At 74.3% G+C, this 56,401-nt stretch carries 50 protein-coding genes and 1 tRNA gene (2 of these 51 only partly in view); 33 read left to right on the forward strand and 18 right to left on the reverse strand.

Features of this window, described 5'->3' with window-relative positions; genetic code table 11:
• The 4 genes from ACFTZA_RS01290 to topA all read left to right on the forward strand — a co-directional run.
• A protein-coding gene (locus ACFTZA_RS01290; RefSeq protein ID WP_378189896.1) for a DUF4194 domain-containing protein crosses the window boundary here: on the forward strand, window positions 1–37 show its end. It extends 683 nt beyond the left edge of the window; the window shows 37 of its 720 coding nt (coding positions 684–720); its start codon lies off the left edge, out of view; its stop codon occupies window positions 35–37.
• Entirely contained in the window at window positions 37–3,639 is a 3,603-nt protein-coding gene (locus ACFTZA_RS01295) for an ATP-binding protein (RefSeq protein ID WP_378189899.1), read from the forward strand. The genes ACFTZA_RS01290 and ACFTZA_RS01295 overlap by 1 nt, the downstream gene beginning before the upstream one ends.
• Before the next feature lie 98 nt (window positions 3,640–3,737).
• A complete protein-coding gene (locus ACFTZA_RS01300) occupies window positions 3,738–4,778 on the forward strand; it encodes a phosphatase PAP2 family protein (protein WP_378189901.1) in 1,041 nt (346 codons plus the stop codon).
• Between the two features lie 227 nt (window positions 4,779–5,005).
• Entirely contained in the window at window positions 5,006–7,807 is a 2,802-nt protein-coding gene (topA, locus tag ACFTZA_RS01305) for a type I DNA topoisomerase (protein WP_378189903.1), read from the forward strand.
• Window positions 7,808–7,901: 94 nt separating this feature from the next.
• Here the strand turns inward: topA and ACFTZA_RS01310 are convergent, their stop codons facing one another.
• The gene (locus ACFTZA_RS01310) at window positions 7,902–10,595 is read right to left on the reverse strand and encodes an ABC transporter permease (protein ID WP_378189905.1); all 2,694 of its coding nucleotides are present in this window, start codon (window positions 10,593–10,595) and stop codon (window positions 7,902–7,904) included.
• Window positions 10,592–11,377 (reverse strand): ABC transporter ATP-binding protein, encoded by a 786-nt coding sequence (locus tag ACFTZA_RS01315; RefSeq protein ID WP_378189907.1) that lies wholly within the window; start codon window positions 11,375–11,377, stop codon window positions 10,592–10,594. Before ACFTZA_RS01315 ends, ACFTZA_RS01310 begins: the two co-directional genes overlap by 4 nt.
• 77 nt (window positions 11,378–11,454) lie before the next feature.
• Between ACFTZA_RS01315 and ACFTZA_RS01320 the strand changes: the two genes are divergently transcribed.
• Window positions 11,455–12,519: a Gfo/Idh/MocA family protein gene (locus ACFTZA_RS01320; RefSeq protein WP_378189909.1), complete on the forward strand. Its 1,065-nt coding sequence runs from the start codon at window positions 11,455–11,457 to the stop codon at window positions 12,517–12,519.
• 42 nt (window positions 12,520–12,561) lie between these two features.
• On the opposite strand, the gene ACFTZA_RS01325 is transcribed toward ACFTZA_RS01320, so the two are convergent.
• Window positions 12,562–12,771, reverse strand: a complete 210-nt coding sequence (locus tag ACFTZA_RS01325; RefSeq protein ID WP_378189911.1) for a hypothetical protein — start codon at window positions 12,769–12,771, stop codon at window positions 12,562–12,564.
• 71 nt (window positions 12,772–12,842) lie between these two features.
• Between ACFTZA_RS01325 and ACFTZA_RS01330 the strand changes: the two genes are divergently transcribed.
• A complete protein-coding gene (locus ACFTZA_RS01330; RefSeq protein ID WP_378189913.1) occupies window positions 12,843–13,349 on the forward strand; it encodes a MarR family winged helix-turn-helix transcriptional regulator in 507 nt (168 codons plus the stop codon).
• Between the two features lie 12 nt (window positions 13,350–13,361).
• Here ACFTZA_RS01330 and ACFTZA_RS01335 read toward each other — a convergent pair whose 3' ends face one another.
• Window positions 13,362–14,051, reverse strand: a complete 690-nt coding sequence (locus ACFTZA_RS01335) for an HAD-IA family hydrolase (protein WP_378189915.1) — start codon at window positions 14,049–14,051, stop codon at window positions 13,362–13,364.
• A 75-nt stretch (window positions 14,052–14,126) separates the two neighbouring features.
• Here ACFTZA_RS01335 and tmk point away from each other — a divergent pair, with 75 nt between their 5' ends.
• Together tmk and ACFTZA_RS01345 are read left to right on the forward strand one after the other, a co-directional pair.
• Window positions 14,127–14,888: a dTMP kinase gene (tmk, locus tag ACFTZA_RS01340; protein WP_378189917.1), complete on the forward strand. Its 762-nt coding sequence runs from the start codon at window positions 14,127–14,129 to the stop codon at window positions 14,886–14,888.
• Window positions 14,885–16,021, forward strand: coding sequence for a DNA polymerase III subunit delta' (locus ACFTZA_RS01345; protein WP_378189919.1), 1,137 nt, complete (start codon window positions 14,885–14,887; stop codon window positions 16,019–16,021). Before tmk ends, ACFTZA_RS01345 begins: the two co-directional genes overlap by 4 nt.
• 37 nt (window positions 16,022–16,058) lie before the next feature.
• Here ACFTZA_RS01345 and ACFTZA_RS01350 read toward each other — a convergent pair whose 3' ends face one another.
• Window positions 16,059–17,048 (reverse strand): LLM class F420-dependent oxidoreductase, encoded by a 990-nt coding sequence (locus ACFTZA_RS01350; RefSeq protein WP_378189921.1) that lies wholly within the window; start codon window positions 17,046–17,048, stop codon window positions 16,059–16,061.
• A gap of 138 nt (window positions 17,049–17,186) precedes the next feature.
• On the opposite strand from ACFTZA_RS01350, the gene ACFTZA_RS01355 reads away from it, so the two are divergent.
• The 3 genes from ACFTZA_RS01355 to ACFTZA_RS01365 all read left to right on the forward strand — a co-directional run bounded on the left by ACFTZA_RS01355 (window position 17,187) and on the right by ACFTZA_RS01365 (window position 19,649).
• Window positions 17,187–17,819, forward strand: a complete 633-nt coding sequence (locus ACFTZA_RS01355; protein WP_378189923.1) for a hypothetical protein — start codon at window positions 17,187–17,189, stop codon at window positions 17,817–17,819.
• A gap of 96 nt (window positions 17,820–17,915) precedes the next feature.
• Window positions 17,916–19,448 (forward strand): alpha/beta hydrolase, encoded by a 1,533-nt coding sequence (locus ACFTZA_RS01360; protein ID WP_378189925.1) that lies wholly within the window; start codon window positions 17,916–17,918, stop codon window positions 19,446–19,448.
• A 125-nt stretch (window positions 19,449–19,573) separates the two neighbouring features.
• Window positions 19,574–19,649, forward strand: a tRNA-Thr gene (locus ACFTZA_RS01365).
• Window positions 19,650–19,737: 88 nt separating this feature from the next.
• On the opposite strand, the gene ACFTZA_RS01370 is transcribed toward ACFTZA_RS01365, so the two are convergent.
• Both ACFTZA_RS01370 and ACFTZA_RS01375 read right to left on the reverse strand, forming a co-directional pair.
• A complete protein-coding gene (locus ACFTZA_RS01370; RefSeq protein WP_378189927.1) occupies window positions 19,738–19,959 on the reverse strand; it encodes a hypothetical protein in 222 nt (73 codons plus the stop codon).
• Window positions 19,960–20,058: 99 nt separating this feature from the next.
• Entirely contained in the window at window positions 20,059–20,859 is an 801-nt protein-coding gene (locus tag ACFTZA_RS01375; protein ID WP_378189929.1) for a hypothetical protein, read from the reverse strand.
• Between the two features lie 194 nt (window positions 20,860–21,053).
• On the opposite strand from ACFTZA_RS01375, the gene ACFTZA_RS01380 reads away from it, so the two are divergent.
• A complete protein-coding gene (locus ACFTZA_RS01380) occupies window positions 21,054–21,974 on the forward strand; it encodes an endo alpha-1,4 polygalactosaminidase (protein ID WP_378189931.1) in 921 nt (306 codons plus the stop codon).
• Between the two features lie 53 nt (window positions 21,975–22,027).
• Here ACFTZA_RS01380 and ACFTZA_RS01385 read toward each other — a convergent pair whose 3' ends face one another.
• Window positions 22,028–22,660 (reverse strand): alpha/beta family hydrolase, encoded by a 633-nt coding sequence (locus ACFTZA_RS01385; protein WP_378189933.1) that lies wholly within the window; start codon window positions 22,658–22,660, stop codon window positions 22,028–22,030.
• Window positions 22,661–22,764: 104 nt separating this feature from the next.
• On the opposite strand from ACFTZA_RS01385, the gene ACFTZA_RS01390 reads away from it, so the two are divergent.
• On the forward strand, window positions 22,765–23,250 hold the full coding sequence (locus ACFTZA_RS01390; RefSeq protein WP_378189935.1) for a hypothetical protein: 486 nt from the start codon (window positions 22,765–22,767) through the stop codon (window positions 23,248–23,250).
• Window positions 23,251–23,315: 65 nt separating this feature from the next.
• Here the strand turns inward: ACFTZA_RS01390 and ACFTZA_RS01395 are convergent, their stop codons facing one another.
• The 3 genes from ACFTZA_RS01395 to ACFTZA_RS01405 are packed head-to-tail and all read right to left on the reverse strand — an operon-like array spanning window position 23,316 to window position 25,261.
• Entirely contained in the window at window positions 23,316–23,648 is a 333-nt protein-coding gene (locus tag ACFTZA_RS01395) for a cupin (RefSeq protein WP_378189937.1), read from the reverse strand.
• Window positions 23,645–24,598, reverse strand: a complete 954-nt coding sequence (locus tag ACFTZA_RS01400; protein WP_378189939.1) for a universal stress protein — start codon at window positions 24,596–24,598, stop codon at window positions 23,645–23,647. The genes ACFTZA_RS01395 and ACFTZA_RS01400 overlap by 4 nt, the downstream gene beginning before the upstream one ends.
• A gap of 18 nt (window positions 24,599–24,616) precedes the next feature.
• On the reverse strand, window positions 24,617–25,261 hold the full coding sequence (locus ACFTZA_RS01405; RefSeq protein WP_378189941.1) for a hypothetical protein: 645 nt from the start codon (window positions 25,259–25,261) through the stop codon (window positions 24,617–24,619).
• Window positions 25,262–25,530: 269 nt separating this feature from the next.
• Here ACFTZA_RS01405 and ACFTZA_RS01410 point away from each other — a divergent pair, with 269 nt between their 5' ends.
• The gene (locus ACFTZA_RS01410) at window positions 25,531–28,098 is read left to right on the forward strand and encodes an ATP-dependent Clp protease ATP-binding subunit (RefSeq protein WP_378189943.1); all 2,568 of its coding nucleotides are present in this window, start codon (window positions 25,531–25,533) and stop codon (window positions 28,096–28,098) included.
• Window positions 28,099–28,211: 113 nt separating this feature from the next.
• The gene (locus ACFTZA_RS01415) at window positions 28,212–29,051 is read left to right on the forward strand and encodes a putative protein N(5)-glutamine methyltransferase (RefSeq protein ID WP_378189945.1); all 840 of its coding nucleotides are present in this window, start codon (window positions 28,212–28,214) and stop codon (window positions 29,049–29,051) included.
• A gap of 73 nt (window positions 29,052–29,124) precedes the next feature.
• Here the strand turns inward: ACFTZA_RS01415 and ACFTZA_RS01420 are convergent, their stop codons facing one another.
• Complete coding sequence (locus ACFTZA_RS01420; RefSeq protein ID WP_378189948.1) at window positions 29,125–29,772, reverse strand: uridine kinase; 648 nt, start codon at window positions 29,770–29,772, stop codon at window positions 29,125–29,127.
• A gap of 60 nt (window positions 29,773–29,832) precedes the next feature.
• Here ACFTZA_RS01420 and ACFTZA_RS01425 point away from each other — a divergent pair, with 60 nt between their 5' ends.
• Window positions 29,833–30,546 (forward strand): NUDIX hydrolase, encoded by a 714-nt coding sequence (locus ACFTZA_RS01425; protein ID WP_378189950.1) that lies wholly within the window; start codon window positions 29,833–29,835, stop codon window positions 30,544–30,546.
• Here the strand turns inward: ACFTZA_RS01425 and uxaC are convergent.
• The 4 genes from uxaC to ACFTZA_RS01445 all read right to left on the reverse strand — a co-directional run bounded on the left by uxaC (window position 30,528) and on the right by ACFTZA_RS01445 (window position 37,134).
• The gene (gene uxaC, locus ACFTZA_RS01430) at window positions 30,528–32,015 is read right to left on the reverse strand and encodes a glucuronate isomerase (RefSeq protein WP_378190087.1); all 1,488 of its coding nucleotides are present in this window, start codon (window positions 32,013–32,015) and stop codon (window positions 30,528–30,530) included. The two genes, ACFTZA_RS01425 and uxaC, sit on opposite strands and share 19 nt — an antisense overlap.
• A 194-nt stretch (window positions 32,016–32,209) precedes the next feature.
• Window positions 32,210–35,572, reverse strand: a complete 3,363-nt coding sequence (locus ACFTZA_RS01435; protein ID WP_378189952.1) for a family 16 glycoside hydrolase — start codon at window positions 35,570–35,572, stop codon at window positions 32,210–32,212.
• Between the two features lie 171 nt (window positions 35,573–35,743).
• On the reverse strand, window positions 35,744–36,061 hold the full coding sequence (locus ACFTZA_RS01440) for a TfoX/Sxy family protein (RefSeq protein ID WP_378189954.1): 318 nt from the start codon (window positions 36,059–36,061) through the stop codon (window positions 35,744–35,746).
• Window positions 36,062–36,111: 50 nt separating this feature from the next.
• Window positions 36,112–37,134, reverse strand: a complete 1,023-nt coding sequence (locus ACFTZA_RS01445; protein WP_378189956.1) for a LacI family DNA-binding transcriptional regulator — start codon at window positions 37,132–37,134, stop codon at window positions 36,112–36,114.
• Between the two features lie 151 nt (window positions 37,135–37,285).
• Between ACFTZA_RS01445 and ACFTZA_RS01450 the strand changes: the two genes are divergently transcribed.
• From ACFTZA_RS01450 to ACFTZA_RS01515, 14 genes are all read left to right on the forward strand, one after another.
• Complete coding sequence (locus ACFTZA_RS01450) at window positions 37,286–37,918, forward strand: hypothetical protein (protein WP_378189958.1); 633 nt, start codon at window positions 37,286–37,288, stop codon at window positions 37,916–37,918.
• A 360-nt stretch (window positions 37,919–38,278) separates the two neighbouring features.
• Window positions 38,279–39,109 (forward strand): sugar phosphate isomerase/epimerase family protein, encoded by an 831-nt coding sequence (locus ACFTZA_RS01455; protein WP_378189960.1) that lies wholly within the window; start codon window positions 38,279–38,281, stop codon window positions 39,107–39,109.
• Between the two features lie 40 nt (window positions 39,110–39,149).
• Window positions 39,150–40,043, forward strand: a complete 894-nt coding sequence (locus tag ACFTZA_RS01460; protein ID WP_378189962.1) for an ABC transporter permease — start codon at window positions 39,150–39,152, stop codon at window positions 40,041–40,043.
• A gap of 83 nt (window positions 40,044–40,126) precedes the next feature.
• Window positions 40,127–41,158 (forward strand): ABC transporter substrate-binding protein, encoded by a 1,032-nt coding sequence (locus tag ACFTZA_RS01465; protein ID WP_378189964.1) that lies wholly within the window; start codon window positions 40,127–40,129, stop codon window positions 41,156–41,158.
• Window positions 41,155–41,973: an ABC transporter ATP-binding protein gene (locus ACFTZA_RS01470; protein WP_378189966.1), complete on the forward strand. Its 819-nt coding sequence runs from the start codon at window positions 41,155–41,157 to the stop codon at window positions 41,971–41,973. Before ACFTZA_RS01465 ends, ACFTZA_RS01470 begins: the two co-directional genes overlap by 4 nt.
• A 29-nt stretch (window positions 41,974–42,002) precedes the next feature.
• Window positions 42,003–43,049, forward strand: a complete 1,047-nt coding sequence (locus tag ACFTZA_RS01475; RefSeq protein WP_378189969.1) for a Gfo/Idh/MocA family protein — start codon at window positions 42,003–42,005, stop codon at window positions 43,047–43,049.
• A gap of 147 nt (window positions 43,050–43,196) precedes the next feature.
• Window positions 43,197–44,324: a LacI family DNA-binding transcriptional regulator gene (locus ACFTZA_RS01480; protein ID WP_378189972.1), complete on the forward strand. Its 1,128-nt coding sequence runs from the start codon at window positions 43,197–43,199 to the stop codon at window positions 44,322–44,324.
• Window positions 44,321–45,838 (forward strand): mannitol dehydrogenase family protein, encoded by a 1,518-nt coding sequence (locus ACFTZA_RS01485; protein WP_378189976.1) that lies wholly within the window; start codon window positions 44,321–44,323, stop codon window positions 45,836–45,838. Before ACFTZA_RS01480 ends, ACFTZA_RS01485 begins: the two co-directional genes overlap by 4 nt.
• A 2-nt stretch (window positions 45,839–45,840) precedes the next feature.
• Complete coding sequence (locus tag ACFTZA_RS01490) at window positions 45,841–46,959, forward strand: mannonate dehydratase (protein ID WP_378190089.1); 1,119 nt, start codon at window positions 45,841–45,843, stop codon at window positions 46,957–46,959.
• A gap of 71 nt (window positions 46,960–47,030) precedes the next feature.
• Window positions 47,031–47,447, forward strand: coding sequence for a PPOX class F420-dependent oxidoreductase (locus ACFTZA_RS01495; RefSeq protein ID WP_378189978.1), 417 nt, complete (start codon window positions 47,031–47,033; stop codon window positions 47,445–47,447).
• A complete protein-coding gene (locus tag ACFTZA_RS01500; RefSeq protein WP_378189981.1) occupies window positions 47,387–48,112 on the forward strand; it encodes a ThuA domain-containing protein in 726 nt (241 codons plus the stop codon). The genes ACFTZA_RS01495 and ACFTZA_RS01500 overlap by 61 nt, the downstream gene beginning before the upstream one ends.
• Window positions 48,113–48,165: 53 nt before the next feature.
• Window positions 48,166–48,666 carry a DUF2975 domain-containing protein gene (locus tag ACFTZA_RS01505; protein WP_378189984.1) on the forward strand — a complete coding sequence of 167 codons (501 nt, stop codon included), beginning with the start codon at window positions 48,166–48,168 and terminating at the stop codon, window positions 48,664–48,666.
• A complete protein-coding gene (locus ACFTZA_RS01510; RefSeq protein WP_378189987.1) occupies window positions 48,666–48,911 on the forward strand; it encodes a helix-turn-helix domain-containing protein in 246 nt (81 codons plus the stop codon). Before ACFTZA_RS01505 ends, ACFTZA_RS01510 begins: the two co-directional genes overlap by 1 nt.
• Before the next feature lie 99 nt (window positions 48,912–49,010).
• Window positions 49,011–49,847: an MBL fold metallo-hydrolase gene (locus tag ACFTZA_RS01515; protein WP_378189989.1), complete on the forward strand. Its 837-nt coding sequence runs from the start codon at window positions 49,011–49,013 to the stop codon at window positions 49,845–49,847.
• Window positions 49,848–50,005: 158 nt separating this feature from the next.
• On the opposite strand, the gene ACFTZA_RS01520 is transcribed toward ACFTZA_RS01515, so the two are convergent.
• Window positions 50,006–51,133: a Gfo/Idh/MocA family protein gene (locus ACFTZA_RS01520; RefSeq protein WP_378189991.1), complete on the reverse strand. Its 1,128-nt coding sequence runs from the start codon at window positions 51,131–51,133 to the stop codon at window positions 50,006–50,008.
• Window positions 51,130–53,100: a DUF6807 family protein gene (locus tag ACFTZA_RS01525; RefSeq protein ID WP_378189993.1), complete on the reverse strand. Its 1,971-nt coding sequence runs from the start codon at window positions 53,098–53,100 to the stop codon at window positions 51,130–51,132. Before ACFTZA_RS01525 ends, ACFTZA_RS01520 begins: the two co-directional genes overlap by 4 nt.
• Before the next feature lie 286 nt (window positions 53,101–53,386).
• Here ACFTZA_RS01525 and ACFTZA_RS01530 point away from each other — a divergent pair, with 286 nt between their 5' ends.
• The 3 genes from ACFTZA_RS01530 to ACFTZA_RS01540 form a co-directional block, all read left to right on the forward strand.
• Complete coding sequence (locus ACFTZA_RS01530; RefSeq protein WP_378190091.1) at window positions 53,387–54,316, forward strand: carbohydrate ABC transporter permease; 930 nt, start codon at window positions 53,387–53,389, stop codon at window positions 54,314–54,316.
• Window positions 54,309–55,265: a carbohydrate ABC transporter permease gene (locus ACFTZA_RS01535; protein ID WP_378189995.1), complete on the forward strand. Its 957-nt coding sequence runs from the start codon at window positions 54,309–54,311 to the stop codon at window positions 55,263–55,265. The genes ACFTZA_RS01530 and ACFTZA_RS01535 overlap by 8 nt, the downstream gene beginning before the upstream one ends.
• A 75-nt stretch (window positions 55,266–55,340) precedes the next feature.
• Window positions 55,341–56,401: the 5' portion of an ABC transporter substrate-binding protein gene (locus ACFTZA_RS01540; protein WP_378189997.1), read on the forward strand. The gene runs 286 nt beyond the window's last position; only the first 1,061 of its 1,347 coding nucleotides appear in the window; the start codon lies at window positions 55,341–55,343; the stop codon falls past the right edge of the window.

The raw sequence follows: 56,401 nt of genomic DNA on the forward strand, positions 1-56,401 counted from the left end.
GACGACGACGGATGCGACGAAGGCGACGGTGGCGTGATGGAAGGCCTGTTCAGCCCGGTCGAGCTGCACGACCCTGCGGCCGACCTCGATGCGCGCGCCGGCTTCCGCCTCGAGCGGCTGGAGGTGCTCAACTGGGGCACGTTCGACCAGCGGGTGTGGGCGTTCGACCTCGACGGCCGCAACGCCCTGCTCACCGGAGACATCGGCTCCGGCAAGTCGACCGTCGTCGACGCCGTGACGACGCTGCTCGTCCCGTCGCACCGCATCTCGTACAACAAGGCGGCGGGCGCGGGGGCGCGCGAGCGGTCGCTGCGGTCCTACGTCGCCGGGCACTACAAGGCGGAGCGGGACGAGGCGACGGGCACGACCCGTCACGTCGGTCTCCGGGAGAAGGGCACCTACTCCGTGGTGCTCGGGCAGTTCGCGAACCGCGGGTTCGACCAGGAGGTCACGCTCGCGCAGGTGTTCTGGCTCGCCCCGGGCCAGTCGGGTCAGCCCGACCGCTTCTTCGTCACCGCCGACCGTCCGCTGACGATCACGGAGGACTTCGCCGGGTTCGGCGGTGACGTCGCGGCGCTGCGCCGTCGGCTGCGCACCTCGGGCGCGCAGGTGCGCGACCACTTCCCCGAGTACGGGCGCGACTTCCGCCGCCTGCTCGGCATCCCGTCGGAGCAGGCGATGGACCTGTTCCACCAGACGGTCTCGATGAAGTCGGTGGGCGACCTCGGCGAGTTCGTGCGCGAGCACATGCTCGAGCCGTTCGACGCCGACCGCTGGACCGACCGGCTCGTCGCGCACTTCGACGACCTCACGAGCGCGCACGACGCCGTGGTGCGCGCCACCGCGCAGATCGAGCGCCTCGCGCCCCTGCTCGCGGACTGCGACGCCCACGACGCCCTCGGGCAGCGGGCCGACGCGCTCGTCGCCCGCCGCGACGCCCTGCGCGCGTTCACCGCGTCACGCCGCGTGGCGGACCTCGACGGCCTGATCGGCGCGCTCGACGAGCGCGTCACGGACGGCGAGGCCCGCCGTGCGCGGGCCGCCGACGAGCTGGGCCTGCTGGCGGCCGAGCGGCAGCGGCTCGAGCTCGAGCGCGCCGGCCACGGCGGTGACCGGCTCGCCGCGATCGAGGGCGAGGTCGCGCGTCGCGAGGTCGAGCGCGCCGCACGTGAGCGCCGCGTCACGCAGCTCGCCGGGTACGCCGTCCAGGCGGGGCTCGTGCTCCCCGCTGGTGCCGAACCCCGGGTCACGCGTCACGGCGACGGCAACGTGCCGCACGACCCGGGGTTCGGCGGCGAGGCGGACGCCGTCCGGTCCGTCGCGGACGCGCTCGTCGACGCCGACGCGTTCGCCGCGCTGCGTCGCGACGCGGACGCCCTCGCCGCGACGGTGCGCGACGAGCTCGCCCGCGCCGAGGAGGAGGCGGGCGAGGTCGCGGCCGAGCTGCGCGCCGTCGAGCGTGAGACCGCGGACGTCAAGGCCGAGCTCGCGAGCCTCGCCGACCGCCGCTCGAACCTGCCGCGGACCCACCTCGACGTCCGCGACCGGCTGTGCGCGGGCGTGGGGCTCTCCCCGGGCGACCTGCCGTTCGTCGGCGAGCTGCTCGCCGTCCGGCCGGAGCACGCCGCGTGGGAGGGCGCCGCCGAGCGCGTCCTGCGCGGGTTCGCGCTGTCCCTCGTCGTCCCGGCGGTGCACTACGAGGGCGTCGCCGCGTGGGTCGACCGCGAGCACCTCGGGCTGCGCCTCGTCTACCACCGGGTGCCCGAGCGCGTCGGGACCGGGCGGCGCGCCGAGCGCCCCGACGGGACGCTCCTCCTCGCCGACCTGCTCGACGTCCGCGTCCTCGACGCCGCGCCCGCCGTCACGGCGTGGGTCGAGACCGAGCTCGAGCGGCGCGCCGACCACGCGTGCGCCGAGGACCTCGACGCGTTCCGCCGCCTGCCGCGCGCCGTGACCCGGTCGGGTCAGGTCAAGCACTCCCCGGACCACCACGAGAAGAACGACGTGCGCGCCGTCGACGACCGGCGAGGCTACGTGCTGGGATGGTCGACGCAGGCGAAGGTCGACACGCTGCTCGAGCAGGCCGCGGAGGTGACGTCGCGCCGCGACGCGCTCGCGCGCCGTCGGGACGCCGCGACCGCGCACCGGGCCGGGCTGCAGGAGCGCGCCGCCGCCCTGGGGCGGCTCGAGGTGTACCGCGACTGGGACGAGCTGGACTGGCGCGCGGAGGTCGCGCGCATCGCCGAGCTCGACGACGAGAAGCGGCGTCTCGAGCGGGCCAGCGACGAGCTCGGGCGCCTCGCCGCCCTGCTCGACGACAACGCCCGCCGTCGCGACGAGCTCGAGGCCGAGCGCGACCGCGTCGTCGCGACGCTCGGTGCCGACCGGCACGCGCTCGACGAGGCACGCGGCGCGCGCGACCGTGCCCGCGCGGTGCTCGACGGCGCGGGGGAGAGGCTCGACGACGAGACGGCGGCGGCGCTCGCCGCCGAGTTCGACCGCGAGCTCGGGGCCGTCGGCGGCGAGGGAGCGGGACCGACGAGCACCGCCGACCTCGACGTCGTCGAGAACGCGGTGCGCTCGCGACTGACGGCCGAGGCGGAGCAGGCGCAGCGCGAGCGGGCGGACCTGGGCACGCGGGTCGCGGGGCAGATGGCGGCGTTCCGGTCCGCGTACCCGGTCGAGACCGCGGAGCTCGACGCCGACGTGCGCTCGGCCGACGGCTACCGCGAGATCCACGACCGGCTCGTGCGCGACGACCTGCCGCGCTTCGAGGCCGACTTCAAGGCGTACCTCAACACCAACGCGATCCGGGACATCGCGGGGTTCGCCGCGGAGCTCGCGAAGCAGGCCGACCTCATCCGCGACCGCATCGACACCATCAACGACTCGCTGCGCGCGATCGACTACAACCCGGGCCGGTACATCCGCCTCGAGGTCTCGCGCACGCCGAACGTCGAGGTGCGGGAGTTCCAGCAGGACCTGCGCGCGTGCACGGACGGGGACGGCATCCTCGCGGAGGACGACCGCGCGCTCGCCGAGGGCGACGGCTCGCTCGCGGACGACGGCGCGCTGTCCTACTCCGAGGAGCGGTTCCTGCGCGTGAAGGCGCTCGTCGAGCGGTTCCGCGGCCGCGAGGGCATGACCGACCTCGACGAGGCGTGGCGCCGGCGCGTGACCGACGTGCGGAACTGGTTCGTGCTGTCGGCGTCGGAGCGCTCGCGCGCGGACGACTCCGAGCACGAGCACTACTCCGACTCCGGCGGCAAGTCCGGCGGGCAGAAGGAGAAGCTCGCGTACACCATCCTCGCCGCCTCGTTGGCGTACCAGTTCAAGCTCGACTGGGGCGCGGTGCGGTCGACGGCGTTCCGGTTCGTCGTCATCGACGAGGCGTTCGGGCGCGGGTCGGACGAGTCGACGCGGTTCGCGCTCGAGCTCTTCCGCCGGCTCGGCCTGCAGCTGCTCATCGTCACGCCGCTGCAGAAGATCCACGTCATCGAGCCCTACATCTCGGCCGTGGGCTTCGTCGACAACCCGACGGGACGGTCCTCGCGTCTGCGCACCCTGTCGATCGACGCGTACCGCGACGGCCGGGACGCCCGCGACGCGCGGGACGCCGCCGAGGCGGTGGCGCCGTAGCGCGGGGCGGCCGGCGCCCCGAGGGCGGGGCGGACGGCCCGACACGACCTTCCACAGGTCTTCCCCGAACCCGCACAGACGTCGCCTACGGTGGGAAGATGCCGTCCGACCAGGCCCCGACCCGCCCGTTGCACACCCGTGGCGGCTCCGGGACGCGTCCGATGCCGGTCACGCCCGGGAACGTCGTGCCGCCCCGCGCCGCCACCCCTCCGCCGACGGGACCGTCGTCGCCCCCGCCCCGTGGTCCGTCCCCGGCACCCGGGGCGGGCGACGTGGGCGCGGTCCGCGTCGCCCCGCGGGTCGTGGCGGCCCTCGTCGCGGCCGGGGCCGCGGTCCTCGCCTGGATGGTGTGGCGGTACTTCGTCGACACGTACGCGGGGCAGATGGCCGAGCGCGCCGCGTTCGACGGCGCGGTGACCGGTCAGGGCCCCCTGTGGGCGGTCGCCGAGCCCGTCCTCGACACGGTGTCCGTGACGCTCGTCGTCGTCGGCCTGGGCGCCGCGATGGGGATCGCCCTGCTGCGACGACGCTGGGGGCTCGCCGTGCAGGTCGCGTTCCTCGTCGTGGGTGCGAACGTCACCACCCAGCTGGTCAAGCACGACGTCCTGGGCCGCGAGAACCTCATCGGCGGGTGGACGGCCGACAACTCGTTGCCGAGCGGGCACACGACGGTCGCCGCCTCCGTCGCCGCGGCGCTCCTGCTCGTCGTGCCGCGGCAGACCCGGCCGCTGGTCGCCGTCCTCGGCGCCGCGTACACGGCCGCGACGGGCGTGTCGACGCTCGTGGGGCAGTGGCACCGCCCGAGCGACGTCGTCGCGGCCGTCCTCGTCGTCCTCGCGTGGGGCGCGCTCGTCTGCGCGTTCACGCCCCGCTCGGCGCTCGACCGCGACGCGGGCGGCTCGCCGGGATCCGTGGTCACGAGCGTCCTGCTGCTCCTGACCTCCGTGGTCGGGACCGCGGCCGCGCTGTGGGCGTACCGCTCGACGCCGGCCACGTGGGGCACCACGACGGCCCAGGAGGCGACCGCGTACGTGGGCGGCGTGGCGGGCGTGGGCGCGGCCACGGCCGCCGTCTTCGCCGTGCTCCTGCTCGTCCGGCAGGCCGCGGCGCGACCCGACCTCCGCCGCGTTCGGGGGTAGGGTGCCGCTGGCGCGCATGGCGTAACGTCGTAGGCTTCCCGGACCGGCACGCAGGCCGGCACCTTCCCGGGGCAGCGCAGCGGTGCGACGCCCGACGGCGACAGGCCGTCGAGCACGACCGCAGCCCGCCGTGACCACCGGCACGGACCGGCGCGACGACCGGACGGCCGGGACGACCCGCACGGACCACGCACACGTACTTCGCAGGACGACGAAAGCAGGATGGGATGCCACGCAAGCTCGTGATCGTCGAGTCGCCCGCCAAGGCTCGCAAGATCCAGGGCTACCTCGGCGACGACTACGAGGTCGAGGCGAGCGTCGGGCACATCCGGGACCTGCCGCAGCCGTCCGAGCTGCCCGCGGACATGAAGAAGGGCCCGTACGGCAAGTTCGCCGTCGACGTGGAGAACGGGTTCGACCCGTACTACGAGGTCTACGCGGACAAGAAGAAGAAGGTCGCCGAGCTCAAGCGGGCGCTCAAGGAGGCGGACGAGCTCTACCTCGCCACCGATGAGGACCGCGAGGGCGAGGCCATCGCGTGGCACCTGCTCGAGGCGCTCAAGCCGAAGGTCCCCGTCAAGCGGATGGTGTTCCACGAGATCACGCGCGAGGCCATCCAGCGGGCGCTGCAGAACACGCGCGACCTCGACACGAGCCTCGTCGACGCCCAGGAGACGCGCCGCATCCTCGACCGCCTCTACGGCTACGAGGTGTCGCCCGTCCTGTGGCGCAAGGTCCGCCAGGGCCTGTCGGCCGGCCGCGTGCAGTCGGTGGCCACGCGACTGGTCGTGGAGCGTGAGCGCGAGCGCATGGCGTTCGTCGCCGCGGAGTACTGGGACGTCACCGGGACGTTCGGTCTGGGCGGCGACGCCGCGGCCGCCGCCCCCGACGAGGCCGGCAAGGCGTTCTCCGCGCGCCTGGTGCAGCTCGGCGACGAGCGCGTCGCCTCGGGCCGCGACTTCGACGACCGCGGGCAGCTGAAGTCCTCGGGTGGGTCGGGGCAGCGGGCCGGGGTCGTGCACCTGGACGAAGCGACCGCCCGCGGCGTCGTCGCCGGCCTCGCGGGCGCGGACTTCGCCGTGCGCTCGCTCGAGACGAAGCCGTACACGCGCCGCCCGGCCGCGCCGTTCACCACCTCGACGCTCCAGCAGGAGGCGAGCCGCAAGCTGCGCATGGCCTCGCGGCAGACGATGCGCACCGCGCAGTCGCTGTACGAGAACGGGTACATCACCTACATGCGCACCGACTCGCCGTCGCTGTCCGCGGAGGCGACGAGCGCGGCCCGCCGTCAGGCCGCCGAGCTGTACGGCGGCGACTTCGTGCCCGAGAAGCCGCGCGTCTACGCCTCCAAGAACCAGGGCGCGCAGGAGGCGCACGAGGCGATCCGCCCCGCCGGCGACTCGTTCCGCACGCCCGCGCAGGTCGCCAAGGAGCTCAGCGGCGACCAGTTCAAGCTGTACGAGCTGATCTGGAAGCGCACCGTCGCGTCGCAGATGGCCGACGCCAAGGGCTCGACGGCGTCGGTGCGCCTGGGCGCGGCGCTCGCGGGCGCGGCGGACGGGCTCGCCGGCCGGGACGCCGTGTTCGCCGCGTCCGGCACGGTCATCACGTTCCGCGGCTTCCTCGCTGCCTACGAGGAGAGCTCCGACGTCGACCGCTACGCCGAGGAGTCGCTCGGCGCGACGGGCGGCGACGACCGCGAGGCGCGGCTGCCGCAGATGGCCGAGGGGGACGCCCTGCGTGCCGAGGACCTCGAGGCCGCGGGGCACTCGACGTCCGCACCCCCGCGCTACACCGAGGCGAGCCTGGTCAAGGCGCTCGAGGAGCTCGGCATCGGCCGTCCGTCGACGTACGCGTCGACCATCTCGACGATCCAGGACCGCGGCTACGTGCTCGCCCGCGGCCAGGCGATGGTGCCGAGCTGGCTCGCGTTCGCCGTCGTGCGCCTGCTCGAGGAGCACTTCGACCGGCTCGTGGACTACCGGTTCACGGCGACGATGGAGGCGGACCTCGACGAGATCGCGGCCGGGCGTCGCGACCGCGTGGAGTGGCTCACGCAGTTCTACTTCGGCGACGCCGCGCGCGGTCCCGAGGGCGAGGGGCTGCGCGAGCTCGTCGAGAACCTCGGCGACATCGACGCCCGGGGCATCAACTCCGTGCCGATCGGCGAGGGCATCCAGCTGCGCGTCGGCCGCTACGGCCCGTACGTCGAGGATCTGTCGGCAGAGGTCAAGGAGGGCGAGAACCCGCCGCGCGCCTCCGTGCCGGACGACGTCGCGCCCGACGAGCTGACCGTCGCCAAGGCGCGCGAGCTGCTCGCCGCGGGCGCCGACGACGGCAAGGTGCTGGGCACGGACCCCGTGTCCGGGAACGAGATCATCGCGAAGGCCGGGCGCTACGGCCCCTACGTCACCGAGGTGCTCGACCTCCCGCCGATCGACACGAGCCTGTCCGCCGCCGCGCAGAAGCGGGCGAAGGCCGCGCAGCCCAAGCCGCGCACGGGGTCGCTGCTCAAGACGCAGTCGCTCGACACGATCACCCTCGAGGACGCCCTCCAGCTCTTGTCGCTGCCGCGCGTGGTGGGCACCGACCCGGAGTCGGGGGAGGAGATCACCGCGCAGAACGGGCGCTACGGCCCGTACCTCAAGAAGGGCACGGACTCGCGCACGCTCCCGAGCGAGGAGGCGATGTTCACCGTCACGCTCGAGGAGGCGCTGGAGCTGTACAAGCAGCCCAAGCGCGGCCGCGGGCAGCGGGCCGCGACCCCGCCCCTGCGCGAGCTCGGCGACGACCCGAACAGCGGCAAGCCGATCGTCGTCAAGGACGGTCGCTTCGGCGCGTACGTGACCGACGGCGAGACGAACCGCACGCTCCCGCGCGACGTCACGCCGGAGTCGATCACGCCCGAGCGCGCTGTCGAGCTCCTCGCCGAGAAGCGCGCGCAGGGCCCGGCGAAGAAGCGGACGCCGGCCAAGAAGCCGGCGGCGAAGAAGGCTCCCGCGAAGAAGCCCGCCGCGTCGAAGAAGTGACCTCCGCGAGATAGAGGGCTCCCGCCGAGGTAGAGGGAGATCTCCCTCTACCTCGCGGAGAACCCTCTATCTCGCGAGGGATCGGGCGCGCGCCTCAGTCGACCGTGACCGCCTCGAGGACGGGCAGCCGGGTGGCGCGGACGGCCGGCCACACGCTCGCGACGAGCCCGATGACGACGGCGGTGCCGAGGATCGCCAGGACCTGGCCCCACGGCACGGCGAGCGTGCTCAGGCCCTCGTCGGCGAGCACGCCGGGCAGCGCCGCGCCGATGCCGATGCCGGTGGCGACGCCCAGCACCGTCCCGTACACGGCGGTGAGCACGGACTCGACCGCGATGATGCCGGCGAGCTGCAGCCGTCCGAGCCCGACGGCGCGCAGCAGCCCGATCTCGCGCGTGCGCTCGATGACGGACAGCGCGAGCGTGTTGACGATGCCGAGCAGCGCGATGACGATCGACAGCGCGAGCAGCGCGTAGAGGATGACGAGCACCTGGTCGACCTGCTCCGCGTATGCCGAGGCCGTCTGCTCGCGGTCGAGGACGGTGAGCACCAGGTAGGGCGCGACGGCCTCCGTCAGGCCGGACCGCAGCGCCGCGAGGTCGGCCGCGTCCGCACCGTCCGCAGCGCTGACGTACACGATCCGCACGCTCGCCTGCGCGGCGGGCACGACGGCGTCGAACACGTCGTCGCGCACGAGCACGCCCGTCCCGACGAGCTGGCTGTCGATGATCGCCCCCACCTCGACGTCGACCTGGGGACCGGAGCCACCGTCCGCCGCGTCCTCGCCGCTCCCCTCACCGGCCCGGCCTCCGAGCCGGATGGTGTCGCCGACCTCCCAGCCGCGCTCGCGCGCCGTCCGCCGGTGCACGACGACGTCCCCCTCCTCGAGCGTCGACGTGGGGTCGCCCGCGAGCGTCACGGGGTCGAGCGCCGTCTCGAAGAACTGCGCGGGGACGCCGGCGACGTCGGTGCCGCGGGCGTCCTCGTCGGTCGTCGCGTCGGCCGCCGGGGCGAGCCCGAGCCGCACCGTGTCGACCGTCTGCGCGCCGGGCACGGCACGGACGGCGTCGACGGCACCCCCGGGGACCGTCCACGTCGCGGAGTCCACGACGAGGTCGGCACGGACCTCGGTCTCGACGATGCTGCGCACGGACGCCTGTGTGGACGCCGCGATGACCCCGGTGACGGACACGAGCGCCATGCCGATGAGCAGCGCGCCGGCCGTGCTGGCGGTGCGGCGCGGGTTGCGCGTGACGTTGCCGCGCGCGAGCCGGCCGAGCGGCCGCAGCGCGGCGACGAGCGGCGCCGCGAGCACCGTGAGGACGGGCCGCGCGACCGCTGGCGACCCGACGAGCACGCCGACGAGCACGAGCCCTGCCCCGACGCCGAGCAGCACGCGCGGGCTCATGCCGTCGACCCACGTCCAGCCGGTCGGAGACTCCTCGACCGAGGACCCGAGGTGGGCCGCGAGCCACAGCACGCCCGCGCCGGCCACGACGAGCACGACCCCGCTCACCGCCCGGGCGAGCGTCCCGCGCTCGGGGGCGACGTCGTCGCGCATGGCCTGCACGGGTGGGATCGCCGCGGCGAGGCGCGCGGGCAGCGCGGCCGCGAGCACGCTGACCGCGGCACCGAGACCGACGGCGGCGAGCACCTGGGCCGTGTCGAGCGGGGCGCGACCGGAGAAGTCGAAGCCCGCGGCCGCGAGCCCCCAGCGGATGACCCGGACGAGGCCCGCGCCGGCGAGCACGCCGAACCCTCCGCCGACCAGGCCCACGAGGAAGGCCTGCGCGATCACGGACGCGAAGACCTGGCCGGGCGAGGCGCCGAGCGCGCGCAGCAGGGCCAGCTCGCGCAGCCGCTCGCGCACCGACATCTGGAACGTGTTGGCGATGATGAACGCGCCGACGAACAGGGCGATGGCGGCGAAGACGAGGAGGAACGTCTCGACGAAGCCGAGCACCTCCTCGACGGCCTCGCTCGCCTCGGCGCGCGCCTGCGTCCCCGTCACCGCCTCGGCGCCGCTCGGCAGGACGGCCGCGACCCGGTCCGCGAGCGCCTCCTCGGACGGGCCCGTCGCCGCTGTGCCGCCGTCCCGCTGCGCCCACACCGCGATCTGGGCCACCTGCCCGTCGGGCGCGTACGCCTCGCGCGCCGTGGCGTCGTCGATGCCGACGAGCACCGCCCCGGCGGCCGCGGCCTCGATCTCGAAGACGCCCGACACGGTGACGGGTCGCGGCTCGTCGCCGAGCACGACCGTCGTGGCGTCCTCCGTGCCGAGACCGGCCAGCTCGGCGGCGCTGCGCTCGAGCACGATCTCGCCGGGACCGGGCCACGCGCCCTCGGCGAGGGTCAGGCTCGGGTCCTGCGGGTCGACGGCGAGCGCGACGCTCGGCGGCCCGTTGGTCACGACGGCGGTCCCGTCCGCCCCGACGAGCACGGCCGGCCCGGAGACGTCCGCCACGGCGCGGTCGACGCCGTCGACGTCCTCGACCCGGTCGGCGAGGTCGGCGGGCACGAGCGTGCGCTCCGGCCCGAAGCCGGTGCCGGGCGCGCCACCGCCACCACCTCCGCCCTCCTGGGGCGGGGTCCCCGCGACCTCCTGGGAGCCGCGCACGTAGACGTCGGCGACGAGCGTCGTGGCGATGATGTCGTCGAACGTCGAGGACAGCATCGCGCGGAACGCGAACGTGCCGACGACGAACGCCACGCCGAGCGTGACCGCGAGCACCGAGAGCACGAAGCGCACGAGGTGCGCACGCACGCCCCGCAGCGCGACCCGGATCACGGCGCGTCGCCCGCGGCAGCGGCGAGGGCGTCGAGGATGTCCTGCTGGGACGGGTCGTGCAGCTCGCCGGCGAGGCGGCCGTCCGCGAGGAACACGACGCGGTGCGCGAACGACGCCGCGCGCGGGTCGTGCGTCACCATGACGACGGTCTGGTCGAGCTCGTCGACCGACCGCCGCAGGAAGCCCAGCACCTCGCCGGCCGAGCGGGAGTCGAGGTTCCCCGTGGGCTCGTCCGCGAACACGACGGACGGGCGCGACACGAGCGCCCGCGCGCACGCGACGCGCTGCTGCTGCCCGCCCGACAGCTCGGACGGCCGGTGGTGCAACCGGTCGCGCAGTCCGACGGCGTCGACCACCTCGTCGAACCACGTGCGGTCGACGCGGGTGCGCGCGATGTCGAGCGGCAGCGTGATGTTCTCGGCCGCGGTGAGCGTCGGCACGAGGTTGTACGACTGGAAGACGAAGCCGACCCGGGTCCGGCGCAGCGCGGTCAGCCGCCGCTGCGACATCCGGCTGATCTCGCGCCCGTCCACGACGACGCTCCCCGACGTCGGCGAGTCGAGGCCGGCCATGCAGTGCATGAGCGTGGACTTCCCGGAGCCGGAGGGCCCCATGATCGCCGTGAGCCGGCCGCGCGCGAAGTCGACGTCCACGCCGTCGAGCGCGCGGACCGCCGTCGGGCCGGACCCGTAGACCTTGACGAGGCCGCGGGCGCTCGCCCGCGCCTCCGGGAGGTCGTCGGGCGTGGCGGGGACCGCGGACGAGGACGCGGGCGTCGTCATGGCCTCATGGTGGCCCGCGGAGGCGCTCGGCGCATCACCCCGGCACCGGACGCGGCGCAGCCGCTACGGTGTGCCCCATGAGCGACGACGCCCCCCACCGCACCCTCCGCCCCGTGGCCGACCTGCCCGCCGACGTCCCCGGCCTCGTGCCCGACCCCCGCACGGCGCCGCCGGTGCGCTGGGGCGTGCTCGGCGCGGGCGGCATCGCGTCGTCGTTCGCGGAGGCGGTGCGCCAGCACACGCAGGGGCGCGTCGCGGCGGTCGGCTCGCGCGACCGCGTCCGGGCGGAGCGGTTCGCGACCGCCCACGGCGTCCCCACCACGCACGAGGGCTACGAGGCGCTCGTCGACGACCCGCAGGTCGACGTCGTCTACGTCGCGACGCCGCACTCCCACCACCACGAGCACGCGCTGCTGGCGATCCGCGCGGGCAAGCACGTGCTCGTCGAGAAGGCGTTCACGCGCAACGAGGCGGAGGCCCGCGAGGTGCTCGACGCCGCGCGCGCGGCCGGCGTGTTCGTCATGGAGGCCATGTGGACGCGGTTCCTGCCGCACGTCGCGGCGCTGCGCGGCGTGGTCGCGCGCGGCGAGATCGGCGACGTCGTCAACGTCACCGCCGACCACGGGCAGTACTTCCCGTACGTCCCGGAGCACCGCCTGTACGCGCCGGGGCTCGCGGGCGGCGCGCTGCTCGACCTCGGGGTGTACCCCGTGTCGTTCGCGCACGACCTGCTCGGCGCGCCGGACGCCGTGACGGCCGTGGGCGCGCTCACCGAGACGGGCGTGGACGGCCAGACGAGCATCGTGCTGTCCTACGGCTCGCAGGTGCAGGCGACCCTGTCGACGACGCTGTGGTCGCGCACCGCGACGACGGCCGTGGTCAACGGGACCGCCGGGCGGATCGAGGTCGCGGGCGCCTTCTACGGCCCGACGTCGTTCCGCGTGGTGCGCGACGACGGCGCGTCGTGGACCTACGACGGGTTCCGCGGCGAGGGTAAGCAGTACCAGGCGGCCGAGGTCGCGCGCCGCGTCGCCGCGGGGGAGACGCAGAGCCCGCGCATGTCGTGGGACGGGACGCTGGAGGTCATGCGCACGCTCGACGAGGTGCGGCGTCAGGTCGGGGTCGCGTACCCCGGCGAGTGAGCCGCGGGCGGCCGCGCGGCGCGGACGGTCGGGGCGACGACGTCAGTCGGTGTGCTCGACCACGTACGTGCGGCCGTCCGGTCCGGTCACGCGCTCGAAGCGGGTGCGCAGCTCCTGCTCGCGGCCCCGCTCGGCGGCGGAGACGCCGCGTCCGTCCGCGTCGTGCCGGCCGAGCTGGGCCGGGCCGAAGAACGGCAGGAACGCCTCGGTGATGCGCATGCCGAGCGAGCGCGGGTCCTTCTTCGTCGCCATGGGCCGACCCTTCTTGGTGCACCAAAGGTTGGACCACCACACGATAGCGCGGACGCGGCTACCCTGGCGACGTGACCGACTCCCTCCCCGACGTCGCGCCCGCCGGGGTGCCGGCCGTCGAGCCGCTCGACGACCCCCTGGCCCTCGAGGCGCAGGTCTGCTTCGCCCTGTCCGCCGGGGCGCGCGCGATGGTCGCGCTGTACCGGCCGCTCCTCGAGCCCCTGGGCATCACGCACCCCCAGTACCTGGTGCTGCTCGCGCTGTGGCAGGACGACGCGGTCGGCGCCACGACGACCGTCTCGGCGCTCGCCGACCGGCTGCACCTCGACCCGGGCACGCTGTCGCCCCTGCTCAAGCGGCTCGAGGCGCTCGGGTACGTCGCGCGCACGCGGTCGCCGGAGGACGGGCGGCAGGTCCACGTGACGCTCACGGACGAGGGGCGGGCCCGGCGCGGTGACGCCGAGCGCATCCCGCCGGCGATCGTCGACGCCACGGGACTGACCCTCGAGGAGCTCGCCGAGGTGCACGCCGCGGCGTCGAAGGTCGTCGCTGCGGCGCTGCGGGCGGGCGCCGTCTGAGCGGGCGCCCGGTCAGGCGTCGGTGACGCGCACGCCGTCCGGGCCGACGGCGAAGCGCACCGCGTCGAGTCCGGTGGCGACGGCGTCGGGCGCGGGGGAGGCGCCGGCGAGCTCGGCGGCGCTGTGCGTGCCCGTGACGGCGAGGACGGCGCAGCCCGCGGCCCGCGCGGACGCGATGCCGGCCGGGGCGTCCTCGACGACGAGGCAGCGCGCGGGGTCGACCCCGAGGCGCTCGGCACCGAGCAGGAACGGGTCGGGGGCGGGCTTGCCGTGCTCGACGTCCTCGGCCGTGACGACCACGGAGCGCGCCGCGAGCCCGGACGCCGCCATCCGCGCCTCGGCGAGCGGGCGCGTGCACGACGTCACGATCGCCTGGTGCTCGACGGGGAGCGTCGCGAGCGCGTCCGCGGTGCCCGCGAGCATCGTCACGCCCTCGTTGTCGACCAGCTCGAGCTCCTGGATGCGCTCGTAGGCGGCGTCGACGCGGTCGGCCGGCAGGAGACGGGCGATGAGCGACCGCGCCGGGGTCCCGTGCTGGATCGTGAAGTCCTCCGCGCCCGGCAGGCCCTGCTCCGCCGCCCAGCGCCGCCAGCTCCGGTCCACGGCCGGGACCGAGTCGATGAGGGTGCCGTCCATGTCGAACAGGACCGCGTCGAACGTGCGGTCGGCGAAGGCGGAACCAGGGGTGGGGGTGGCGGGCATGGTCCCGAGGCTAACCCGCGGCCCGGCCAGCCGACCGCCCGCAGGGTGTCCGACGCCGCGGCTAGGGTGGTGGCCGTGAACGCACCCGGGTACTTCGTCTCGTTCGAGGGCGGCGACGGCGTCGGCAAGTCGACGCAGTCGCGCCTGCTCGGGCAGTGGCTGGGCGAGCTCACGGGCCGCGAGGTCGTGCTCACGCGCGAGCCGGGCGGCACGTCCCTCGGGAAGGAGCTCCGCGCCGCCGTGCTGCACGGCGAGGACATGGACGCGCGCACCGAGGCGCTGATCTACGCGGCCGACCGGGCGCACCACGTGGCGAGCGTCGTGCGGCCGGCCCTGGCGCGCGGCGCGATCGTCGTGACGGACCGCTACCTCGACTCGTCCGTGGCCTACCAGGCGGGTGGCCGCGAGCTCGGCGCGGACGAGGTCGAGCTCATCTCGCGGTGGGCGGTCCAGGACCTCATGCCGGACGTGACGGTGCTGCTCGACCTCGACCCGGCGGAGGCCGCGCACCGCATGCGCCGCGAGCACGACCGGCTCGAGCGGGCCGGGCTCGAGTTCCACCGCCGCACCCGGGAGGCCTTCCTGGCGCGCGCGGCGGCGGAGCCGGAGCGGTGGCTCGTGCTCGACGCGGCGGCGCCGGTGGACGACCTGCAGGCGCAGATCCGCGTCGACGTGGCCGCCCGGCTCGAGCTGACGCCGGTGGTCGAGGAGGCGGAGGACACGGTCGAGGCGGAGCCGGAGGACGGGTTCGACGACTCGGACAGCGCGATCGGGTACGTGCCGGGCGGCCCGGGCCCCGGGGCGGGGCACCGGCACCGCTCGGCGGGCGGGGCATGAGCGTCTGGGACGACGTCGTCGGTCAGGAGCAGGCCGTCGCGACGCTGAGCGCGGCCGCGACCGACCCGGCGGCGATGACGCACGCGTGGCTCCTCACCGGTCCGCCCGGCTCCGGCCGGTCGAACGCGGCGCGCGCGTTCGCCGCGGCGCTGCAGTGCGAGCGCGGCGGGTGCGGGCAGTGCCAGGCGTGCCGCACCGTCCTGGCCGGGACGCACCCCGACGTCACGCTCGTGGCGACGGAGCTCGTGACCATCAAGATCGACGAGGTGCGCGAGCTCCTCACGGTCGCGAGCCGCAGCCCGTCGCAGGGCAGGCGCCGCGTCATCGTCGTCGAGGACGCCGACCGCATGGTCGAGCGCACGACGAACGTGCTCCTCAAGGCGATCGAGGAGCCGGCGCCCCACACGGTCTGGATCCTGTGCGCGCCGAGCCCGCAGGACGTGCTCGTGACCATCCGGTCCCGGTGCCGCGGCGTCGTGCTGCGCGTCCCGCCGGTCGAGGCCGTCGCGCGGCTCCTGGTCGAGCGCGACGGCGTCGAGCCGGCCGTCGCGGAGGCGTGCGCCCGGGCCGCGCAGAGCCACATCGGCCTCGCGCGCCGGCTCGCGCGCGACGCCGGGGCGCGCGAGCGGCGCTCGTCGGTCCTCGGCCTCGCGCGCCGCATCCGCGGCGTGGGCGACGCCGTGCTCGCCGCGGGCGAGCTCGTCGACCTCGCCCAGGCGGAGGCGAGGGCGGCCACCGAGGAGCGCGACGCCGGCGAGAAGGCGGAGCTGCTGCGCGCGCTCGGCGTGGCCGACGGGGACACGCTGCCGCCCCGGCTCCGCTCTCAGCTGCGCGACCTCGAGGCCGACCAGAAGCGACGCGCGACCCGCCACCAGCGCGACGTGCTCGACCGGGCGATGGTCGACCTGCTCTCGCTGTACCGCGACGTGCTCGTCGTGCAGCTCGGCGCGGAGGTCGAGCTCGTCAACACCGGGTCCGCCGAGGCGGTGCGCACGCTCGCCGAGGACTCGACGCCCGAGCAGACCGTGCGCCGCATGGACGCGATCGGCGTCGCGCGCGAGCGCCTCGAGGGCAACGTGTCACCGCTCCTCGCGGTCGAGGCGATGGCCATCGCGCTGCGCCCGCAGGGCTGAGCGCCCGGTCGGCCGCGTACGGCATCCCGGCGCGCGGTCAGGACGAGGGCGCGGCCGCGCGCAGCTTCTCCAGGAGCGGGCCCGCGGCCTCGTCGAGGAACTGCTGCTGCTTCTCGTCGCCGATCTGCACGATGGCGATGTCGGTGAAGCCGGCCTCCCAGTAGGTCGAGACCGACTCCACGACGGCGTCGAGGTCCGGCCCGCAGGGGATGGACTGCGCGACGTCGTCGGGGCGCACGAACGAGCTCGCGTGCGTGAACGACTCGGTGGTCGGCAGGTTCGCGTTGACCGGCCAGCCGAGACCGAACCAGCGGAACTGCTCGTGCGCGCGCCGGACCGCGGCGTCCGCGTCGGGGTCCCACGAGATCGGGATCTGCGCGATCTTGCGCGACGGCTCGAGCGACGCCTCGGCCCGCAGGGCGTCCCACTGCTCGAGGAGCCCGGCCTTCGGCTCGGTGGTGATGAGGTGGTCGGCCAGGGTGGCGAACTGCCCGACGGACTGCTCGCCGGAGACCGCGACGCCGATCTGCACCGGCTCGTCCGGCACGTCCCACACGCGGGCGGAGTCCACGCGGAAGTGGTGGCCCTCGTACGTGAGGAAGTCGCCGGTGAACAGCTCGGTGATGATGTCCACCGCCTCGGTCAGCATCGCGTGCCGCTCGTCGACGGCGGGCCAGCGCTTGCCGACCACGTGCTCGTTGAGGTTCTCGCCCGCGCCCAGGCCGAGCGTGAACCGCCCGTCGGACAGCAGGCCGAGCGTCGCCGCCTTCTGGGCGACGACCGCGGGGTGGTAGCGCACGGTCGGGCAGGTCACGTACGTCATGAGGTCCACGCGCTCGGTCGCGTGCGCGACGGCGCCGAGCATCGACCACGCGTAGGAGGAGTGGCCCTGGGTGTCGAGCCAGGGGAAGTAGTGGTCGCTCGACACCTCGAAGTCGAAGCCGGTGCGCTCGGCCTCGACGGCGTAGCGGACGAGCTCCTTGGGGCCGGACTGCTCGGTCATGAGGGTGTACCCGAATCGCGTCATGCCTCGATCGTGGGACGCGGCGCGGTCGCCCGCACCTGCACGTGGTCGTCGACCGTGCGGGTCCGCCGGCCGCGGGCCTGTCGACGGGCGGTGGACGGTGCGCCAGGATGGTGGGACCGCACGACCGAGGAGGCTCCCATGGTTCCCGCCCGACGCAGTCCTCGACCGGCCCCGGCGCTCGCGGTCGGCGGGGTGCTCGCCGTCCTCGTCCTGGCCGCGTGCGCGTCCCCCACCGAGGGTGGCGGCACCACGGACGACGTGAGGACGTCGAACCCCGACGCGTCGCAGGAGCCGTCCGACGGCCCCACCTGGGAGACGCCCGGTGAGGGCGGCGACGACGGCGCGGACCAGGACGAGAACGGGGTGCCGCGGCTCGCGCCCGACGCCGCCGGCATGCCGCTCGAGGCGGGCGCGCGCGGACGAGGCCTCCCGCCCGGCGTCGACGGCCCCGTGGACGGCGGCACGGGCGCCGCGTGGAGCGCGGAGCCCGGGCTGCTGTACGTCGTCACGTACGGCTCCAGCGGGTGCCCGACCGTCGCCGAGCCGGACGCGTCCGTCCGCGACGGCGAGGTCGTCGTGACGTTCGTGGACATCCCGCCGGACGTCGCGTGCACGATGGACTTCGTGCCCGCGACGTCGGTCGTCGAGGTGCCGGACGAGGTGGACGCGTCGACCGAGGTCCGCGTCGTCCTCGGCGACCAGGGAACCGTCGTCGTGCCGCCCGCCGTGGAGGGCCGGACCGGACCGGTCGCCTGGGTGGGGCTCGAGTAGGCGCCCGCTCGCCCGCGCGGTGAAGAGCGCGTGAAAGGACCGGCGCGGCGGTCGATCGGCCGCTTCGTGCGCTGGGCGAGCCGATACCGTGTGCAGGTGAATCTCCGCGCCCGGCTCTGCGCCACCTCGCTCGCGCTCGCTCTCGTCGCCGCGGGGTGCTCCGTCGCTCCCAAGACGCAGACCCCGGCGGACGAGGCCGCGACGTCCGGCACCGCGCAGGGGACCGGTGAGACCGGCCCCGAGGGGTTCGAGGAGTTCTACGGCCAGACCCTGGCGTGGGAGGACTGCGGATCCGGCTGGGAGTGCACGACGGCGCGCGCCCCGCTGTCGTGGGACGACCCGGGGGCCGGGGAGATCGAGCTCGCGCTCAAGCGGCTGCCGGCGAGCGGGGAGCGCATCGGGTCGCTGCTGACGAACCCGGGCGGCCCGGGCGCGTCCGGGGTGGACTTCGTGGGCGACGCGGCGTCGATGTTCGGCGAGCCGGTCAAGGAGGCGTACGACCTCGTGGGGTTCGACCCGCGCGGCGTCGGCGGCTCGAGCGCGGTGACGTGCTTCGACGACGCGCGCAAGGACGAGTCGCTGTCCAAGGACTTCGCCGACGACGCTGCCGGCCGCGAGGCCATGGTCGCCGAGCTCGCCGCGTGGGCGCAGGCGTGCGAGGAGAACACGGGACCGCTCCTGGGCCAGGTCGACACCCAGAGCGCGGCCCGCGACATGGACATGCTGCGCGCCGTCCTCGGCGACGAGAAGCTCGCGTACCTCGGGTACTCCTACGGCACCCAGCTCGGCGCGACGTACGCCGGGCTGTTCCCGGACAAGGTCGGGCGGCTCGTCCTCGACGGCGCGATCGACACCGCTCTCACGGCGGACGAGGTGTCCGAGCAGCAGGCCGTCGGGTTCGAGAACGCCCTGCGCGCGTACGTCGAGGACTGCCAGGCCGGCCCGTCCTGCCCGCTGCGCGGCGACGTCGACGCGGGCATGGAGCAGGTGCGCACGCTCCTCGACCAGGCCAAGCAGAACCCGCTGCCGACCACGTCCGCCCGGCGCGTCACGCAGACCCTGGCGTTCTACGGCATCGCGGTGACGCTCTACAACGACCTCAGCTGGCCCGCGCTCACGCAGGCGCTCACCGAGGCGTTCACCGAGGGGACCGGCACGATGCTGCTGTACCTCGCCGACGTCTACAACGACCGCAACCCGGACGGCTCGTTCGCCACGAACTCCACGGAGGCGTTCCGCGCGGTCAACTGCCTCGACGACCGCCAGGACAGCGACCCCGCGGCGATGGAGGCCCAGCGCGAGCGGCTCGAGGCCGAGGCGCCGACCATGGGCTCGTTCTTCGCGTACGGCGGTCTCACGTGCGTGGACTGGCCGTACCCCGCCGTCGAGCAGGAGTTCGACGTCGCCGCGTCCGGTGCGGCGCCCATCGTCGTCATCGGCACGACGAACGACCCGGCGACGCCGTACGTCTGGGCGGAAGGGCTCGCGAAGACCCTCGACTCCGGTGTCCTGGTCACGTACGAGGGCGAGGGGCACACCGCGTACGGACGGTCCAACGCGTGCGTCGGCGACGCCGTGGACGCCTACCTCGTCGAGGGCACCGTCCCCGAGGACGGGCTCGTCTGTTGAGCCGCTCGGCGGGCTCCCGAGGACCGACGAGCGGCGAGATCCTGCCGCTTTGGAGTCTGGGCCGGTCGCCGGGTACAGTAGGCGCTCGTTGCCAGCGGTTCGTGGAACGGGCCGGTTCGCAGCACGCCGCCTTAGCTCAGTCGGTAGAGCGATTCACTCGTAATGAATAGGTCGTCGGTTCGATTCCGACAGGCGGCTCCACGGAAGGCCCGGAACCTCAGGTTCCGGGCCTTCGTCGTCGTCCACGGTCGTCGTCCACGGTCGCCGGCCGCGGCCTCGCTGCCGGGCGTCAGGGCACGAGGACCATGAGGTAGTCCGTGCCCTCGGATGCCGGGCGCCGCTCGTACCGCTCGGCGTGCTGGGGCCGGTCCGACTGCGTGAGGATGTGCGTCGTGCTCGCACCCTCGTCCGGTCCGTGCACGTAGTGGCCGGACCAGTCCAGCGCGTCGTCGTCGAGCGTCGTCACCTGTCCGTCGAGGGCTCCGCCCACGAAGCGCGCTGTCCACGTCATGCCCGCACCCTGCCACGGTGGTGCGGCAGCGCGCGAGAGGGACGCGCGGAGACGCGGCACGCGGGGGACGCGGTCGGGGGAGCGCGGTCGGGGGAGCGGTCAGACGACCCGGCGCAGCAGCAGGATCATGCCGCCCGCGGCCGCGGCGACGAGACCGCCGACGCCCGCGACCGCGAGCAGGGGGAACTGCGCACCGGGCGGCGGGGGCGCGTCGCGCTCGCCGGCGGTGACGAGCGGTGTGCGCGCGGGCTCGGGACGCGCCGTCGTCCCGGCGGTCGGTGCGGGGGCGGCGGTCGGCTCCGGGGTCGGGGTCGGGGTCGGGGTGGGCGTCGGCGTCTCGGTCGGCGTGGGTGCTGGCGTGGGCTCGGGCGCGACGTCGGCCTGCTCGGTCGCCGGGGCGGCGCTCGCCGGGGTGGGCGGCGCGGGGGCGGGCGGCGGCGGCGCGACCACGGCCGGCGTCTCGCTCGGCGCGGGCGCCGGCGGGTCGGGGCTGGGCGACGGCGTCGTGGTGCAGGCCGGCGCGTCACCCGCCCAGCCCGCGAACTGGTCGTCGAGGCCCGTGACGTGCACCCAGGTGACGCACCACCCGTCCCGGTACGCACCGCGTCGAGGGATGTCGAGCCGCAGGTGACCGTCGGTCGCGTCGCGCTCCGAGTAGCCGTCGCCGAGGAACCAGACGTGCGAGCCGTCGGGCGCCGAGACGGCGTAGCTCAGCCACCCGCCGGTGCCCCGGATGCGCGCGGGATCGAACGTGACCCCCTCCGCCGTGACGGTGAGCTCCCCGCCCCCGTCCCCGTCGGCGGCGACCGCCGGGACGGCGGGTGACGCCAGCACCGCGAGCCCGCCGAGCACGACGGCCGCCAGCGGCACGGTCGCGGCGGTGCGGTCTCCTGCGCGCATGGGTCCTCCGGGTGTTCGGCCAGGTCGCGGCCACATCGTACGCAGCAGCGGACGCCCGGCGGTACGGGCGGCTCGCACGGGTTTGTGCGGGATGTGCCGGCCGTGCTCCGCGGGGCGTCCACGGCGTCGGCCTCGGAGGCGCGCCGCAGGTGAGAGAGTTGCGACGCGCCACGTCACGACGGGAGGGCTCGCACGTGCGACGACCGACGACCGCACTCGCGCTCGCCGCCGTGCTGGCGGTCGCGGCCTGCACGGCGGACGACCCGGCGGGAGACTCGACCACCGACGGCGCGGTCGCCGGCTCGTCAGCGGGGCCGAGGTACGCGCTGCCCCCGACGAGCGGCGTGCTCGACTACCAGCTGGGCGGGGCGTACGGCGAGGTGCCGACCGGCTCCGGCCCGGTCCGTCCCGACGTCGTGGTGCGCGACGCGACGGCCGACCCGCTGCCGGGCGCGTACTCCGTCTGCTACGTGAACGGCTTCCAGACCCAGCCCGGCGACGCCGACCTGTGGCGTGAGCGCGAGGACTTGCTGCTCCACGCGTCGGACGGGTCGTTGGTGGTCGACCCCGACTGGCCCGACGAGTACGTCCTCGACCCGTCGACGGCCGCGCAGCGCGACGGGATCCTCGCGATCCTCGGCCCCGTCGTGACCGGGTGCGCCGAGGACGGCTTCGACGCCGTCGAGCTCGACAACCTGGACACCTGGACCCGGTTCGACGCGATCGACGAGGCCGGGGCGCACGCGCTCGCGATGGCCTACGTCGACCTGGCGCACGACGCCGGCCTCGCCGTGGCGCAGAAGAACGCCGCCGAGATCACGGAGCTCGCCCACGACGATCTCGGCTTCGACTTCGCGGTGACGGAGGAGTGCGCCGTCTTCGGCGAGTGCGGCGCCTACACCGACGTGTACGGCGACCACGTGCTCCACGTCGAGTACCCGGGCCCGCTCGCGGCCGCGGACCTGACGTTCGTCGACGTGTGCGCGCGCGACGACCGTGCGCCGCTGACGGTCCTGCGCGACCTCGACCTCGTCACGCCCGACACCGACGTGAGCGGGTACGACCCGATCGAGGAGACCGGCGAGCCGTACGCGTACCTCTTCGAGGTCTGCTGACTTCGAGGTCTTGCCGACCGCGCCGCGCTCGCGGACCGCCGGAGCGGCCGGCCTCAGCGGGCGCCGAGCCCTCCGAGCCACGCGACCAGCGCCTCGCACACGGCCCCGTCCTGGCCCTTGAGGTCGTGCGCCCCCGGCAGCTCGACGCGCGTCACCGGTCCCGGGATCGCTGCGAGGTGCTCGGTGAGCTCGTCCGGCGTCGCGAACGGGTCCGTGCGGCCCTGGACCACGAGCGTCGGGACGTGGACGTCGGGCAGGTGCTCGGTGCGCAGCCGGTCGGGCCTGCCCGGCGGGTGCAGCGGATAGCTGATCAGCGCGAGCCCGGCCGCGGGCAGCCCGTCGGCGACGGCCATCGAGCACATGCGCCCGCCGTAGGACCGCCCGCCGAGGACGAGCCGGTCCGTCGTCGTGCCCAGCTCGGCGGCGAACGCCTGCGCCTGCTCCCGCACGTGCGCGACGGCGACGGGCGCGCGGTCCGGCATCCGTCGTCCGGCGACGCGGTACGGGAAGTCGACCCGGCGCACCGGGACGGGCACGGGCAGCGCCGCCAGGGCCTCGTCGATCGCGACGAGCGAGCGGTGGTCACGGCTCGCACCGGCTCCCGGCGTGAGCAGGACGCCGACGACGGGGCCGGTGGGACCGGGCGGTGCCGGGTCCGGTGCGGAGCGGGGCGTCGGGTCGGGCACCCGGCCAGTGTCCCAGCCCGCAGCCTCGGTCCGCTCCCGGGAGCGGGCGCGTGACGCCTCGGCTAGCGTCGAGCGGGCACCGGCCCACGACCCGAGGAGACGCCATGCCGCGCACCGACGCCAGCAGCCGGAGCAGCCGGTGGTCGATCGTCCCGCGGGCGCTCGCGCTCGGCGTCGCCGCCGGGTGCCGCAGCACGCTCGCCGTCGCCGCACCGGCGCTCGCGCCGCGCCCCGGGCCGACCGCCACGCCGTCCCGCAGCGGTGCCGCGCGCGCGGCCGCGGTGCTCGCGGTCGCGGGCGAGATCGCCGGCGACAAGCGCCCGGAGGCTCCGAGCCGCCTCGCCGGACCGGGAGGCGCCCTGCGCGTGACGGCAGGCGCCGTCGGAGGGGTGGCGCTGGCCCGACGGCGCGTGACGGGCCCGGGACCGGCGGTCGCCGCCGCGCTCGCGGGCGCCGCCGGGGCCGCCGCGGGGGCGTACGGCGGGGCGGCGTGGCGCGGCCTCGCCGTCGGGCGTCGGCCGGACTGGCCCGGCGCGGTCGCCGAGGACGTCGTGGCTCTCGCTCTCGCGACGTGGGCCGTGCGGCGCTGACCGGGGAACCGTGACGCCGGGAGGCGTGCCGGGCCCGGGCCGGCGACACGCGGTCCTCGACGTGACTAGGGGTTCTCGACGCTCGTCACCGTCGTGAGGAGGAACGCGCTGTCCTCGAGCGCCGTGACGGCGTGCCGTTCGTGCGTGAGGACGCGGAGCTCGCCCGTGCCGAGCTCCGTGTCGCCCTCGTCGAGCGCCGTCACGCGCACGCGCCCGCGCAGCACCTGGATCGACGCCGCGGGCGGCGAGTTGTGCTCGCCGAGCCCGACGCCCGCCACGAGGGCGATCACGGACTGGCGCAGCGGCCCGTCGTGCACCACGACCTCCGCGCTGCGGCCGTTGGCGGCGGCGCGGGCGTCGGTGAGGTGCGCGTCGGTGAGGAGGTCGACGTTCGTCATGGGCGGTCTCCGACCTGTCGGGGAGTCCCATCCTGCCGTGCGTCGTCGTCGTGCGCAGGTGCGTGCCGCACCTCCGGCGGGCGGACCACGGTGACCGGGCAGTGCGCGTACTCCACGGCGTGCCGGCTGACCGAGCCGAGCAGCAGCCGGTCGAACCCGCCGACGCCGCGGTGACCCAGCACGAGGCGGCTCGCGTGCGAGGACGCCTCGATGACGCCCTTGGCGGCGTGCACGTGCCGCACGGTGCGCACGAGGCGCTCGGCGGGCAGGTCGACACCGGCCGCCTCGATCGCGGCGTCGAGCTTCGTCGCGGCGAACGCCGCGTAGTCGTCGAGGGGCGGTGCCCATCCCCACGAGTCGGGCAGCGGGGCGAGCGAGACGATCTGCCAGCAGAACAGCGCCTCGAGCACCGCACCGGTGCGGTGCGCGACGTCCGCGGCGTGGCGCAGCGCGTGCACCGACGTGGCGGAGCCATCGACGCCCACGACGACCGGGCCCGACGGCTCGGGACGCGTGCCGCGCACGACCGTGACGGGCACGGTGGCGTGCTGGACCACCGCGGACGAGACCGAGCCCAGCACCGCACGGCTCAGGCGGCCCCGGCCGCAACGGCCGACGACGAGGACGTCGGCACGGGCGTCGTCGCGCTCCGCGAGGGCCAGCAGGGACGCCGAGGGCCGGCCGCGCACCTCCTCGACGACCGTCTCCACCTCGTCCGGACCCCGCCCGGTCCGTGCGCGGGCCGCGTCGACCCATCCGGCGACGGCCGTCCGTCGACGCTCCGCCCGGGCGTCGTCGTCACCGGTGTCCTCGCGCCCCTCGTGCCGGGACGGGTCCCAGGCGAGCACGGCGGTGAGCCGCGAGCGGCGCGCCGCCGCCTCGTGCAGCGCCCAGTCGAGGGCCTCCTGGGACCACTGCGAGCCGTCCACGCCGACGACCACGTCACCCATCTCGTACCTCCGGTTCGCTCAGTGCTCCGGTCGCTCGTCGTCGAGCAGGATGGCGCGCAGCGGCGCCGACACGACCTCGACCTGCTCCAGCAGGCCGACCGGCCCGGCCGCGACGACCGCACGCTCGCCGACGACGACGAGCACGGCGGCGCGGTCGCGCACGTCGGCCCGCACGCAGGGGCGGCCGACGCCGTCGACGTCGAACGTCGTGCGGACGAGCGGTGCCGCGTCGACCTCCTCGACGATGGCGCGCATGGCGGCGCGGTACTCCTGGTAGGAGTCGAGGAACTCGTCGTCGCTCTCCCCGTGCAGCGGCGCGGCGAGCGCCCCGCCGAGCGCGGTGCGCACGATCTCCTCGGCGAGCTCGTCGGAGGGCACGACGCGCAGCGTCTCGACGTCGAGCGTCTCGCCCGCGAACGACACGTACGAGCGCAGGAACCGCTCGTCCGTCGCGTCGTGGGCGCCGTCGCCCACGCCGGTGAGGGTCTCCTCGTCCAGGTCGAGGCCCCACGTGAGCGGGTCCGCGACCTCGGCGACGTCTCCCCGGAAGCGGTCGACCACCTGCTCCCACGACGCGGGCGTGCCCGGTGCGCGGTGGCGGCCGGCGCGTGTCTCGTCGGGCCGCGGGGCCGGGTCCTCGGGGTGCTGCTCCGGTCGGGTCATCGCGATCGTCCACCCTCCTGCCGGACCGTGGGGTGCGGCACTCCTGAGCCTGCCGCCGCCGCGGTCCGCGGTCAACGCTGCGGCCGGTGTGTCGAGGTCCGCCGCCCGGGCGACCGGGCCGCAGGTCACGGTTCGCACCCTCTTTCACGCCCCTGGCGAACAACGGCATATGGGGGCGGTGCGCCTCGTTGGGAGCACATAGAGTCAATGCGGTCAGGCTGTACCCGTCGTCCGACGGGCAGGTGTACGCCGCTCGTGAGGAGCAGCACATGTTCGAGAGATTCACAGACCGAGCCCGTCGGGTCGTCGTCCTCGCCCAGGAAGAGGCGCGGATGCTCAACCACAACTACATCGGCACCGAGCACATCCTGCTCGGCCTCATCCACGAGGGCGAGGGTGTGGCGGCCAAGGCCCTGGAGTCCCTCGGGATCTCCCTGGACGGCGTCCGCACCCAGGTGACGGAGATCATCGGCGAGGGCCAGCAGGCCCCCAGCGGGCACATCCCGTTCACGCCGCGCGCCAAGAAGGTGCTGGAGCTGTCGCTGCGCGAGGCGCTGCAGCTCGGCCACAACTACATCGGCACCGAGCACATCCTGCTCGGCCTCATCCGTGAGGGCGAGGGCGTGGCCGCCCAGGTCCTGACGAAGATGGGCGCCGACCTCAACAAGGTCCGCCAGCAGGTCATCCAGCTGCTCTCGGGCTACCAGGGCAAGGAGCCCGTGTCGGCCGGCGGCCCCACCGAGGGTCAGCCGTCCGGTTCGGCGGTCCTCGACCAGTTCGGGCGCAACCTCACGCAGGCGGCCCGCGAGGGCAAGCTCGACCCGGTGATCGGGCGCAGCCTCGAGATCGAGCGCGTCATGCAGGTGCTCTCGCGCCGCACGAAGAACAACCCCGTCCTCATCGGCGAGCCCGGCGTCGGCAAGACGGCCGTCGTGGAGGGCCTCGCGCAGGACATCGTGCGCGGCGACGTGCCCGAGACGCTCAAGGACAAGCAGCTCTACACGCTGGACCTGGGCGCCCTCGTCGCGGGCTCGCGCTACCGCGGCGACTTCGAGGAGCGCCTGAAGAAGGTGCTCAAGGAGATCCGCACGCGCGGCGACATCATCCTGTTCATCGACGAGATCCACACGCTCGTCGGTGCCGGTGCCGCCGAGGGCGCGATCGACGCGGCGAGCATCCTCAAGCCGATGCTCGCGCGCGGCGAGCTGCAGACGATCGGCGCGACGACCCTCGACGAGTACCGCAAGCACGTCGAGAAGGACCCGGCCCTGGAGCGCCGCTTCCAGCCGATCCAGGTCGCCGAGCCGTCGCTCAACCACGCGATCGAGATCCTCAAGGGCCTGCGCGACCGCTACGAGGCGCACCACCGCGTGTCCATCACGGACTCCGCGCTGGTCTCCGCGGCCACGCTCGCCGACCGCTACATCAACGACCGCTTCCTGCCGGACAAGGCGATCGACCTCATCGACGAGGCGGGCGCGCGCCTGCGCATCCGCCGCATGACGGCCCCGCCGGAGCTCAAGGAGCTCGACGAGGAGATCGCCGAGGCGCGGCGCGAGAAGGAGTCCGCGATCGACGCGCAGGACTTCGAGAAGGCCGCGCGCCTGCGCGACACCGAGAAGCAGCTCGGTGCCAAGCGGGCCGACAAGGAGAAGGCCTGGAAGTCCGGCGACCTGGACACGGTCGCGGAGGTCGACGAGGAGCTGATCGCCGAGGTCCTCGCCATGGCGACGGGCATCCCGGTGTTCAAGCTCACCGAGGAGGAGTCCAGCCGTCTGCTCCACATGGAGGACGAGCTGCACAAGCGTGTCGTCGGCCAGGAGGCCGCGATCAAGGCGCTGTCGCAGGCCATCCGCCGTACGCGTGCGGGCCTCAAGGACCCGAAGCGCCCCGGTGGGTCGTTCATCTTCGCCGGCCCGACCGGCGTCGGGAAGACCGAGCTGGCCAAGGCGCTCGCCGAGTTCCTCTTCGGGGACGAGGACGCGCTCATCCAGCTCGACATGTCGGAGTTCTCGGAGAAGCACACGGTCTCGCGGCTGTTCGGCTCGCCCCCCGGCTACGTCGGGTACGACGAGGGCGGTCAGCTCACGGAGAAGGTGCGGCGCAAGCCGTTCTCGGTCGTGCTGTTCGACGAGGTCGAGAAGGCCCACGCGGACATCTTCAACTCGCTCCTGCAGATCCTCGAGGACGGTCGTCTGACCGACTCGCAGGGCCGGGTCGTGGACTTCAAGAACACCGTCATCATCATGACGACCAACCTCGGCACGCGGGACATCGCCAAGGGCGTCCAGACCGGCTTCAACGCCGGCGGCGACCTGGTGACGTCGTACGAGCGTATGAAGGCGAAGGTCAACGAGGAGCTCAAGCAGCACTTCCGCCCCGAGTTCCTCAACCGTGTCGACGACGTGGTGGTCTTCCCGCAGCTCTCGCAGGACGAGATCATCCAGATCGTCGACCTGATGATCGCGCGTCTCGACATCCGTCTGCGCGACAAGGACATGGGCATCGAGCTCACCCCGGCGGCGAAGGTCCTGCTGTCGGAGAAGGGCTACGACCCGGTTCTCGGCGCCCGTCCGCTGCGCCGCGCGATCCAGCGCGACATCGAGGACGCCCTGTCCGAGAAGATCCTGTTCGGCGAGCTCAAGGCCGGCGAGATCGTCCTGGTCGACGCCGAGGGCGAGGGCCTGCTCGGCGAGTTCACCTTCCGCGGGGTCCCCAAGGGCGACCACGACCGCGGCCCGGTGAGCGTCGGCGCGGCCGCCGCGCTCGACGCGCCGAGCGGTGTGTCGGTGCGCGACCTGCCCCCGACCGGCGAGCTGCAGGCCGGCGCTGAGTGAGGCGTCGGTGAACCGCTCCTGACGGCGGCCTGACACCACGACGGCCCCGGTCCTCCTGCGGAAGGGCCGGGGCCGTCGTCGTGCCGGGAGACCGGCGCCGCTACGGTGAGGCTGTGCCGACGCCTCCCTCGCCCGACCTCGTCGACCGCCTGCGAGCGGCCGGCTGCGTGTTCGCCGAGGAGGAGGCCGCGCTCCTCGAGGCGGAGGCGGCGGGGGACGTGGCGCGGCTGGACGCCCTCGTCCGGCGGCGGGTCGACGGCCAGCCGCTCGAGCACGTGCTCGGCTGGGCCGAGCTGCGCGGCGTGCGGGTCCGGGTCGACCCGGGCGTCTTCGTGCCACGGCAGCGCACCGGGCTGCTCGTCGAGGAGGCGACGCGGCTCGTCGGGCCCCGTGGGCCGGGCGCGGGAACGGGAGGCGACGGGCCGCTCGTCGTCGTGGACCTGTGCTGCGGCTCGGGCGCGCTGGGGCTGGTCCTCACGAGGGAGCAGCAGCCCGAGGGTCCGGTGGGCGGAGCCGCGCACGTCGAGCTGCACGCGGCGGACGTCGACCCGGCGGCGGTCGCCTGCGCGGCGCACAACGTCGCCGCCGTCGCGCACCACGGTGACCTGTTCGACGCGCTGCCGCCTGCGTTGCGCGGGCGCGTCGACGTGCTGCTCGCCAACGTCCCGTACGTGCCGACCGGCGCCATCGCCTCCCTGCCGCCCGAGGCGCGCGACCACGAGGCGCGCGTCGCGCTCGACGGCGGGTCCGACGGTCTCGACGTCCTGCGTCGTGTCGCGGCGGACGCGCGGACCTGGCTCGCCCCCGGCGGGCACCTGCTCACCGAGGTGAGCGAGGGCCAGTGCGCGGCGGTCGTCGACGTGCTGCACGCCGCGGGGCTCGCCGTCCGCGTGGTGCGCGACGACGAGATCGGCGCGACCGGCGTGGTCGCGACGCGTCCGGCCGAGAAGTGAGTATCAGCCCGTGATCGGCAGGATCCAGGGGCCGATACGCACTTCTCGGCGCGCGGTGGTCCGGCGAGGTCCGTCAGCGCAGCAGTGCGCGGATCTCCTTCTCCGCCCGCTCGGGCGACAGCGCACGGCAGCCGAGCGAGACCCAGTGGCGCACGAGGCGCGGCTCTTCGCGCAGCAGCGCCCAGCCGCGGCGCACGAGGGTGAGCGGCGGCTTGCGCATCTCGGCGAGGTCGCGCAGCAGGCGGAACCAGAACGTGACGATGCGCGGACGGCGCAGGCAGATCGCGTCGGCGAGCACGTCGTGCTCGCGGCAAGCCGCGACGATCTCGGCGGCGAAGATGCCCTCGGCGAGCACGACGCGGGAGCCCGTCACGTCCACGTGGGTGGTCCCGGTGCGGCGCGACGTCGGGATGTCGTACACCGGGACGTCGGTGTGCCCGGTACGGGCGAGCTCGACGAGCGCGGCGACGGCGCCGGCCGCGTCCCAGCTGCGCGGGTCGTCCCAGTCCACGATGCCGAAGCGTTGCGGCAGGCCCGGGTGGTCGTGGTCGAGGTAGAAGTCGTCGAGCTCGACGACCGGCAGGCCGAGGCGGCGCGTGAGCGACGTCTTGCCCGAACCCGACGCCCCGGTGAGGAGCACCACGCGCGTCGGCACCTCGCGCGATCCGGGCGGGAGGTCGAACAGCGCCTGCTCGTCGGGCGTGGGGGAGGGGTCGCTCACGGGACACCATTGTCGCAGCGAGCCGGCGGCACGCGTGCCGGCCCGACGTAGGCTGCCGCGGTGACCTACGCGCTCCTCGCCGCCGACGCTCTCGACCGCCTCGCGCGCTGGCGCCCGGCCGACCCGGCGCAGGCCGCGCTCGCCGTGGACTACGCCGCGTTCCTGCGGGACGGTCCCGACATCGACAGCACCGACGCCGACGCCGACGCCGAGGCCGACGACGGGGCGGCTCCTGCCCGTGCCGGCGCGGTGGCGCGCGACGCAGGCCCCGAGCACCTCACGGGGAGCTGCTTCGTGCTGTCGCCGGAGCTCGACCGGGTGCTGCTGTGCTACCACCGCAAGGGCCGTTTCTGGGTGCAGGTGGGCGGGCACCTCGAGCCGGGCGACACCACGCTGCCCGGTGCGGCGCTGCGCGAGGCGCGCGAGGAGAGCGGCATCGCCGACCTGCGGCCGTTCGAGCCGGAGGCGTGGGCCCTTCCCGTCGACGTCCACCGGCACGAGCTCGCCGCGGCGTTCGGCCGGTGCCGCGCCCACCGCGACGTCGGCTTCGTGGCGTTCGCCGACCCGTCGGCACCGACCGCGGTGAGCGACGAGAGCGAGGACGTCGCCTGGTTCCCCGTGCACGACCTGCCGCCGGGCACGCCGCCCGACTTCCCGCAGCGCCTGGCGACCGTCCTCGCGGAGGTGCGGCACCGCCGTCGGGCCGCGGACGACGGCCGGGCCACGCGGACCGCCGCGGGCCCGGCGGCCGGGGCTCACCCGAGCGGCGGGTAGGACGCTCTCGGCAGGTGGTAGGCGAGGTCGACGGCCGTCTCCGCCGCCTCGTCGAGGTCGAGCCGGTGCTCGGCGACGAGACGGGCGAGGTGCCCGGCGTCGATCCGCCGAGCCAAGTCGTGGCGCGCCGGGATCGAGCAGAACGCGCGCGTGTCGTCGACGAACCCGCTCGTGTTGTAGAAGCCGGCGGTGTCCGTCACGGCCTCACGGAAGCGCCGCATGCCGTCGGGCGTGTCGAGGAACCACCACGGGGCGCCCAGGCGCAGGGCCGGGTAGACGCCGGCGAGCGGCGCGAGCTCGCGGGAGAACGAGGTCTCGTCGACGGTGAACGCGATCATCCGGAACCGCGGGTGGTGCCCGAAGGCCTCGAGCACCGGGCGCAGCGACCGGACGTAGTCCGTCCGCCCCGGGATGTCGTAGCCCTTGTCGGGCCCGTAGGCGCGCAGGATCCCGTCGCAGTGGTCGCGCAGCACGCCCGGGTGGAGCTGCATGACGAGGCCGTCGTCGGCCGACATGGCGGCCATCTGGAACAGCATGTGCGCGGAAAACGCGCGCGCCTCGTCCGCGGTGACCTCGCCGCGCAGCGCGGCGTCGAGGATGCGAGCGGCGTCGGCGTCGTCGAGCGGCGTCGTGTCCGCGGACAGGTGCCCGTGGTCGGTCGCGCGGGCGCCCGCGGCGACGAACGCGGCGCGGCGCCGGCGCAGCGCGTCGAGGTAGCTGCGGTAGTCGACGACGTCGACGCCCGCCGCGACCCCCAGCGCGGCGACCTGGTCGGCCCAGTCCTCCCGGTCGACGTGCAGGAGCGGGTCGGGGCGGAAGGTCGGGACGACGCGCGCACCCCAGCCGTCGGCGGCGAGCCGTGCGTGGTCGGCGAGGGACGCCTGCGCCGGGTCGGTCGTCGCGAGGATCTCGAGGCCGAACCGGTCGAACAGCGCCCGGGGGCGGAACTCGGGGCGGGCGAGGCGGTCGACCAGGTGGTCGTACAGCGCGTCCGCGGTCTCGGTCGAGGGCGGCACGGGCGCGTCGAACACCTCGACGAGCGCGTGCTCGAGCCAGTTGCGGGTCGGCGTGCCGCGGTACAGGCGCCACCCGGCGCAGAACCGGCGCCAGATCTCGCGCGGGTCGGTCTCGGCCGGGGCGGTCCCGGCCGGCGCGCCGGGCAGGGGAGCGACCCCCAGGCTGTGGACCCCGCGGACGCCGGGGGCGCCGTGCGGCGACGTGCTCTGCGCGACGAGCATGCGCACGAGGTAGTGGTCGGGCGTGACGAACAGCTCCGCGGGGTCCCCGAACGGCGCGTCGTCGGCGAGGAGCCCGGCGTCGACGTGACCGTGCATGGACACGATCGGCAGGCCGCGCGTCGCGGCGTAGATCTCGCGCGCGAGCGGGCGCAGCTCGCGGTCGGCGGGCAGCGCGCGGTCCGGGTGCAGGGACCACGTCCCGGTGGTCGCTGCCTGGTCACGGTGAGCCATGGTGGTCACGAGTCCTCCTCGCGCGTCGTTGCGAACGTTTGCATAGTAGTTCATCCGACCGGCTCATAGCGCTCACGTGCAGTATGCAACCGTTCGCAGCCAGCGGTCCCGGCGGGTGGTCGCCGCCGGGGACGAGCCCGGGCCCGCCGTTCGCGCCGGAGGGCGTCGAGGGGCGGACCCGGGCTCGCGCGGCGTCAGCCGCAGGTGGGCGCGTCGTGCTCCGGTGCGGCCACCGTCTCGCGCACGTCCCCGGTGTCGGACGGCCGGGCCGTGACGGTCACGGCGTCGGCCACCGGGTCGGCGTCGCGCACCGCGAACGCGTGGTACGCGCTGCTGCCGGCCGCGACCGCGTCGAACGACCGCGTCCCGTACGGGGTCTCGACGTCGACGTCCACGTCGACCGCGTCGTCGTTGGCGACGCGCACGGCCAGGTAGGGCTTGCCCGCGAGGCACCGGACCTGCGCGGTCGTGTCGACGGCGACCTCGGCGGGGGTCTCCTCGACGTCCGACAGACGCTCGATCCAGATGTTGCGGAACCGCGGGTTCGGGCCGGGGTCGCCGTGGTCCTGGAGCCGGATGTGCCCGGCCGTCGGGCCCTCGTTCTTCCCGTTGCCGGTCTTGCCCTCGATCGCGACGTCGTCGTGGACCACCTGGCCGTTCCAGACCAGCGTGAGCCGTGCGTCCTCGGTCTTCGTGCCGGACGCGTCGAAGCGCGCGGCCCGGAACTCGATGTCGTACGTCTGCCACGTGCCCATCGGGGTCGCGGCGTTCACGTCGGGCGCCTTGCGCTGGTAGATCGCGCCCGCCGTGTTGTCCGCGGGCTCCAGGCCGAACGACTCGAGCACCTGCACCTCGTAGCGCTCCTGGATGTAGACGCCGCTGTTGCCGCGCGCCTGGCCCGTCTGCGACGGGTCGAGCTCCGGCTGGTACCACTCGACGTGCATCCGGAAGTCGTCGTACTTCTCCTTCGTGCGGATGTCCCCGCCGAACGACTCCATCGACCCGTCCTCGACCGGCCACGTCGCGGGACCGCCCGCGACGGCCTCCCACGCGTCGAGGTCGCCGCCGTCGAAGAGGACGTCGCGCCCGGACGGCGTCACGGTCATGTTGTCCAGGTTCACGTGACCGATGTCGTCGTCGTCGTGCTGGATCGTGATCGTGTTCGCCCCCTCGCGCAGCGGGACGGTCTCCACCTGGGTGGCCCACGTCGACCAGCTCACCGTGCTGTCGAACCAGACCTGCTTCAGCTTCTCGCCGTTGACGTAGAGGCTGAGGTTCCTCGGCAGCGGGCTCGGGTCGGCGTTCTGCCCGTTGGCGTAGCGGATCGCGAGGTCGTGCAGGCCGGCCTCCTCGGCGCGGACGGCGAACGTCGTGCGCGCGCCGGGCTCCCAGTTGCGGTCGACGAACCCGGAGCCGGTGTAGCCGGCGTGGTTGCTGTTCCACCCGGCGCCGCCGCCGATGTCGGCGGCCTCGGCCTCGTAGACCGGCGGCGCGACCGAGCCGTCCGGCAGGCGCGTGAGCGTGTACCAGGCCTCGGTGCTCCACAGCTCCTGGCCGCTCTCGGACGCGAACGGGCGCGGGGAGTGGACGTTCACCACGCGTCCGGGCTTCAGCCCGTCGATCGCGAGCGTGACGGTCGTGCGGTCCTCGCTCAGCGTCGCCGCCGTGACGTCGAGGTCCTCCTCGTCGACCTTCGGGCCGCCGTACTGCGGTGTCGCGACGTAGCGCCACTGGGCAGCCGTGTACTTCGACGCGAGGTCCTGCGCGGTCTCCTCGGAGAGCGGCTGGGTGTACTCGATCTCGAACCCGCCGTCGACGGCGCGCATCTCGAGCATGTCGAACGCGGTGCTCTCGTCGTACGTGAGCTTCTGAAGGCCGTAGGACAGCTTGCCCGCCTGGCCCCAGTTGCCGGACCAGCCGATGCCGCCGACGTAGATGGAGCCGTCCGGGCCGACGCTCGTGCGGCTCACGCCGGACTCGAGGCCCTGCGTCATGCGGAACACGGCGCCCTGCTCCTGGCCGGCGACGTCCTCGAGGTACGCGCGCTGGAGGCCGCCGTAGGTCACGTCGCCGATCGCCATCTGCCCGGCGAACACGCCCTCGGTCAGCACGACCGGGTTGCTCGGCGAGTTGGAGATCTCGTTGTGCGGCAGCCACAGCACCGGCTCGGTGACGGGCTGGTCGTCGTAGGGGCCGTCGGGGTTCGTGAAGTGGTTGTAGAACGCGCCTTCCTCGACGCGCACGAGCTTCGACGTCGGGATGCGCACGCCCTGGTTGTCGGCGACGTACAGTCCGCCGTCGGCGCCCCACCCGAGGCCGTTCGGCGTGCGCAGGCCGCCCGCGACGTACTCGACCTCGCCCGTGTCCTTCGAGATCTTCATGACCGAGCCGCGGTTCTCCGCGAGCTGCGGGTCCAGCGAGTTGCCGCCCGGGATCATGGCGATGCCGGTCGTGACGTAGAAGTAGCCGTCCTCGTACAGCAGCCCGAACGCGAACTCGTGGTAGTTGCCGCCGAACGGCCAGGTCGCGATCGTGTCGTACTCGTCAGTGACCTCGTCGCCGTCGGTGTCGACGAGCTTCGTGAGACCGTGCTTCTCCGACACGTACAGCGAGCCGTCGACGTACTTGATGCCCATCGGCTCCTGGAGGTTCTCGGCGACCTTGGTGTACGTCACCTCCTCCGCACCGGTCTCGCCGGTGACGTGGTCGATCAGGTACACCTCGCCGAGCTCGGTCAGGCGGTCCCCGCCCCACGTCGAGATCGCGAGCCGGCCGTCCGGCAGCCAGTCCATGCCGGTCACCTGCGGCTGGAAGCCCTCGGGGCGCAGGTCCGTCAGGGTGTAGTCCGGGTGCACCTCGGTCAGGGGCAGCCCGTCGCCGGGAGCCTCCGTCACACCCTCGCACTCCTTGCGGCCCGGCGCCGTGACGCGCGTGACGTCGGCGTCCGTGCTGAGCACGGAGTTCGGCACCACGGCGAAGTCCGTGGCGCCCGGCGGTCGCCACTCGAGCTTGAGGCGCTGGTCGAAGTCGCCGTCGAAGTGGTCGATGTGCAGCGCGCGGTAGCCCGGTTCGAGGTCGACCGACCCTTCCTTGGGCGTCGCGCCGTGCCGACCGGGGTGGTCGACCACGAGCTCGTCGTCGAGCAGCAGACGGGCGCCGTCGTCGTTCGTGATCCGGAAGTCGTACGTGCCGGCCTCCGGCACGTTCAGATACCCCGTGACCTCGGTGACGAAGCGGTTGGCGATGCCGAAGTCCGCGTCCGTGGTCCAGTCGATCGTCGGCATGATCTTGTCGACGTTCGGGGTCTGCCCCGGCTTGAGCGTGCAGTAGTCGTCGAGCACCACCTGCACGTCGAAGACGCGCAGCGTCACGCCGGGCTCCTGCGGCCGGATGTCGTCCTGCGTGACGTCGGCCTGCGCGGTCGTGGCGACCGGGAGCAGCACGGTGAGGGGGAGCGCGAGCGCGGCCGCCGCGGCGACCGTCCGTCTCCGTCGGGTCGGGGTGCCGCCACCGCGTCCGCGGTCGCGTGCGGGATGGGAAGTCGAGCGGGGTTCCATGAGCCTGCCTCTCCGTCGAGGGCCTCGTGTGGTCCGAGCCTGCGCACGACAGCGCGGGCCCTCGCCACTATGGGTGGCTCCGAGGACGGGGACAACGAGTTGCCACCAGTTGCCCCGGTCCTCACCGACGGCCGACGTCGGACGGGTTCCGCCCCGGTGCCGGCCGCGCGCTCAGTCCTTCGGAGGCAGTGCGCGCACCTGTGCGACGGCGTGGGCGACCAGCTCGGGCAGGTCCTCGGTGTCGGCGTCGACGTCGAAGGACCGCCAGCCGCGCATCGGGCGGCCGGGCATGGCGTCGCGGGCACGCGGGTCGCCGGTGAGCCGTTCCGCGTCGGGGTCGACACGCACGAGGAGCCCGTCGTCGCCCACGGCGACCGTCATGTGACCGGCCACGAGGAACGCGAGGCCGCCGAACATCGACCTCTCCCGGGGCGCCTCGCTCGCGAGGAGCGCGCGCACCCGCTCGGCGAGCGCGAGGTCCACAGCCATGGGCGCAGCCTACGGCGCGCCACCGCGCGGCGGGAGGGGCCGGTGGGCTGTCAGGATGACGCGCTGCTGCCGACCGGCGCGGTCGACCCGCGCTCCACGAGCTTGGCGGGCAGCAGTGCCGGCGCCGACGACGCGGGGGACGGCGAGCGCAGCTGGCCGAGGAGCCGCTGGACGGCGAACGCGCCGAAGTGCCGCAGCGGGGCGGCGACCGTGGTGAGCGGAGGGGTGCAGAAGTCCGACCCGAAGATGTTGTCGAACCCGACCACGCTCATGTCCCGGGGCACGTCGACGCCGAGGCGCGTCAGGCCGCGCATCGCGCCGATCGCGACGAGGTCGTTGTACGTGATCGTGGCCGTCGCGGGGTGCTTGACGAGGGTCTTGGCCGCCGACAGCCCGCCGGCGAGCGTCGGCGCGAACGGGCCGACGCGGCGCGAGCGGAGCCCGTGCTCGTGCGTCGCCTCCCGGAACGCGCGCCAGCGCATCCCGTCGGCCCACGAGGCCTCCGGGCCGGCGACGTACGCGAGGCTCGTGTGCCCGAGCCCGGCCAGGTGCTCGACGGCGCGCCGCATCCCCTCGGCGTTGTCGGTCACGACGCTCGGGACGTCGGTCATCACGCGGTTCATCACGACGATCGGGCGCTGCTTGGCGACGACCCGGATGGACGAGTCGGAGAGCCGCGACGTCGCGAGCACGAGGCCCTCCACGAGGGGGAGCGTCCGGGCCAGCGCCTGGCGCTCCGCCTCGTCCGACTCCTGGGCATCCACCACCAGCAGCGTGTACCCGGAGTCGCTCGCGGTCTTCTCCGCGCCCCGGATGATCTCGAAGAAGAAGGGGTTCGTCACGTCGGCGACGAGGATCGCGAGCAGCGCGGTCCGGCCGGTGGGCAGCCCGCGCGCGAGCGGGTTCGTCCGGTACCCGATCTCGTGCGCGATCTGGCGGATGCGCTCCGCGGTCTCCGAGTTGACGCGCCCGGGCCGGGAGAAGGCCCGTGAGACGGTGGACGGCGCGACGCCCGCCGCCCGTGCGACGTCGTAGATCGTCGGGGTGGGCCCTGGGGGGACAGCGTTGTCCATGGGCCGCGACTGTAGCCGCGTGCGGCCGGCACCGACAACCGGTTGTCGTCCGCCTCGTGCTGCGGAGGCCCGCGGGGCGGCCCGCGGGCGCGGCAAGTGGTGGCAACTCCTTGACCGGCTCGCCACCCGGGCCTCCAATGACGGGGTGATCATGCGCGCACGAGGTCGCACGGCGCCCCGCCCGGACGTCGGCACGCTCGCCGAGACGGTGTCGGCCGCGGTCGCCGGTGCCGGCACGGGGGGCCGGGTGGGCGTGTGCTGCTCGGACGACCCGGGCTCCGCCGTCCTCCTGGACCTGGCGGTCCGCGAGGTCGGCCGGGCACGCGTCGTCGCGCTCGTCTCCCTCGGCCCGGACGCCACCGCGGACCGGCGGTGCGCCGTCGCACAGGCGGCGCACGCGGCCGGCGTCGCGACCTTCGACCTGCGCGGCAGCGCCGTCGACGACGCGGTTCGGACCCTCGAGCTGTCGGCGGTCGTCGTGGCCGACGGGCCCGACGACGTCGCCGATCCCGTGGACGGCCTGCCCGGCCGCCTCGCGGAGCACGGCGCGACGACGGAGGACGCGGTCCAGGTCGAGGCCGCGGAGAGCGAGCTGCGGCGCCTCGGCCTCGACCTGCGGGTGCGTCACCACGGCGACCTGGCGCGGCTCGAGGCGCCACGGTCCGACCTCGTGAGCGTGGCGTCGGAGCCGCTGCGCGGGGAGGTGCTCCGCGCCGTCCGGTCCGCCGGTTTCCGCGCCGTCGCGCTCGACCTCGGCCGGCTCCCGGGGCCGTCCGAGGGCTGACGCCGCCGCGCCCCGCCCGGCGGCGTCGCCGGCGCTCCGCGGCAACGCGTGGCAACTCCGGCCGGCGCCCGCGGCGTGCGACGCGCAGCCGCGACACCGCGCTGCTCGGGCGCGGACCCGCCTCCGGAGCACCCCCGGGGCAACAAGTGGCAACTCGTTGTCCCTCTCCGCGCGGCCCGCCTAGTGTCCAACGCGACGCACCACCGCCCCGGGACGGACCGGGGCGACGACCGACCTCGACGGAGAGGCAGTCCGATGCAGCGAGCAGTCGCGGTACCCGGCAGGACGGCGTCGTCCGGCCCCGGCGCCCGCGACCTCGCGGACGGTCCTCCCGCCGACACCCACGAAAGGGGACGACCGGTGGTCTGGACGCTCTCCGGCTTCGCCGACGAGATCTCGCCCGACCTCGCGACCCAGTGCGAGGTCGCGGCCGGCCTCGGCCTGCGGTACGTCGAGGTCCGCAGCGCCTGGGAGATCAACGTCCTCGACCTCGACGACGACCAGCTCGGGCGGGCGGCGCGCCTGCTCGACCGGCACGGGCTGCGGGTCTCGAGCATCGGCTCGCCGATCGGCAAGATCTCCGTCGAGGACGACTTCGCACCGCACCTCGCGCGCATGCGCCACGCGGCGGACGTCGCACGGCGGCTCGGCGCGCCCTACGTCCGGATCTTCTCCTTCTGGGTGCCGGAGGGCGCGGCGCCCGAGGCGCACCGCGACGTCGTCCTGCGGCGCATGGCGGCGCTCGCGGACGTCGCCCGCTCCGCGGGCGTCGTGCTGCTCCACGAGAACGAGAAGGGCATCTACGGCGACACGCCGGGACGCTGCCTCGACCTCGTCGAGTCGGTGGGCTCGCCCCACCTGCGGCTCGCCTGGGACGCCGCGAACTTCGTCCAGGTCGGCGTGCGCCCCTTCACCGACGGCTACCGCCTGCTGCGCCCGCACCTCGAGTACGTCCAGATCAAGGACGCGACGGCGGCCACGGGCGAGGTGGTGCCCGCCGGTCGGGGCGACGGCGAGGTGGTCGAGACGGTCCGGGCGCTGCGCGCCGACGGGTTCGACGGCTTCTTCTCGCTGGAGCCGCACCTCGGCGCGGCGCACGCCTACGGCGGCTTCTCCGGCCCGGAGCTGTTCACCGAGGCCTGGGAGGCGTTCACCCGGATCCTCGACGCCGAGCAGGTGGCCTACGCATGACCTTCGCACCCGAGACGACGAGCACCACGGAGGACCCGCGATGACGACCACCCAGGGAGCGCGACCCGCTCCGCCGACCGTGCCGCGGACCGCGCCGGGCGCGTCGCCCGCCCCGGGCGGGGCCCGAGGCGGGACGACGGTCCCGGCCCGCCTGCTCGCCCTCGCGTCCGCGTCGTGGCGCCCGGCGCTCGTGCTCCTCCTGCTGTTCGGCGTGTGGTGGTTCGTCGCCTGGCGCGAGCTCGTCCCCGCCTACCTCGTCCCGGCTCCCGGCGCGGTGTGGGACACGATGGTCGCCGACTGGGCGCTCCTGCTGGAGCACACGTGGGTGACGACGATGGAGACGGTCATCGGCTTCGTGCTGGCCGCGGTGATCGGCGTCGCGACGGCCGTCCTGCTCGTCTACTCCAGGACCGCCGAGAAGGCCCTCTACCCGCTCATCCTCTTCGCCCAGGTCATCCCGAAGATCGCGATCGCGCCCATCCTCGTCGTCTGGTTCGGCTTCGGGCTCACGCCGAAGATCGTCCTCGCCGTGCTCATCGCGTTCTTCCCCGTCGTGGTCTCGGCCGTCGCGGGGCTGCGCTCGATCGACCCCGAGCTGCTCGAGCTCTCGGCCACCATGGGCGCCTCGCGCTGGAAGACGTTCCGCAAGATCCGGTTCCCCGGGTCGCTGCCGCAGCTGATGTCCGGCCTGAAGGTCGCGGTCACGCTCGCGGTCGTGGGTGCCGTCGTCGGCGAGTTCGTCGGTGCCGACCGCGGCCTCGGGTACGTGCTCCTGCTCGCGAGCGGGAACCTCGACGCCCCGCTGCTGTTCGCCGACCTCATCCTCATGTCCCTCATCGGCGTCGTGCTCTTCCTCCTGGTCGAGCTGCTCGAGCGCCTCCTCATCCCGTGGCACGCGTCGCGGCGCGGCAACGTCGCGCTCGCCGCGTCGTGAGCGGGCCACCGACGGACCCGCACGACCGTTCCTGCGTTCCCCCGCCGTCCGACGACGGACGGCACGAGAAGAAGGGCTCTCCCATGCGTGGTGGCAAGTTCGGAGCATCGCTGGTGGTGGCCGGCGTCGCGGTGGCCACGGTCTCGGCCTGCGGGCAGACCGGGACCGACGACGGCGCGGCACCCGGCGGTCAGGGCGACGACGCCCTGACCGAGGTGACCGTGACCCTCAACTGGGTCCCCTACGGCGAGCACGCGCCGTTCTACTACGGCGTCGAGCAGGGCATCTTCGAGGACGCGGGCATCGACCTGACGATCCAGCCGGGCAACGGCTCGGGCAACACCGTCCAGCAGGTGGCGCAGCGCAACACCGACTTCGGCTGGGCCGACACCCCTCCGCTCGCCAACGCGATCACGTCCGGGATGCCGGTGCGCAGCGTCGGCGTCTTCCTCCAGACCGGCCCGAGCTCGGTCGAGTTCTTCGACGACCAGGGGATCACCGAGCCGGCCGACCTCGTCGGCAAGACCGTCGGCGGGACGCCCGGCGACGCCATGTACGGGACGTTCCCGGCCTGGCTCGAGATCAACGGCGTCGACCCTGCCGACGTGACGGTCGTCAACGTCGACGCGGCAGGCAAGATCGCGGCGCTCATCGAGGGCAAGGTCGACGCGATCCAGGGCTTCTACCACGACCAGGCGCCGACCATCGAGAACCAGACGGGCGAGGAGGTCTCCGCCCTGCCATTCTCCGACTTCGGCATGAACCTGCTCGGCACGGGGCTGCTCGCGCACGAGGCCACGATCGCGGAGGACCCCGAGCTCGTGCAGGCGATGCTGCGTGCGACGTCGGAGTCGTTCCGCGCGGCCTCGGAGGACCCGGAAGCCGCGGTCGCCGCGATGGCGGCGGGCGCGGAGCAGGCCCCCGAGGAGAGCGTGCTCGCCGCGCAGCTCGAGGCGACGATCGGCCTCCTCGGCCTCGACGACGCCCCCGCCCCCGGCGTCAACACGGAGCAGCAGTGGACGGACACGCTGACGTTCCTGTCGGAGAACACGGACTTCGAGGGCGACGTCACCCCGGCCGAGTACTGGGACGGCACCTTCGGGGAAGACCTGTGACGGCCGCGACCGAGCACGCGGCGCCGTCGCGTGCGGTCGGCGCCGACGCGATCATCGAGGTCTCGCACCTGACGATGCGGTTCCGCTCCAAGCGCTCGGAGACGGTGGCGCTCGACGACGTCTCGCTCGCGGTGATGCCGGGCGAGTTCGTGACGATCGCGGGCCCGTCGGGATGCGGCAAGTCCACGCTGCTCAAGATCGTCGCGGGGCTCACCCTCGTCTCCGAGGGCGAGGTGCGGCTCTACGGCGAGCGCGTCACCCGGCCCCAGCGCGACATCGGGTTCGCGTTCCAGCGCTCGGCGCTGCTCGAGTGGCGCGGCGTGCGCAAGAACATCCTGCTCCAGGCCGAGATGCGCGGGATGGACCGGCGACGCGCCGAGGAGCGCGCCGACCGCCTCATCGAGCTCACCGGTCTCCGGGGGTTCGAGAAGGCGCTGCCGCACGAGCTGTCCGGCGGCATGCAGCAGCGCGTCGCGCTGTGCCGGGCGCTCCTGCACGAGCCGCGCGTGCTCCTCATGGACGAGCCCTTCGGCGCGCTGGACGCGCTGACGCGCGAGCAGATGAACATCGAGATGAACCGGATCTGGCGCGAGACCGGCACGACGATCGTTCTCGTGACGCACTCGGTGCCGGAGGCCGTGTTCCTCGGCAGCCGCATCGTGGTCATGAGCCCGCGTCCCGGCCGGATCGTCGAGGTGCTCGAGCCGGGACTGCCGGACCGGCGCGAGTACGGCACGACGCTCGCCGACCCGCGGTTCACGGCCGCCGCCGAGCGCCTGCGCGACCTGCTCGGCGCGAGCCACGTCGCCGAGTGACCGCCGACCCCTCAGCAGGAAGGACGACCATGAGCACGAACCGCCTCGGGGTGGGGATCGTCGGGATGGGCGGCATCGGCACGATGCACGCCCGGGCGCTGCGCGAGCTGGAGGGCCGCGTGCAGCTGGTCACCTACAGCAGCGCGCGTCCCGCGACCGACGACGAGCTCGCCGGCTGGCCCGCGGCGCACCTGGAGCCGGACGACGTGATCCGGCACCCGGACGTCGGCGTCGTCGCGATCTGCTCGCCGAGCGGGACGCACGCGGCCCTCGCGCTCGCGGCGCTCGAGGCCGGCCGGCACGTCGTCGTCGAGAAGCCCCTCGCGCTGGACGTCGCGGACGCGCTGCGCGTCGAGCGCGCCGCGCGCGAGCGGGGCCTCAGCGTGTCGACCATCTCGCAGCGGCGTTTCGAGGCCGAGCACGTCGCGCTCGCGACGGCGCTCGCGGACGGCGCCCTGGGGGACGTCCGGCTCGCGACGACGCACGTTCACTGGTTCCGCGACGACGACTACTACCGCGCGGCGGGATGGCGCTCCACGTCGGAGCAGGGCGGCGGGTCGCTCATGAACCAGGGCGTGCACAACGTCGACCTCCTCCGGTGGCTCTGCGGCCCGGTGGAGTCGGTGACGGCGCAGTCCGGGACGCTCGCGCACCCGATCGACACGGAGGACACGACGGTCGCGACGGTGCGGTTCGCCTCCGGCGCGCTCGGCGTCGTCACGACGACGACGGCGACGCCCCCGGGGTTCCCCGCGACGATCGCGGTGTACGGGTCGCGCGGCTCGGTCGAGCTGGGCCAGGGCGAGGTCCGCCGCTGGGACGTCCCCGGCGTCCCGGCGCCCGCCTCCGGTGCCATCGCGAGCGGGGCGGCGGACCCGCTCGCCATCGGGCACGCCGGTCACCTGGCCCAGTGGACGCGGATCGTCTCGGCGCTGGAGACGTCGTCGCCGGTGCCGGTCGGCATCGACGAGGCCGTGGAGACGGTCCGCCTCCTGTGCGCGATCCACGACGCCGCGGCGACGGGAGCCGTGGTCCGCCCGGCGGACCTCGGCGCCGTCCGTACGCCGGTGGCCTGAGCCGACGCGCCGGGGCGGGCGGTTCTGCCTTCCGGCATGAGAACGTTTGCCACGCGGCGCGCCAAACGCGTGCAGCGGCATTCTTTCGCGCGTCTACAATCGTTCGCATGCGCTCCGCCGGGGCGCCCCGGAACCGAGGAGGGGACCATGGTCACCGTGCGTGACGTCGCCCGCGAGAGCGGCGTGTCCATCTCCACCGTCTCCCGGGCGTTGTCGGAGCCGGAGCGCGTCGCACCGGAGACGCGCGACCGCGTCGTCGCCGCGGCGACACGGCTCGGCTACCGCCCGAACCGCGCGGCGAGCGGGCTGCGGGCCGGGCGGAAGCACGCCCTCGGGCTCGTCGTGCCGGACCTCGAGAACCCGTACTTCGCGTCGGTCACCAAGGGCGTCCAGGCGCGGGCGCGCCGGACCGGGTATGCGGTGTTCGTCGTCGACGCGGGGGAGGACCCCGCGCTCGAGACCGAGCTGGTCGAGGGCCTGCGCCCCCAGACCGACGGCCTCGTGCTGTGCTCGCCGCGCGCCGTCGAGGCCGACCTCGCGGCCGCGGGCGAGGCGCCCGTCGTCCTCGTGAACCTGCGCATCGACGGCGTCCCGGCCGTCTCGTCCGACGACGCGCACGGCGTCCTGCTCGCCGTCGAGCACCTCCGCGCGCTCGGTCACCGCCGCGTCGCCTACGTCGGCGGGCCCGACCGCTCGTGGTCCGACGCCCGCCGTCGTGCGGGGCTCGAGGCCGCCCGCGAGCGCTACCCGGACGTCGAGACGGTCGTCGTCGGTGCGTTCCGGCCGCGCGTGGAGGGCGGGCGCTCGGCGGCGGACCTCGTCGTCGCGTCCGGCGCGACGGCAGTGCTCGCGTACAACGACCTCGTCGCGCTCGGCCTCGTCGCACGCCTGCGCGAGCGCGGCGTCTCCGTGCCGCAGGACCTCAGCGTCGTCGGGTTCGACGACACGTTCGTCGCCACGCTCAGCGCGCCGCCCCTGACGACCGTCCGTACCGACCTCGCCGAGCTCGGCGCGCGCGCCGTCGACCGTCTCGTGGCCTCGCTCGAGGCGCGCCGTGCCGCCCGGACCGCCGCCGACGACGGCGGCCCCGACGTCGCCGGCGCCGACGCCGCCGCGGTGGCCGGCTCCGCGGACGTGCTCCCCGTCGAGCTCGTCGTGCGCGAGTCCACCACAGTACCGCCGTCAGCAGACGTCCCGCCGTCCGCCCAGCCCGGGTCCGCCGCGGCGCCGCGGGCGGACCGCCCCAGCACCACCGAACCGCAGGAGGCCGTGTGACCGCCCCCACCACCGACCCGACCGGCGCCGCGGGCGCACGCGACGCGCGCCTGCACCGCGACGCGCCCCCGCCGGGGCTCGCGGAGCCGGTCCGCCCGACGCAGGTGGGCATCGTCCACCTCGGCATCGGCGCGTTCCACCGCGCGCACCAGGCCGTCGTCACGGAGGACGCCGCGCTCGCCACGGGCGACTCGCGCTGGGGCATCCTCGGCGTGACGCAGCGGTCGGCGTCCGTGCGAGACCAGCTGCGCCCCCAGGGCGGCGCGTACACCGTCCTCACCGTCGGGCCTGACGGCGCGTCCCCGCGGCTCGTCGGGTCCGTGACCGACGTCGCGTGGCCCGCGGAGGAGACGCCACGCGTCCTCGACGCGCTCGCCGCGCCGACGACCCACGTCGTGACGCTCACCGTCACGGAGAAGGGCTACGCGCGCGGCGCGGACGGTCGCCTCGACCTCGACGCCGTGCGCTCTGACCTCGACGCCCTCGCCGCCGAGGAGCGCGAGGGCACGTCGCCCGCCGAGGGCGTCCCCGCGACGAGCGCCGTCGGTCTGCTCGTGCGCGGCCTCGCCGCGCGGCGCCGGGCCGGGGCAGCGCCGCTCACCGTGCTCAGCTGCGACAACCTGGCCGACAACGGCCGCGTCCTCGCCGCCCTCGTGACCGAGGCCGTCGACGAGGCCCTGCCGGGGGCCGAGGGTGACGCGCTGCGCACGTGGCTCGCCACGTCGGTGACGTTCCCGTCGAGCATGGTCGACCGGATCGTCCCCGCGACGACCCCCGCCCAGCGCGACGAGGTCGAGTCGCTGCTCGGCGCGCGCGACGAGGGCCTCGTCGTCGCCGAGCCGTTCCTCCAGTGGGTGGTCGAGGACCGGTTCGCCGGCCCGCGCCCCGCCTGGGAGCGCGGCGGCGCGACCTTCACCGACGACGTCGCGCCCTACGAGCGCGCCAAGCTGCGCCTGCTCAACGGCGCGCACTCCTACCTCGCCTACGCCGGCTCCCTCGCGGGGTACGCCACGCTCGCCGAGGCGGTCGCCGACCCGGCGCTCGCCGCCGGGGCGCGCGCGCTGCAGGCCGACGCGATCGCGACGCTCGACGCGCCCGACGGCGTCGACCTCGCCGCCTACGCCGAGCAGCTCCTCGAGCGCTTCGCCAACCCCGCGACCGGCCACACGACGCGCCAGGTCGCGATGGACGGCACGCAGAAGATCCCGGTCCGCTGGGGTGGCGTGCTCGCCGACAGGCTCGCAGCGGGCGTCGTGCCCGCGGGCGTCGTCGGGGCGCTCGCGGCCTGGGCGGCGTACGTCGTCGCCGAGACCCGCGCCGGGCGGACCGTGGACGACCCGCGCGCCGACGAGCTCCGTGCGCTCGTCACCGGGGCGGGCGACGCCGCCGCGGCCGTCGCCGCGCTCGTGCGCCTGCCGGGCCTCCTGCCCGGGCTCCCGGGCGGTGACGGCGACCTCGACCGGGTGGTCGACGACGTCGTCGGGGCCGTCTCGCAGGAGGTGAGCGCACCGTGAAGATGGGCTTCCGCTGGTACGGCGAGGGGAACGACACCGTCACGCTCGACCACGTGCGCCAGATCCCCGGCGTGGAGACGATCGTGTGGAGCCTGCACCACAAGCAGGCGGGCGAGGTCTGGGAGCAGGCCGAGATCGACGCCGAGGTCGCGAGGATCACGGGGCTGTCGGACGAGGCGCGGGCGCGCGGGATCACGCGCACGTTCGACGCCGAGGTCGTCGAGTCGGTCAACGTCCACGAGTCCATCAAGCTCGGCAAGACCGTGCTCGGGATGGGCCGCGACGAGGCGATCGACAACTACCGGACCACGATCCGGCGCCTCGGCCGGGCCGGCGTGAAGGTGATCTGCTACAACTTCATGCCCGTCTTCGACTGGCTGCGCACCGACCTGTGGCACCCGCTGCCCGACGGCTCGACCGCGCTGTTCTACGAGCAGGCCGTCGTCGACAGGATGTCGCCCGAGAGCCTCATCGCCGACATGGAGGCGAACACGCACGGGCTCACGCTCCCGGGCTGGGAGCCCGAGCGGCTCGCGAGCTTCAGCGAGCTCAACGCCGCGTACGAGGGTGTGACGCACGAGGACATGTACCGCAGCTACCGGTACTTCCTCGACGCGGTGATCCCGGTGTGCGAGGAGGTGGACGTCAAGATCGGCGTGCACCCCGACGACCCGCCCTTCGACGTCTTCGGCTGGCCGCGCGTCGTCTCGACGAAGGAGGACCTCGCGACGGTCCTCTCGCTCAACGACAGCCCGTACCACGGCCTCACGCTGTGCCTGGGCAGCTTCTCGGCGAACGCAGGCCAGGACGCTGTGGACGCCGTCCGCACCTTCGTGGACCGCATCCACTTCACGCACGTGCGCAACATCAAGCACCTCGGCGGCGGCGACTTCACCGAGGTCGGGCACCGCGCGTGCGAGGGCAGCGTCGACACGACCGGGATCATGAAGGCGTACGCCGAGGCGGGCTACGAGGGGTACGTGCGACCCGACCACGGGCGCCACCTGTGGGACGAGAACACGACGAACAAGCCCCGGCCGGGGTACGGGCTGTACGACCGCGCGCTCGGCATCCAGTACCTCCTCGGGGCGTGGGACGCCTTCCGCTACCGCGACGCGTGACGGTCCTCCTCTCGTGCCGGGCGCCCGGCTGACTACGGTCGTGTCACCAGCCCGTCACGAGAGGACCCGTCGTGCCCCGACCCCCGCTGCCCTCCGACGCCGTCGAGCTCCTGCGCCGACCGAACCCCGCCGTCATGGCGACCCTGCGGTCGGACGGGACGCCGGTCACCGCCGCCACCTGGTACGTGTGGGAGGACGACGGGCGCGTGCTCGTCAACCTCGACGCGACCCGGGTGCGCCTCGGCCACCTGCGCCGCGACCCGCGGGTGTCACTCACGGTGCTCGCCGAGGACTGGTACACGCACGTGACCGTCATCGGCCGCGTGGTCGAGCTGCGCGACGACGAAGGGCTCGCTGACATCAACCGCATCTCGACGCACTACACCGGCCGCCCGTACCCGAACCGGGAGGACCCGCGCGTCAGCGCGTGGATCGAGGTCGAGCGCTGGCACGGCTGGGGCGCCGCGAGCCACGAGGGCGCCTCCTGACGCGGCCGCGCGCCCTCGTCCTCACCGGCCGGGGCCGGTACGAGGACCCGTGGCACGACCACGCCGCGACGTCGCACGTCGTGGCGTCCCTGCTCGGCGAGCAGGGCGTGGATGCCCAGGTGCGCAGCGCGTTCCCGGACGCGTTCGGCGACCTGGAAGCCTTCGACCTGCTCGTCGTGAACGCGGGGCGCGGACGCAGCGACGCGGCGTTCGACGGCGACGACGCGGCATGGGCGCCCGCGCACGAGGCCGTGCGCGTCTTCGCGGCGGGCGGCGGCGCGCTGCTCGGCCTGCACCAGGCGGCGAACACGTTCGCCGACAGCCCGCACTGGGCCGGGATCCTGGGCGGCCGGTGGGTCCCGGGCACCTCGATGCACCCGCCGCAGGACGTCGCGACGTTCACGCCCGTCGGCGACCACCCGGTCGTCGCCGGGCTCGGCCCCGTGGTCGCCGACGACGAGCGGTACTGCCTGCTGGACGTCGCCCCCACCTCGACCGTGCTGCTCACCGCGCACCACGACGGGGTGGACCACCCGGTGGCCTGGGTGAGCGCCGGGGCGCGGGCCGTCTACGACGGGCTCGGCCACGGCGTCGAGTCCTACGCGTCGCCGTCCCGGCGCGAGCTGCTGCGCCGCGAGGTGGGCTGGCTGCTCGGTACCCGCTGAGGGAGCGTGGCGGCTCTATTGAATATCGAGCGATCGACATCGATAATCGCTGCATGAGTCGCACGGTCTCCACCATGCTCACCCTGCTGATCTTCAGCGGGATCGCCATCGCCCTGTTCGCCCAGGCCGTGATCCTGCCCGGGATCGCCGCCGACGAGGTCCGGCACTTTCCTCCGTACGAGCCCTACCGCGTCCCGCTCCTGGCCGCCGGGATCGCCTTCATCGCCTGTGCTCAGGTGTCGCTCGTGGCCCTCTGGCTGCTCGTGCGCCGTGCCCAGGCGGGCACCTTCTTCCGGCCGGGCACGCAGCGGTGGGTGCTCACGATCGGCGCGGCGGTCGGCGTCGCGACGCTGCTCACCGGCGGCTTCTTCCTGTACCTGACGTTCTTCGGGATCCCGACGCCCGACGACGAGGACATGGGGGAGCTGGGGCTGTGGATGGCGAGCGGCCTGGGATGCCTGGTCGGCGTCGCACTGCTCGGTGTCGTGTTCGTGACCCATCGGCTCGTCGCGCGAGCGACGGAAGCGCAGATCGAGCTGGACGGCGTGCTCTGATGGCGATCGTCGTCGACATCGATGTGCTCCTGGCGAAGCGGAAGATGTCGGTCGGCGACTTCGCCGACGCGATCGGCCTGAGTCCGGCCAACGTGTCGGTGCTGAAGAACGGCCGCGCGAAGGCGGTCCGGTTCTCGACCCTGAACGCGATCTGTCAGGTGCTCGACTGCCAGCCGGGAGACGTGCTGCGGTGGGTCGACGACGACACGGATCCGGGGCCGCGCCGTCCGGGGCGCGACGACTGACTCCCGTTGACCGGCACGTGCGAACGCTGCACCACCCGGCGATGAGTCGTGCCGCGCAGCGCCGTCAGACCACTGGGCGGACGACCGAGAGGAAGCACCATGCTGAAGCACGTCGCGCAGGGCGTACTGGTTCATCAGAGCGAGCTGCTCCAGAACAACACCGTCGTCATCGAGGGTCAGACCGGAGTCCTGCTCGTCGACCCGGGACAGACACGCTCCGAGATGGCGTGCCTCGCCGACGACCTGCGCCAGATCGGGCTACCGGTCGTGGCCGGCTTCTCGACACATCCCGACTGGGACCATGTGCTCTGGCACCCCGATCTCGGCGACGCCCCCCGGTACGGGACGGCCCGCTGCGTGGCCGTCCTGCGTGACGTGCGGTCGCAGCCGGACTGGAGGGACCGCGCCGCCGAGGGCCTGCCACCGGAGATCGCCGAGGAGACACCGCTGGACGGGTACGGCCTCATCACGGGCCTGCCTGCCGGAACCGCGCAGATCCCGTGGGACGGCCCGGACGTACGCATCGTCGAGCACCCCGCGCACGCGCCCGGTCATGCCGCCCTGCTCGTCGAAGAGCGTGGCGTCCTCGTCGCCGGCGACATGCTCTCCGACCTCTTCGTCCCCATGCTCGACGACTTCGAGAAGACCGCCGACCCGATCGAGGAGTACCTCGTGGGGCTCCGCGTGCTCGACGACGTGGCGGACGACGTCGCCGTCCTCGTTCCTGGCCACGGGTCCGTCTGCGGAGCTGATCAGGTCCGCGCACGGATCGACCAGGACCGGGCGTACCTGCATGCCTTGCGAGACGGAACCGCTCTCGACGACCCGCGGATCGGTCCATCGGCGAAGCCCGGCTGGGAATGGGTGAACGACATCCACGAGGGGCAGGCCCAGAGCGTCGCGCGACGACGAGAGCGTGCCGACCAGCCGAGCTAGTAGTCCGGCCCCGGCAAGGACCAGGGGCGCCCTGCTACGAGGACTCTTCGGCCCGCTTCGAGCTGCCCGTGCGCACCGGCGGAGTGGTCGCGCGCCCGGGGGCAGCGCGCCCGAGAGCCCGGGTCGTCCACCCACCCGGACGCGTCCGCGATCGTGGCTCAGCGCGCCCAGGGCACGCCGAGCTCGGTGAACGTCCGCGCGGTGCGCGCCGCCTCCTCGCACCACCGCGCGACGTCGTCGACGACGGGCCGCCGGTCGTCGCCCTCGCCGAGCCATGCCACGGCCTCGCCGGCCACGGCGCGCGGCGGCGGCGCAGTGCGCACGGCCTCCAGGACGCGCATGAACGCGCCGGTCTCGCGCACGTCGCACGCGAGCCGTCGCACGGGATCGGCACGTACCGCGAGCAGGTCCTCGAGCAGGGGTGTGCGGCCGTACGTCTTCTCGACCTGCAGCCGGGGCGTGCGGAGCGTGACCCGGTCGTGCTCGTACTCGAGCGCGATCTCGCCGTCGGTACCCAGGACGAGGACGCGTGCCGGCGTCCGCTCCGGCGCGCACAGGGTCAGCCCCGCCCCGTACCGCCGGCCGTCGGCCGCCACGACGCGCAGCGACGACGTGTCGTCGGCCTCGATCGGGTTCGCGCGGTGGAGGTCGACGACGACGTGCGCGACGTCGGCCGCGGTGCGCGCGCCCCCGACGCGCAGCATCGTCGCGACCGCGTGGGCGAGAGGGTTCGTCACGACGCCGTCGACGACGTCGCGCCCGTCGAGGCGGCGCCGGCCCGCCCAGGGTGCGCGCGCCCAGTAGCCCGCCGTCCGGACCCACGTGCCGACGGCGCCGATCCCGACGACCTCGCCGATCTCGCCGTCGGCCACGAGCTCCGTCACGGCGTCGAGCGCGTGCGACCCGAAGGTCTGGAAGCCCACCTGGCACAGCCGTCCCGTGCGCTCCGCGGTCTCGACGATCGCCGCGTGCTCGGCGAGCGACGCCGCGGTCGGTTTCTCGAGCAGGACGTCGAGCCCGGCCTCCATCGCGGCGCGCGCGAGCGGCAGGTGCGTGGGGATGGGGGTCGACAGGACCACGACCTCGGGCCGGACGTCCGCCCGCGGGTCGGAGAGCAGGTCGCCGAGCGTCGGGAACCAGGGCGACCCCGCGTCGTCGGGCCGGCGCGGGTCGACGAGCGCGCACAGGCGCGCGAGGCCGCGTGCCGCGAGCGCCTCGACGGCGCGCACGTGCGAGGCACCGTGGCCGTGCACGCCGACGACCGCGACGGGCGTGGACGCGCTCACCGCACCCGCTCCGCGAGCGCGGCGGCCTCGTCGAGGTCGAGCGCACGGTCCACGAGCACCGCACGCAGGCCCGTCTCGAACGTGCCGCCCGCGGGGATGCTGCGCGGCGTGTCCCACGCGAGCGACGGCCCGGCGCCCGGGTACTCGGCCGCCCGGACGAACCAGGGGAGCGGGTCGCCGTGCTGGACGAGGAGCGTCGTCGTCGCGTGCGTGGGGTGCTGCTGGACGTATGCGACCCACGGCGACGTGCTGCCGTGCGCCACGGCCTCGCCGGTGCCGCCCTCGCTCAGCACCTCGGCGGTCCCGGTCCCGGCGTCCGCGAGACGCCAGAAGAGCCCGCCGTACCCGGCGCCCGGGCGGCCGTTCGTGGCGGGCGAGCCGATGACGAGCGCGCCGCGGTCGGCGCGCAGGACCGAGCGCCAGTCGAGCACCCACGACTCGTCGTCGAGCACGCGCGCGTCGAGACGCCGCTCCTCCTCGAGCTGGGGCACGCCCTGCTCGTCGTGCCAGCGCACGGCGTCGAGGAGCACGTGCGGCGCGACGGGGTCGACGAGCAGCGCGTGGCTCACCTGCCGGCCGTGGTTCGGCAGCAGCGTCGGGCCGACGTCGGCGACGAACGTCCGGCCGCCCCAGTAGGACGTGCCGTTGACGTCCGGGACGGCCATCGAGACGCCGTAGTGGTGCCGGTGGTCGACGGGTCCGGCGTCGGTGAGCGGGACGCCAGCGAGCGTGTGGACCGGGTGCAGGTGGGCGCGCGGCGCGTGCACGGGCGGGATCCGGTCGCCCTGCTGGTAGCGCGCGAGGCGCAGCTCGCCGCAGCGCAGCACGACGGCGTCGCCGTCCGTCGTCCACGCGACGTCGCGGGACGCGGGGAGCACCACCGGCGCGGCCGGGACGACGGGCACCGACGCCGTGCGCGGCCGCGTCGTCGCCCGCGCCGTGGCGACCTGCCGGGGGACGGGGCCCGTGCTCGCGCGGACCTCGAGGCGCGGCTCGAACCGCGTGACCTGCGACGGGTGCCCGCCGGTCGCGATCGAGGCGGCGAGCTCCTTCCACGCCTGGCGCCCGAGCTCGGCCTGCGGCACCGCGACCGTCGTCAGGGACGGGGTGGCGTACCGGGCGAGGTCGATGTCGTCGAAGCCGGCGACCGACATGTCCTTCGGCACGGCCACGCCGGCCTCGTTGAGGCCCGCGAGCAGGCCGAACGCCACGAGGTCGTTGAACGCCAGGACGGCCGTCGGCCGTGCGGCGAGCACCTCGTCGACGACGGCGTGCCCCGCCGCGATGTCCGGGCCGGCGGGCAGGTCCACGAGCTCGATGTCGGGCCGCCGCTCGAGCACGGCGCGCAGCCCGGTGCGGCGCAGCGCGTCGGACGCGCTGCCGGGCGGGCCCGCGAGGTAGGCGATGCGGCGGTGGCCGAGACCGACGAGGTGCTCGAGCACCTGCTCCGCCGCCCGCGCGTAGTCGACGACGAGCGCGGGCACGCCCTCGGCGTCCACGGGCTCGCGGTTGACGAGCACGACGGGTGCCACCTCGCGCACGAGCGCGGTGAGCTCGGTATCGGCCGTGCGGGGGGACACCAGCACGAGCGCGTCGCAGCGCAGGCGCGCCTCGAGCGCGATCGCGGCCTCGTCCGTGGGGTCCTCCGCGGTGTCGGCGACGAGCACGCGGTAGCCCGCCGGGGCGGCGGCCGTGGTCACGCCGCGCAGCACCTGCTGGAACATCGGGTTGCCGAGGTCCGGGACGACGAGCGCGACCGTGTTCGTCCGGCCGAGGGAGAGGCTGCGGGCGACGTTGCTCGGCCGGTAGCTGAGGTCGGCCGCGGCCTGCCGGACGCGCTCGGAGATCTCCGGGTCCACGGTCGAGCGCCCGTTCATGACCCGCGACACCGTCGCGCGCGACACCCCTGCGGCGGCTGCGACGTCCGCGATCGTCGCGGTGCCTCGACGTGTGCTCACGCTGGCCATCGTTCTCCCTCGGGTCGTCGGACGCGCGCCCGCGCCCCGTCCCGCGTCGTCGCGGACGGGCGCGTCCCCGGTCGTACCGGTCGCGGTGCGACTGACGCTACACCATAGGAAACCGGTTCCCCGTGTGGTACGTTCCGTGTCGAGCAACCGGTTTCCGATGACGAGGCCGGTGCGGCCGGCACTCCAGCGGTGCCGGCCGGTTCCGATCAGCGTCGACCGGAGGGAGTGGCATGACCCGCATCGCCGAGCGGACCCGTGGCCGCGGGGGAGGTGCGCCGTGGCGACCGTGACCGCGCCCGAGACGGCGGCCACCGCGCGCCCGGGCCGCCGACCGACGAGACGGCGCCGGGGGGACGGGCGCGCCGCCGCGCTCTTCCTGGCCCCGTGGTTCCTCGGCCTCGGGCTCATCACCGCGGGCCCGATGATCGCGTCGCTCTACCTGTCGTTCACCGACTACGACCTGCTCCAGGCGCCGTCGTGGATCGGGTTCGAGAACTACGAGCGGATGTTCGCCGACCCGCGCCTGCTCAACTCGCTCCAGGTGACCTTCACGTACGTTCTCGTGTCGGTGCCGCTGCAGCTCGCCGCTGCGCTCGGCCTCGCGCTCCTGCTCGACAAGGGGCTGCGCGGCCTGGCCTTCTACCGGTCGGTCTACTACCTGCCCTCGCTCCTCGGCGGGAGCGTGGCCATCGCCATCCTGTGGCGGCAGGTGTTCGGCGCCGACGGGCTCGTCAACCAGGTGCTCGGGTTCTTCGGGATCCAGGGCCAGGGTTGGGTGTCGCACCCGGACTACGCGCTCGGGACGCTCGTCGTCCTCAACGTGTGGACGTTCGGCGCGCCGATGGTCATCTTTCTCGCGGGCCTGCGCCAGATCCCCGCGATGTACTACGAGGCCGCCGCGATCGACGGCGCCGGCCGGTTCCGGCGATTCCGGTCGATCACCGTCCCGCTGCTCACGCCGATCATCTTCTTCAACCTCGTGCTGCAGCTCATCAACGCCTTCCAGTCGTTCACGCAGGCGTTCGTCGTGAGCGGCGGCACCGGCGGGCCGGCGGACTCGACGATGTTCTACACGCTCTACCTCTACCTCAAGGGCTTCGGGTCCTTCGAGATGGGCTACGCGTCAGCGATGGCCTGGTTCCTGCTCCTGATCGTGGGCGGGATGACGCTCGTCAACTTCCTCGCCTCCAAGTACTGGGTCTTCTACGATGACTGACACCACGACCGACGCCCCCACGGGCGCACCGTCGCGCCACGCCGCCGGGCACCGCAGCCCCGCCGCGCCGGGCGCCACCACCGACACGACCGCGGCTCCGGCACGCCGCCGCGGCCGCACCCGGGCCCGGGTCACGACCGGCATCAGGCACGCGCTGCTCATCCTGTTCGGGCTGATCATGCTGTACCCGCTGCTGTGGATGCTGGTCAGCTCGTTCAAGCCCTCGGCGCTCATCTTCCGCGAGCCCGGGCTCATCCCGAGCGAGATCGACCTCAGCAACTACACCGAGGGGTGGAGCGCGCTGCTCCACCCGTTCAGCCACTACCTGCTGAACTCCGCGGTGGTCGTGCTCGGCTCGGTGCTCGGCAACCTCGTGGCGTGCTCGCTCGCGGCGTACGCGTTCGCCCGGCTCGAGTTCCGCGGCCGCAAGGTGTGGTTCGCGATCATGCTCATGACGATCATGCTGCCGATCCACGTGGTGATCGTGCCGCAGTACATCCTGTTCTCGTCGCTGAGCTGGATCAACACGTTCCTGCCGCTCATCGTGCCGAAGCTGCTCGCCACGGACGCGTTCTTCATCTTCCTCATGGTGCAGTTCTTCCGCGGCATCCCCCGGGAGCTGGACGAGGCCGCGCGCCTCGACGGGTGCGGGCACGGGCGGATCTACGCGCGGATCATGATGCCGCTCGCCCTGCCGGCCCTCGCCACGACCGCGATCTTCACGTTCATCTGGACGTGGAACGACTTCTTCAGCCAGCTGATCTTCCTCACCAAGCCGGACATGTACACGGTCCCGGTCGCGCTGCGCACGTTCGTCGACTCCACGGGGCAGAGCTCCTGGGGCGCGATGTTCGCGATGTCGATCGTCTCCCTGGTGCCCGTGTTCCTCGTCTTCCTGTTCGGCCAGAAGTACCTCGTCAAGGGCATCGCCACGACGGGGATCAAGTAGCACGTCTCCACACCCGGCCCACGCCGGGACTGCCGACCGACACGACGACGTCTCGTCACGCACCGAAGGAGAGTCATGAACACGTCCAGCACCCGCCCGAGGCCGGGCACGGCGCGCCGCGGCGCCGCCGCGGCGGCCGCCCTCGTCGTCGGAGCCCTCGCGCTCACCGCCTGCTCCGGCGACAGCGGCGTCGTGCCCGCCGACGACGACCCCGCGACGTCCGCCGAGGCGGACGGACCGGTCGAGATCCGGTTCTCGTGGTGGGGGTCCGACACGCGCCACCAGCTCACGCAGGAGGTCATCGACCTCTTCGAGGAGAAGCACCCCGACATCACGGTCGTCCCCGACTACACCGACTGGGGCGGCTACTGGGACAAGCTCGCCACGTCGGTGGCCGCGGGCGACGCGCCCGACGTCATGACCCAGGAGGAGCGCTACCTCGCCGACTACGCGAGCCGCGGGGTGCTCGCCGACCTGTCGGAGCTCGACGTCGACACGTCGGCGATCGACGAGAACGTGCTCGCCTCGGGCAAGACCGACGGCGGCCTGTACGGCGTCCCGACCGGTGTCAACGTGTACGCGATGCTCGCCGACCCGCAGATCTTCGCCGAGGCCGGGGTCGAGATGCCCGACGACACCACGTGGACGTGGGAGGAGTACGTCGACCTCGCCGGCCAGGTCTCGGCCGGTACGCCCGACGGCGTCTACGGCGTCCAGGACTACGGGTTCAACGAGCCCGGCTTCGCGATCTTCGCCCGCCAGCGCGGCGAGACGCTCTACACCGAGGACGGGAAGCTCGGCTTCTCGCAGGAGACGCTCGCGGACTTCTTCCAGGTGTCGCTCGACCTGCAGGCCAACGGCGGCGAGCCGGACGCCGCGCGCTCGGTCGAGATCGACGCCGCCGGGCCGGAGGGGTCCCTGCTCGGCACGAACTCCGGCGCGATGGGCGTGTGGTGGACCAACCAGCTCGGCGCCATCAGCACCGCGGCGGGCCGCGACCTGCAGCTCCTGCGGTTCCCGGGCGAGTCGGAGCACGAGCGCACGGGCATGTACTTCAAGCCCGCCATGTACTACTCGGTCTCCAAGACGTCGGAGCACCCGGAGGCGGCGGCCACGTTCGTCGACTTCCTGCTCAA

Source organism: Cellulosimicrobium sp. NPDC057127, from assembly GCF_042670945.1.
Classification (GTDB): Bacteria; Actinomycetota; Actinomycetes; order Actinomycetales; family Cellulomonadaceae; genus Cellulosimicrobium.

Coding starts and splice junctions, on each gene's coding strand:
- ACFTZA_RS01295 (WP_378189899.1), top strand. CDS start 37: ATGGAAGGCCTGTTCAGCCCGGTCGAGCTGCACGACCCTGCGGCCGAC.
- ACFTZA_RS01300 (WP_378189901.1), top strand. CDS start 3,738: ATGCCGTCCGACCAGGCCCCGACCCGCCCGTTGCACACCCGTGGCGGC.
- topA (WP_378189903.1), top strand. CDS start 5,006: ATGCCACGCAAGCTCGTGATCGTCGAGTCGCCCGCCAAGGCTCGCAAG.
- ACFTZA_RS01315 (WP_378189907.1), bottom strand. CDS start 11,377: ATGACGACGCCCGCGTCCTCGTCCGCGGTCCCCGCCACGCCCGACGAC.
- ACFTZA_RS01320 (WP_378189909.1), top strand. CDS start 11,455: ATGAGCGACGACGCCCCCCACCGCACCCTCCGCCCCGTGGCCGACCTG.
- ACFTZA_RS01325 (WP_378189911.1), bottom strand. CDS start 12,771: ATGGCGACGAAGAAGGACCCGCGCTCGCTCGGCATGCGCATCACCGAG.
- ACFTZA_RS01335 (WP_378189915.1), bottom strand. CDS start 14,051: ATGCCCGCCACCCCCACCCCTGGTTCCGCCTTCGCCGACCGCACGTTC.
- ACFTZA_RS01345 (WP_378189919.1), top strand. CDS start 14,885: ATGAGCGTCTGGGACGACGTCGTCGGTCAGGAGCAGGCCGTCGCGACG.
- ACFTZA_RS01350 (WP_378189921.1), bottom strand. CDS start 17,048: ATGACGCGATTCGGGTACACCCTCATGACCGAGCAGTCCGGCCCCAAG.
- ACFTZA_RS01355 (WP_378189923.1), top strand. CDS start 17,187: ATGGTTCCCGCCCGACGCAGTCCTCGACCGGCCCCGGCGCTCGCGGTC.
- ACFTZA_RS01370 (WP_378189927.1), bottom strand. CDS start 19,959: ATGACGTGGACAGCGCGCTTCGTGGGCGGAGCCCTCGACGGACAGGTG.
- ACFTZA_RS01375 (WP_378189929.1), bottom strand. CDS start 20,859: ATGCGCGCAGGAGACCGCACCGCCGCGACCGTGCCGCTGGCGGCCGTC.
- ACFTZA_RS01390 (WP_378189935.1), top strand. CDS start 22,765: ATGCCGCGCACCGACGCCAGCAGCCGGAGCAGCCGGTGGTCGATCGTC.
- ACFTZA_RS01395 (WP_378189937.1), bottom strand. CDS start 23,648: ATGACGAACGTCGACCTCCTCACCGACGCGCACCTCACCGACGCCCGC.
- ACFTZA_RS01400 (WP_378189939.1), bottom strand. CDS start 24,598: ATGGGTGACGTGGTCGTCGGCGTGGACGGCTCGCAGTGGTCCCAGGAG.
- ACFTZA_RS01405 (WP_378189941.1), bottom strand. CDS start 25,261: ATGACCCGACCGGAGCAGCACCCCGAGGACCCGGCCCCGCGGCCCGAC.
- ACFTZA_RS01410 (WP_378189943.1), top strand. CDS start 25,531: ATGTTCGAGAGATTCACAGACCGAGCCCGTCGGGTCGTCGTCCTCGCC.
- uxaC (WP_378190087.1), bottom strand. CDS start 32,015: ATGGCTCACCGTGACCAGGCAGCGACCACCGGGACGTGGTCCCTGCAC.
- ACFTZA_RS01435 (WP_378189952.1), bottom strand. CDS start 35,572: ATGGAACCCCGCTCGACTTCCCATCCCGCACGCGACCGCGGACGCGGT.
- ACFTZA_RS01440 (WP_378189954.1), bottom strand. CDS start 36,061: ATGGCTGTGGACCTCGCGCTCGCCGAGCGGGTGCGCGCGCTCCTCGCG.
- ACFTZA_RS01445 (WP_378189956.1), bottom strand. CDS start 37,134: ATGGACAACGCTGTCCCCCCAGGGCCCACCCCGACGATCTACGACGTC.
- ACFTZA_RS01450 (WP_378189958.1), top strand. CDS start 37,286: ATGCGCGCACGAGGTCGCACGGCGCCCCGCCCGGACGTCGGCACGCTC.
- ACFTZA_RS01460 (WP_378189962.1), top strand. CDS start 39,150: ATGACGACCACCCAGGGAGCGCGACCCGCTCCGCCGACCGTGCCGCGG.
- ACFTZA_RS01465 (WP_378189964.1), top strand. CDS start 40,127: ATGCGTGGTGGCAAGTTCGGAGCATCGCTGGTGGTGGCCGGCGTCGCG.
- ACFTZA_RS01475 (WP_378189969.1), top strand. CDS start 42,003: ATGAGCACGAACCGCCTCGGGGTGGGGATCGTCGGGATGGGCGGCATC.
- ACFTZA_RS01480 (WP_378189972.1), top strand. CDS start 43,197: ATGGTCACCGTGCGTGACGTCGCCCGCGAGAGCGGCGTGTCCATCTCC.
- ACFTZA_RS01490 (WP_378190089.1), top strand. CDS start 45,841: ATGGGCTTCCGCTGGTACGGCGAGGGGAACGACACCGTCACGCTCGAC.
- ACFTZA_RS01505 (WP_378189984.1), top strand. CDS start 48,166: ATGAGTCGCACGGTCTCCACCATGCTCACCCTGCTGATCTTCAGCGGG.
- ACFTZA_RS01510 (WP_378189987.1), top strand. CDS start 48,666: ATGGCGATCGTCGTCGACATCGATGTGCTCCTGGCGAAGCGGAAGATG.
- ACFTZA_RS01515 (WP_378189989.1), top strand. CDS start 49,011: ATGCTGAAGCACGTCGCGCAGGGCGTACTGGTTCATCAGAGCGAGCTG.
- ACFTZA_RS01525 (WP_378189993.1), bottom strand. CDS start 53,100: ATGGCCAGCGTGAGCACACGTCGAGGCACCGCGACGATCGCGGACGTC.
- ACFTZA_RS01535 (WP_378189995.1), top strand. CDS start 54,309: ATGACTGACACCACGACCGACGCCCCCACGGGCGCACCGTCGCGCCAC.